At 43.1% G+C, this 57,671-nt stretch carries 46 protein-coding genes and 1 pseudogene (1 of these 47 cut by a window edge); 15 read left to right on the top strand and 32 right to left on the bottom strand.

Going from position 1 to position 57,671, the window contains the following annotated elements; translation table 11 throughout:
• Positions 1–409 carry the 3' portion of an Lrp/AsnC family transcriptional regulator gene (locus tag AAGA51_RS16860; RefSeq protein WP_042480938.1) on the top strand. Its footprint begins 62 nt before the window's first position, so only the last 409 of its 471 coding nucleotides appear in the window; its start codon lies beyond the left edge, outside the window; it ends in the stop codon at positions 407–409.
• A gap of 86 nt (positions 410–495) precedes the next feature.
• Here the strand turns inward: AAGA51_RS16860 and speB are convergent, their stop codons facing one another.
• On the bottom strand, positions 496–1,422 hold the full coding sequence (gene speB / locus AAGA51_RS16855; RefSeq protein ID WP_042480940.1) for an agmatinase: 927 nt from the start codon (positions 1,420–1,422) through the stop codon (positions 496–498).
• Positions 1,423–3,333, bottom strand: coding sequence for an arginine decarboxylase (gene speA / locus AAGA51_RS16850; RefSeq protein ID WP_042480944.1), 1,911 nt, complete (start codon positions 3,331–3,333; stop codon positions 1,423–1,425).
• A gap of 491 nt (positions 3,334–3,824) precedes the next feature.
• Between speA and proV the strand changes: the two genes are divergently transcribed.
• The 5 genes from proV (at position 3,825) to AAGA51_RS16825 (ending at position 9,336) form a co-directional block, all read left to right on the top strand.
• Entirely contained in the window at positions 3,825–5,012 is a 1,188-nt protein-coding gene (proV, locus tag AAGA51_RS16845) for a glycine betaine/L-proline ABC transporter ATP-binding protein ProV (RefSeq protein ID WP_042480952.1), read from the top strand.
• A 2-nt stretch (positions 5,013–5,014) separates the two neighbouring features.
• Positions 5,015–6,133 (top strand): glycine betaine/L-proline ABC transporter permease ProW, encoded by a 1,119-nt coding sequence (gene proW / locus AAGA51_RS16840; protein ID WP_042480954.1) that lies wholly within the window; start codon positions 5,015–5,017, stop codon positions 6,131–6,133.
• The gene (proX, locus tag AAGA51_RS16835) at positions 6,130–7,137 is read left to right on the top strand and encodes a glycine betaine/L-proline ABC transporter substrate-binding protein ProX (protein WP_042480957.1); all 1,008 of its coding nucleotides are present in this window, start codon (positions 6,130–6,132) and stop codon (positions 7,135–7,137) included. Before proW ends, proX begins: the two co-directional genes overlap by 4 nt.
• A gap of 98 nt (positions 7,138–7,235) precedes the next feature.
• A complete protein-coding gene (locus AAGA51_RS16830; RefSeq protein ID WP_042480960.1) occupies positions 7,236–7,718 on the top strand; it encodes a MarR family winged helix-turn-helix transcriptional regulator in 483 nt (160 codons plus the stop codon).
• A 268-nt stretch (positions 7,719–7,986) separates the two neighbouring features.
• The gene (locus tag AAGA51_RS16825; RefSeq protein WP_042480962.1) at positions 7,987–9,336 is read left to right on the top strand and encodes a magnesium transporter; all 1,350 of its coding nucleotides are present in this window, start codon (positions 7,987–7,989) and stop codon (positions 9,334–9,336) included.
• A gap of 101 nt (positions 9,337–9,437) precedes the next feature.
• Here the strand turns inward: AAGA51_RS16825 and AAGA51_RS16820 are convergent, their stop codons facing one another.
• From AAGA51_RS16820 to AAGA51_RS16810, 3 genes are all read right to left on the bottom strand, one after another.
• Positions 9,438–10,868 (bottom strand): PepSY-associated TM helix domain-containing protein, encoded by a 1,431-nt coding sequence (locus AAGA51_RS16820; RefSeq protein WP_042480965.1) that lies wholly within the window; start codon positions 10,866–10,868, stop codon positions 9,438–9,440.
• Between the two features lie 265 nt (positions 10,869–11,133).
• The gene (locus tag AAGA51_RS16815; RefSeq protein WP_042480968.1) at positions 11,134–11,520 is read right to left on the bottom strand and encodes a cytochrome b562; all 387 of its coding nucleotides are present in this window, start codon (positions 11,518–11,520) and stop codon (positions 11,134–11,136) included.
• Between the two features lie 56 nt (positions 11,521–11,576).
• Positions 11,577–12,326: a phosphatase gene (locus AAGA51_RS16810; protein ID WP_042480971.1), complete on the bottom strand. Its 750-nt coding sequence runs from the start codon at positions 12,324–12,326 to the stop codon at positions 11,577–11,579.
• Between the two features lie 275 nt (positions 12,327–12,601).
• Between AAGA51_RS16810 and AAGA51_RS16805 the strand changes: the two genes are divergently transcribed.
• The 4 genes from AAGA51_RS16805 (at position 12,602) to gnd (ending at position 19,510) form a co-directional block, all read left to right on the top strand.
• Positions 12,602–15,475 carry an HD domain-containing phosphohydrolase gene (locus tag AAGA51_RS16805; RefSeq protein ID WP_042480974.1) on the top strand — a complete coding sequence of 958 codons (2,874 nt, stop codon included), beginning with the start codon at positions 12,602–12,604 and terminating at the stop codon, positions 15,473–15,475.
• A 357-nt stretch (positions 15,476–15,832) separates the two neighbouring features.
• On the top strand, positions 15,833–17,335 hold the full coding sequence (gene zwf / locus AAGA51_RS16800) for a glucose-6-phosphate dehydrogenase (protein WP_042480976.1): 1,503 nt from the start codon (positions 15,833–15,835) through the stop codon (positions 17,333–17,335).
• A complete protein-coding gene (gene pgl, locus AAGA51_RS16795; RefSeq protein ID WP_042480978.1) occupies positions 17,332–18,048 on the top strand; it encodes a 6-phosphogluconolactonase in 717 nt (238 codons plus the stop codon). Before zwf ends, pgl begins: the two co-directional genes overlap by 4 nt.
• A gap of 13 nt (positions 18,049–18,061) precedes the next feature.
• A complete protein-coding gene (gene gnd / locus AAGA51_RS16790) occupies positions 18,062–19,510 on the top strand; it encodes a decarboxylating NADP(+)-dependent phosphogluconate dehydrogenase (RefSeq protein WP_042480981.1) in 1,449 nt (482 codons plus the stop codon).
• Between the two features lie 65 nt (positions 19,511–19,575).
• Here the strand turns inward: gnd and AAGA51_RS16785 are convergent, their stop codons facing one another.
• The 4 genes from AAGA51_RS16785 to AAGA51_RS16770 form a co-directional block, all read right to left on the bottom strand.
• A complete protein-coding gene (locus tag AAGA51_RS16785) occupies positions 19,576–19,881 on the bottom strand; it encodes a hypothetical protein (RefSeq protein WP_042480984.1) in 306 nt (101 codons plus the stop codon).
• A 169-nt stretch (positions 19,882–20,050) separates the two neighbouring features.
• Entirely contained in the window at positions 20,051–21,793 is a 1,743-nt protein-coding gene (locus AAGA51_RS16780; RefSeq protein WP_042480988.1) for a methyl-accepting chemotaxis protein, read from the bottom strand.
• A gap of 437 nt (positions 21,794–22,230) precedes the next feature.
• Positions 22,231–23,973 (bottom strand): methyl-accepting chemotaxis protein, encoded by a 1,743-nt coding sequence (locus AAGA51_RS16775; protein ID WP_042480991.1) that lies wholly within the window; start codon positions 23,971–23,973, stop codon positions 22,231–22,233.
• A 212-nt stretch (positions 23,974–24,185) separates the two neighbouring features.
• Positions 24,186–25,031 (bottom strand): DUF6279 family lipoprotein, encoded by an 846-nt coding sequence (locus tag AAGA51_RS16770; protein WP_042480995.1) that lies wholly within the window; start codon positions 25,029–25,031, stop codon positions 24,186–24,188.
• A gap of 350 nt (positions 25,032–25,381) precedes the next feature.
• Between AAGA51_RS16770 and AAGA51_RS16765 the strand changes: the two genes are divergently transcribed.
• Complete coding sequence (locus AAGA51_RS16765) at positions 25,382–26,461, top strand: ABC transporter substrate-binding protein (protein WP_042480998.1); 1,080 nt, start codon at positions 25,382–25,384, stop codon at positions 26,459–26,461.
• 116 nt (positions 26,462–26,577) lie between these two features.
• On the opposite strand, the gene AAGA51_RS16760 is transcribed toward AAGA51_RS16765, so the two are convergent.
• The 4 genes from AAGA51_RS16760 to AAGA51_RS16745 form a co-directional block, all read right to left on the bottom strand.
• Positions 26,578–27,405: an ABC transporter ATP-binding protein gene (locus AAGA51_RS16760; protein ID WP_042481002.1), complete on the bottom strand. Its 828-nt coding sequence runs from the start codon at positions 27,403–27,405 to the stop codon at positions 26,578–26,580.
• Between the two features lies 1 nt (position 27,406).
• Positions 27,407–28,459 (bottom strand): FecCD family ABC transporter permease, encoded by a 1,053-nt coding sequence (locus AAGA51_RS16755; protein WP_042481005.1) that lies wholly within the window; start codon positions 28,457–28,459, stop codon positions 27,407–27,409.
• 383 nt (positions 28,460–28,842) lie between these two features.
• Complete coding sequence (locus tag AAGA51_RS16750) at positions 28,843–29,760, bottom strand: EamA family transporter (protein ID WP_042481008.1); 918 nt, start codon at positions 29,758–29,760, stop codon at positions 28,843–28,845.
• A 130-nt stretch (positions 29,761–29,890) separates the two neighbouring features.
• Complete coding sequence (locus AAGA51_RS16745; protein ID WP_042481012.1) at positions 29,891–30,946, bottom strand: lactonase family protein; 1,056 nt, start codon at positions 30,944–30,946, stop codon at positions 29,891–29,893.
• A 216-nt stretch (positions 30,947–31,162) separates the two neighbouring features.
• Here AAGA51_RS16745 and AAGA51_RS16740 point away from each other — a divergent pair, with 216 nt between their 5' ends.
• Positions 31,163–32,074, top strand: a complete 912-nt coding sequence (locus AAGA51_RS16740) for a ZIP family metal transporter (RefSeq protein ID WP_042481015.1) — start codon at positions 31,163–31,165, stop codon at positions 32,072–32,074.
• Between the two features lie 62 nt (positions 32,075–32,136).
• Here AAGA51_RS16740 and ribB read toward each other — a convergent pair.
• The 10 genes and pseudogenes from ribB to rutR all read right to left on the bottom strand — a co-directional run.
• Positions 32,137–32,766, bottom strand: a pseudogene (ribB, locus tag AAGA51_RS16735) (3,4-dihydroxy-2-butanone-4-phosphate synthase); the annotation flags it as partial.
• Between the two features lie 48 nt (positions 32,767–32,814).
• Positions 32,815–33,576, bottom strand: coding sequence for an SDR family NAD(P)-dependent oxidoreductase (locus AAGA51_RS16730; protein WP_042481018.1), 762 nt, complete (start codon positions 33,574–33,576; stop codon positions 32,815–32,817).
• A 72-nt stretch (positions 33,577–33,648) separates the two neighbouring features.
• Positions 33,649–35,130 carry an NCS1 family nucleobase:cation symporter-1 gene (locus tag AAGA51_RS16725; protein WP_042481020.1) on the bottom strand — a complete coding sequence of 494 codons (1,482 nt, stop codon included), beginning with the start codon at positions 35,128–35,130 and terminating at the stop codon, positions 33,649–33,651.
• A gap of 368 nt (positions 35,131–35,498) precedes the next feature.
• Entirely contained in the window at positions 35,499–36,056 is a 558-nt protein-coding gene (locus AAGA51_RS16720; RefSeq protein ID WP_217995492.1) for a flavin reductase, read from the bottom strand.
• Positions 36,049–36,639 (bottom strand): malonic semialdehyde reductase, encoded by a 591-nt coding sequence (locus AAGA51_RS16715; RefSeq protein ID WP_042481028.1) that lies wholly within the window; start codon positions 36,637–36,639, stop codon positions 36,049–36,051. The genes AAGA51_RS16720 and AAGA51_RS16715 overlap by 8 nt, the downstream gene beginning before the upstream one ends.
• A gap of 12 nt (positions 36,640–36,651) precedes the next feature.
• The gene (gene rutD, locus AAGA51_RS16710) at positions 36,652–37,428 is read right to left on the bottom strand and encodes a pyrimidine utilization protein D (RefSeq protein WP_042481030.1); all 777 of its coding nucleotides are present in this window, start codon (positions 37,426–37,428) and stop codon (positions 36,652–36,654) included.
• A gap of 38 nt (positions 37,429–37,466) precedes the next feature.
• The gene (gene rutC / locus AAGA51_RS16705) at positions 37,467–37,856 is read right to left on the bottom strand and encodes a pyrimidine utilization protein C (protein ID WP_042481033.1); all 390 of its coding nucleotides are present in this window, start codon (positions 37,854–37,856) and stop codon (positions 37,467–37,469) included.
• A 14-nt stretch (positions 37,857–37,870) separates the two neighbouring features.
• Positions 37,871–38,599, bottom strand: a complete 729-nt coding sequence (gene rutB, locus AAGA51_RS16700; RefSeq protein WP_042481036.1) for a pyrimidine utilization protein B — start codon at positions 38,597–38,599, stop codon at positions 37,871–37,873.
• A complete protein-coding gene (gene rutA, locus AAGA51_RS16695; RefSeq protein WP_042481038.1) occupies positions 38,596–39,687 on the bottom strand; it encodes a pyrimidine utilization protein A in 1,092 nt (363 codons plus the stop codon). Before rutA ends, rutB begins: the two co-directional genes overlap by 4 nt.
• 376 nt (positions 39,688–40,063) lie before the next feature.
• Positions 40,064–40,747: an HTH-type transcriptional regulator RutR gene (gene rutR / locus AAGA51_RS16690; RefSeq protein ID WP_081878645.1), complete on the bottom strand. Its 684-nt coding sequence runs from the start codon at positions 40,745–40,747 to the stop codon at positions 40,064–40,066.
• Positions 40,748–40,986: 239 nt separating this feature from the next.
• On the opposite strand from rutR, the gene AAGA51_RS16685 reads away from it, so the two are divergent.
• A complete protein-coding gene (locus AAGA51_RS16685) occupies positions 40,987–42,108 on the top strand; it encodes a 5-methyltetrahydropteroyltriglutamate--homocysteine S-methyltransferase (RefSeq protein ID WP_042481042.1) in 1,122 nt (373 codons plus the stop codon).
• Positions 42,109–42,192: 84 nt separating this feature from the next.
• Here the strand turns inward: AAGA51_RS16685 and AAGA51_RS16680 are convergent, their stop codons facing one another.
• Complete coding sequence (locus tag AAGA51_RS16680) at positions 42,193–42,615, bottom strand: (deoxy)nucleoside triphosphate pyrophosphohydrolase (RefSeq protein ID WP_042481044.1); 423 nt, start codon at positions 42,613–42,615, stop codon at positions 42,193–42,195.
• 143 nt (positions 42,616–42,758) lie between these two features.
• On the opposite strand from AAGA51_RS16680, the gene AAGA51_RS16675 reads away from it, so the two are divergent.
• Entirely contained in the window at positions 42,759–43,697 is a 939-nt protein-coding gene (locus AAGA51_RS16675; protein WP_052404545.1) for a DUF3427 domain-containing protein, read from the top strand.
• Between the two features lie 300 nt (positions 43,698–43,997).
• On the opposite strand, the gene kdgR is transcribed toward AAGA51_RS16675, so the two are convergent.
• From kdgR to AAGA51_RS16635, 8 genes are all read right to left on the bottom strand, one after another.
• A complete protein-coding gene (gene kdgR / locus AAGA51_RS16670) occupies positions 43,998–44,759 on the bottom strand; it encodes a DNA-binding transcriptional regulator KdgR (protein WP_042481047.1) in 762 nt (253 codons plus the stop codon).
• Positions 44,760–44,902: 143 nt separating this feature from the next.
• A complete protein-coding gene (locus AAGA51_RS16665) occupies positions 44,903–46,897 on the bottom strand; it encodes a heparinase II/III domain-containing protein (protein WP_042481050.1) in 1,995 nt (664 codons plus the stop codon).
• A gap of 22 nt (positions 46,898–46,919) precedes the next feature.
• Entirely contained in the window at positions 46,920–48,932 is a 2,013-nt protein-coding gene (locus AAGA51_RS16660; protein ID WP_042481053.1) for a heparinase II/III domain-containing protein, read from the bottom strand.
• Between the two features lie 18 nt (positions 48,933–48,950).
• Positions 48,951–50,369 carry a glucuronate isomerase gene (gene uxaC, locus AAGA51_RS16655; protein WP_042481056.1) on the bottom strand — a complete coding sequence of 473 codons (1,419 nt, stop codon included), beginning with the start codon at positions 50,367–50,369 and terminating at the stop codon, positions 48,951–48,953.
• A 54-nt stretch (positions 50,370–50,423) separates the two neighbouring features.
• Entirely contained in the window at positions 50,424–52,196 is a 1,773-nt protein-coding gene (locus tag AAGA51_RS16650; protein ID WP_042481061.1) for a sodium:solute symporter family protein, read from the bottom strand.
• A gap of 243 nt (positions 52,197–52,439) precedes the next feature.
• On the bottom strand, positions 52,440–53,630 hold the full coding sequence (locus AAGA51_RS16645) for an alginate lyase family protein (RefSeq protein WP_042481065.1): 1,191 nt from the start codon (positions 53,628–53,630) through the stop codon (positions 52,440–52,442).
• A gap of 437 nt (positions 53,631–54,067) precedes the next feature.
• Positions 54,068–54,784 carry an exonuclease domain-containing protein gene (locus AAGA51_RS16640; RefSeq protein ID WP_042481069.1) on the bottom strand — a complete coding sequence of 239 codons (717 nt, stop codon included), beginning with the start codon at positions 54,782–54,784 and terminating at the stop codon, positions 54,068–54,070.
• Positions 54,785–54,788: 4 nt separating this feature from the next.
• A complete protein-coding gene (locus tag AAGA51_RS16635) occupies positions 54,789–56,654 on the bottom strand; it encodes a DUF294 nucleotidyltransferase-like domain-containing protein (protein WP_042481073.1) in 1,866 nt (621 codons plus the stop codon).
• 673 nt (positions 56,655–57,327) lie between these two features.
• On the opposite strand from AAGA51_RS16635, the gene AAGA51_RS16630 reads away from it, so the two are divergent.
• Complete coding sequence (locus tag AAGA51_RS16630; RefSeq protein WP_042481078.1) at positions 57,328–57,651, top strand: cupin domain-containing protein; 324 nt, start codon at positions 57,328–57,330, stop codon at positions 57,649–57,651.
• The last annotated feature ends 20 nt before the right edge of the window (positions 57,652–57,671 follow it).

Genomic DNA, 57,671 nt, shown 5'->3' with positions numbered 1-57,671 from the left:
CCGTATGGCGAGTGAAATCATTGCCGAACAGGTGGGTCTATCCGCTTCTGCCGTGCAGAGACGCATAAAACGTTTGAGGGATGAAGGGGCGATTCTGGCGGAAGTAGCGGTGATCAAACCCGAGCTTTCCACCCATCCAATGACCTTTATTGCCGGAATAGAAATCGACAGAGACAACTACACCGTCCTTAATAAATTCAAACGCTGGGCAGAGACTCAACCTTCGATTCAACAGGTGTTTTACGTTACTGGTAATGTCGATTTAATGGTGGTGATGACGGCTGAAAATGCCAAAAGTTACGATGGATTTATTGAACACATCATGGAACAGTTCCCGCAAATTCGCCGTGTAATGACTAATGTAGTACTAGATACGCCAAAGCAAAGCCTATATCTGCCTGTTGAATAGTTATCCCGTGAGTTACGCACATAAAAAAGCCGAGAAGATTTCTCCTCTCGGCTTTCAATTTAATGATTTAACCTGCAGTAAACGGCTTATTCACGCTCAGGGTTTGAAGCCCAAACGTAAAGCAGTTCTAGAGCAATTGTCGCACCAGAAAGTGACGTTAAATCACTTTGGTCGTACGGCGGAGAAACCTCTACCACGTCCATACCAATCAGGTTAATACCTTTCAGTGCACGAATAATTTTCAGAATCTTATCTGAAGTTAAACCGCCACATACTGGTGTACCTGTACCCGGTGCAAATGCTGGATCTAAACAGTCAATATCAAACGTTAGGTACACTGGCTTGTCGCCAACGATTTCACGAATTTGCTCAACGATTTCGTCCGCAGACATATCGTTCGCTTGCATCGCGTTGATTACGTTGAAGCCGTGACCTTCCTGTTTGTACTCAGTGCGAATACCAACTTGCACTGAATGACGAGGAGAGATCAAACCCTCTTTCGGCGCATGATAGAACATAGTGCCGTGGTCATACGCGCTGCCGTTTGCATAAGTATCAGTGTGCGCGTCAAAATGAATCAGCGCCATTTCACCGTAGTGTTTCGCGTAAGCACGAAGGATTGGCAGAGTGATGAAGTGGTCACCGCCCAATGCCAATACTGTCTTACCACTCTTTAGAATCTCACTGGTTGCCGCTTCTAGGCGGTAAGTGAAATCTTCTGCGTCACCACAGTCAAACACCAAATCACCTGCATCTACTAACTTGATGCGTTTGAACAGGTTGAAATCCCATGGGAACTTCTTGCCTTCCCACGCTAGGTTAACTGAGGCGCGACGAATCGCGTCTGGTCCCATACGAGCACCTGGTCGACCTGAAGTCGCCATATCCAAAGGCACGCCTAACACCACAACATCAGCATCCGACTCTAGCGGATCTCTCTGGTACGGCTGGCGAAGGAACGTCATTGCATTTGAATACAATGAATAATCCGTTTTAGTAAACAAATCATTCATTTAAAAATCCTCCAAGTAGGTATAACCATTTAAACCATGCTCTAATTCTGCTAACACGTCTTGCTGTTCGTTTTCAGCCACACGCTGAGAAACCAACTGACGGTAGTTAGCTCTAATTGCGTCTACGTCGATATGCACGTAACGCATCATATCTTCAACCGTGTCACCTTCATTGATGAAAGTGATTTCTGATTCGCCTTCGTCGGTGATGTTCACAACTGCGCTGTGTGTATCACCAAACAGGTTATGCATATCACCCAGGATCTCTTGGTATGCACCCACTAGGAAAAAGCCCATCAAGTAAGAGGTATCTTTTGACCAAGCAGGAACAGGTAATGTCGTTTCAATACCTTGACCTTCAACGTATTGCTCAACCGCACCATCTGAGTCACAAGTAATATCCAACATCACTGCGCGGCGATCTTCCACATTCTGCAAGTTAGACAGAGGCAGAACTGGGAACACCTGATCGATACCCCATGCATCTGGTAACGATTGGAACAATGAGAAGTTGACGAAGAACTTGTCCGCCAAACGCTCTTGTAACTGATCCAAAATCGGACGGTGGAAACGGTTTTTCGCACTCATTTTCATGCGTAGTTCATGATAAATACGTAGCGATAACTGCTCTACCCATGCACGATGTTGCAGGTTGATTACGCCAGTTGAGAACAACATGTGTGCTTCATTCAAATCACTTTGCGTATCGTTAAAAATTTCGATCAATGCACGAGCATCGGTATCATCGTTCAACGTTTGCCAACTACGCCACATGTTTTGTAACAAGGTCGGTGCATCCGCTTCTGGCTCAACAATCGCTTCAGGAGTGTAACCTTCTGTACCAATTACGTTAGTGATCAGCACTGCGTGATGCGCCGTCACCGAACGACCAGATTCCGAAATAATGGTCGGCTTCGGTTGATTGTATAAGTTACATACGTCGCCAACAGTGCTAACGATGTTACGAGCATATTCAACCAGACCATAGTTCATAGAGTTTGACGACTGGCTACGCGTGCCATCGTAGTCGACAGCCAAACCGCCACCTACGTCAAAGTACTGAATGTCTGCACCCAGTTCGCGAAGTTCACAGTAGAAACGAGCTGACTCGTTTACACCGTTACGCACGTCGCGAATGTTCGCCATTTGCGAACCTAAGTGGAAATGCACAAGTTGTAGAGCATCAAGCTGACCTTCTGCTTTCAAGCGGTCAATAACAGACAACACTTGAGCCGCAGCCAAGCCGAACTTCGATTTTTCACCACCGCTTGATTGCCATTTACCCGCACCTTGTGATGCAAGACGAATACGAATACCTAAGCGAGGTTTAACGCCTAAGCTTTTTGCTTCTTTCAGCACTAAATCAAGCTCAGAAAGCTTCTCTAGTACGATAAATACTTTGTGACCGAGCTTCTCGCCGATCAGCGCAAGACGCATGTACTCACGGTCTTTATAACCGTTACACACGATGACAGAACTTGCTTGTTGCGCCATTGCAAGTACTGCTAATAATTCTGGCTTACTGCCCGCTTCTAAACCCAGTTGCTTTGTTTCTAGCTGAGCTTGGCTCGCTAGGATTTCATCAACAACTTCACGCTGTTGGTTAACCTTGATTGGGTAAACCAGCAGGTATTTGTTCGGGTAATCGTATTCATCAATCGCCTGATTAAATGCGTCACAAATGTTGTGAACACGTTGATGCAGGATTTGAGGAAAACGAACAAGCACCGGTAAATTCAAACCGCGTGTTTCTAGCTGACTCACAATTGAACTCAATTGCGTTTGATATTGGCCATCTTTCCTTGGTGACACATAGACTTCACCATGGTTATCTATTCCGAAGAAACCTTGGCTCCAATAATGAACGTTATAATCAGCACGTACGCGATCTAATTTAGATGATTGTTCCACATTTAATCTCACACACTAAGAGAGAATGAAGTGGCTTCAAGAGCCACACCTGACACCCTAAATGTCACGCGCTTTATCGGACAAAACAGGGGGTGTGTCTAATCATAATAATTTGTCGTTAAGACAAACTTTTATTGTTTCGGCACACCTGATAAAGGGTAGTAAAAAAAACGCAAAAATGTTGTTTCAAAAAAACGTTCATTTCTATCACTCCATCCGAAAAAATTCGTTTAAACGGTTCATAAAATTTCCATTCTTTGTTGTTCTCATCTGCTGAAATTTCAAAATTTAATTTCCACACAAAACATTCCTACTCAAATTAATTTAAAATTTTTATAGGTAAAAATATTCGTTATATTTCAATATTATAGTGACCAATCCCTCCTGTAGCACACCAGTAACGCCTTGTAATCCTATAAAATATTAATTAGTGTACTAATAATTATTTTGATATTTCACGTCAAAACCGTACAGCAACAAGGATGAAAAACATGTCTACCATGCTGGAGGTCAAAAACCTCTATAAAGTATTTGGCGAAACTCCGAGTGAAGCTTTCCCCCTGATAGAGAAAGGGTTAAGTAAAGATGAGATTTTTGAACAAACGGGACTCACCGTGGGTGTCAAAGATGTCTCTCTCACGGTTAACGAAGGCGAAATCTTCGTCATAATGGGTTTGTCGGGTTCAGGAAAATCAACATTAGTTCGATTGCTTAACCGCTTGATAGAGCCAACAAAGGGCAACGTTCTGATAAAAGGCAAGGACATTGCCCATATCTCAGAGCAGGAGCTGAGATTAGTTCGTCGTCAAAACATCTCTATGGTTTTCCAAAACTTCGCATTAATGCCTCATATGACTGTGTTGGAAAACGCATCATTTGGGCTTGAGCTTGCAGGTATTGATGAAGCAACCAGACATAAGAGTGCAAGAAAAGCGTTAGAACGTGTTGGGCTAGATGCCTATTGCGAATCTTTTCCAGATGAATTATCAGGTGGTATGAAGCAGCGCGTTGGTCTTGCCCGTGCACTGACGAATGACCCTGACATACTCTTGATGGATGAAGCCTTTTCAGCACTTGACCCACTGATTCGAGCTGAAATGCAGGATGAGTTGATTCGTCTACAAAACGACGACAAGCGAACCATTGTTTTTATCTCCCATGATTTAGACGAAGCAATGCGTATCGGCGACCGTATTGCCATCATGCAAGACGGTGTGGTGGTTCAGGTAGGGACGCCCGACGAGATTCTACATAACCCTGCCAATGATTATGTCAGTTCGTTTTTCCGTGGCGTAAATGTGGCATCGGTATTCAGTGCGAAAGACATCGCACGCAAAAAACCTGCTGCTGTGTTTAAAAAACACGACAACGATGGTCCCGCAGCCGCACTGCAACTGCTCTTGGATCACGACCGTGACTTTGGCATCGTCGTTGACCGAACCAACAAATTCAGCGGCATTGTTTCCATTCACAGTTTGAATGAAGCGAAGAAAGAAAAACGTTCGCTAAGCAGTGCCCTGCTTTCTGACACCATCACTATTCATCCTGACGTTTCCGTTGGCGATCTCATCAGTCAAGTGGCAGAAGTACCCTATGCGGTACCCGTCGTCGACGACCAAGGACAGTATTTTGGTGTTATTACCAAATCTCGCTTACTTCAAACTTTAGACAGGGAATAAACATGGCTACAGAAAATGTTTCTAGCGCACCGGAAACAGCCGACCCGTGGGGAGCCGCTACGCAGTCAGCAACCGATGCAGCGAACAATGATCCTTGGTCAACGGCTACAAATGCATCCACTTCAGGCAGTGATTGGCTTAATTCCGCGCAGGTGCAACCTGAGTCATTTGACTGGATGCATCCATTTAAAGACGCCATTATCCCATTTGATCACTGGGTTGAAACTGCACTTAATTGGCTTGTTACACATGGACGCCCGTTATTTCAAGCAGTCAGAGTACCCATAGATTTTATTTTGAGTTCATTCGAAGGTGCGCTGGTTACTACTCCAGCGCCGATCATGCTGCTCATTCTATTTTTATTGGCATGGCAGTTTGCAGGTCCTCGCTTAGGTATTAGCTCATTTTTATCACTGCTCGTCATCGGCTTTATTGGTGCGTGGGATGAAGCTATGGTCACGCTGGCCTTGGTAATGACGTCCGTCTTTTTCTGTCTGCTGATTGGGTTGCCAATGGGTATTTGGCTTGCCAGAAGTAATACAGCCGCCAAAGTCGTACGGCCAATTTTAGACGCGATGCAAACCACACCCGCATTCGTCTATCTAGTACCGATTGTGATGCTATTTGGTATCGGTAACGTACCGGGCGTCGTCGTGACAATTATCTTCGCCCTGCCCCCTATTGTTCGTTTAACCATATTGGGTATCCAACAAGTGCCTGAAGAATTAATTGAAGCAGGACACGCTTTTGGTGCAAGCCCCAAGCAGATGCTTTATCGCATCCAATTACCATTAGCAATGCCAACCATTATGGCGGGTATCAACCAGACACTGATGTTGTCGCTTTCTATGGTGGTGATTGCCTCGATGATCGCTGTAGGCGGGCTGGGACAAATGGTACTACGCGGTATCGGTCGCTTAGATATGGGACTTGCTGCGGTAGGTGGCTTAGGCATTGTGATACTCGCCATTCTGCTCGATCGAATCACGCAAAAAGTGGGTAACGAGAGCCACGATACAAAAACTCGTTGGTATCAAAAAGGCCCAGCGTCTTTTGTATACCGCATTAAGCAGAAACTCACACATACCGAAGGAAACAAAAAACTAGGAGAACAGAAATGAAATTAACATGGAAGACTTTGTTAACCAGCAGTATTGCTATGAGTTCAATTATGAGCGCATCCGCATACGCGGCGTCATTACCTGGTGAAGGTATTTCAGTCCAACCAGTACAGTCGACAGTAGCGGAAGAAACGTTCCAAACCTTAATCGTTAACAAAGCCATGGAAGCGCTCGGATACGAAGTTAAGCCGACCAAAGAAGTGGACTACAACGTTGGTTACACCTCTATTGCGGAAGGTGATGCGACTTACCTAGCCGTTAACTGGGCACCGCTACATGATGACAAATTTAAAGCTTCCGGCGGTTACGACAAGTTCTATCGTAAAGGTGAATATATCTCAGGTGCTGCTCAAGGTTATCTGATTGATAAGAAAACCGCTGAAAAATACAACATCACCAATATTGAACAACTGAAAGATCCAAAAATTGCCAAGCTGTTTGATGCCAATGATGATGGAAAAGCAGACCTAACAGGCTGTAACCCAGGCTGGGGCTGTGAAAGTGTTATTGAACACCAGCTTGATGCTTTTGGTCTAAGAGACACCATCACGCATAACCAAGGTAACTACGCCGCAATCATTGCTGATACCATCTCGCGCTATAAAAAAGGCGATTCCATTTTGTATTACACATGGACTCCATACTGGGTAAGTGGCGTATTGGTTCCAGGTAAAGATGTAGTATGGCTAGAAGTACCTTACTCTTCACTTCCTGGTAATCGTGCAAACGTTGATACCGCCTTACCAAATGGTAAAAACTATGGCTTCGAAATGAACTCAATGAAGATCGTTGCAAACAAGAAATTTGCTGAAGAGAACCCAGCAGCAGCGAAATTGTTTGAAATCATGAAGCTGAACATCAACGACGTCAGTGCTGAAAACATGATGATGAGTCAAGGTCATAACTCAGCGAAAGACATCGAAGCACACGCGAATGGTTGGATCAAAGCGAACCAAAAAACGTTCGATTCATGGATTGAGACAGCTAAAAAAGCCGCGATGTGATGAAGCGCTATAAAAATAGAGTTAACTGATTCTATTCGTCTGTGGGGTTGCTGTCATTCAGTAACCCCCTTTTCTAAAACACGGCTTAGGAGGTTTACTTGAGTACCCACGATGAAGTGTTGATATCGATAAGGCAAATTGTTCGCGCAATAGATCTGCATTCAAAGCAATTGAACAAGAATTTTGGCTTAACCAGTCCTCAATTACTGTTGATGCGGACTATTCAATCATCGCCAAAAATGACGCTCCGTCAGCTCTCTAACAACAGCAACATGAGCCAAGCAACAGCAACCAGTATCCTTGATCGACTGGAAAAACGAGGCTTTATTAAGAGAGAGCGCGACACAAAAGACAAACGTAAAGTACATGCGGTTATCACAGCCGAAGGTGAACAAGTTTTAGAACAAGCGCCACAGTTACTACAAGATAATTTCATTGAGCAATTTCAAGCATTAGATCAATGGGAGCAAACGCAGATTCTATCGTCTCTCCAACGGGTTTCTCGCATGATGAACACTCCGGATATTTCACCCGAAGATTTGATACTTGCCATTGATCCTGAGGGTATCCATTTTTCTTAACACTGCGGAAATAGGAACTGCTTGCTAGCTTTTTGTAACATATTCACCTTTAAGCCCATTTTTTAAGCACTTACAGAAAAATATATACCGAACGCCCCTCGAAAATAGCCATGCATTTAAAAAGAATTATGGTAAGTTAACCACGCTAGGAGCATGGCGCTATATTCATACATATCTATAAATACAAAAGCCCACCCTAACAATACGTTGCCAACTTTACCTCGGCATCAATAATATATTTACAACCTTGGCTAATCGGAGTTACACGTTGAGCGAATATCAAGACTTAGCACAACACATTGAAATGCTGGCGAAAGCAGATGATGACCAGCAGCAAATTAGCCTTCTAAATGAACTGGTCGAAAACGTTCTGGATTCAGGCTCCATCGCACTTATTCTCGAAGCATTCCCCGTTGATCAGCGTGTTCGAATGTGGCGTAGTCTGCCACTGGAAATGCACATTGATGTATTAACAGAAATGCGTGCGGATGTACGTGTTTCCGTTATTAAAAGCCTTTCTGACACAGAGCTAAAACTCACACTAGCAAAGCTGGATAACTTATCTCTTATCGAATGGGAAGACTCACTTCCTGACGATATTGTTACCGAAGCTCTGCGTTTAATCAGCCGCGACGAACTTGAACTCTATGACCAAGCAAACGAATTTGGTGATGATGAGATTGGTCACTGGGCGGACAGAAAAGTCTACACCCTGCCATTTAGCATTACCGTTGCCCGTGCAAAAATGCTGTTGGATAAGTACCACTATGAGTCGCCACAGTATATTTTTCTGATCAACAAAAAGAAGAAGTTCATTGGTATCGTCACCTATACCGACATTCTACTTGCTGACAGCGCAGAAAGAATAAAGACTCTCGTGCTGGAAGATACCTCAGTGATCAATGCGCATTTAACGCTTGCCGAAGGTGTAGAAGCTCTGGAGCACGCAACACAGTCACTTGTTCCAGTGGTCAATGATGACGGTACTTTAGTGGGTATTATCGATTGGCAGTTTGCACTGGGCACTCAACGCGAAATTTACGAAGCCCGATTGATGGCGGGTACCGGTATGGATGAAGGCGATGACCTTTTCGCCCCTATTGTTCGAAGCTCAAAGCGACGCGGCGTTTGGTTAGGCATAAACTTAATCACAGCCATTTTTGCGTCGATTACCATTGGCTTGTTTGAAGATGTTATCTCTGAAGTGGTTGCACTGGCCGTACTGATGCCGATTGTCGCATCTATGGGTGGTATAGCTGGAAGCCAGACACTGACACTTATGGTTCGCGCTATGGCGCTCAATCAGATCACCGTTGGTAACCGTCTCGCCTTACTCAAAAATGAAGTAGGAATCGGCTCAATCAACGGCTTACTCTGGGCGCTAATAATCGGTGCAATTGCAGCGTTATGGTTCCAGTCACCTCTGATTGGCGGCACGATTGCGTTAGCGATTGTGGTGAACATAGTCACGGCGGCTTTTTTCGGTGTAATTATTCCAATTATCCTCGACAAGTTTGAATTAGATCCTGCACTGGCAGGCTCAGTGATATTAACCACAGTCACTGACGTGGTTGGCTTCTTTGCTTTCTTAGGCACCGCAAGCCTTGTGATGCTGTAATTTCATCACTGCACAAATGCAAAAAGGTCAGAACACTCTGACCTTTTTTGTTAATCCATTTCCCGCTGAGTTATTTAACCTAAATGCAAAGCTAGTTCACTTTAACGCAAAGCTAAACGCAGCTTTTCTACCCTGCTGAACAACAGCCAGTCCAATATCAATGTGATGACGATAGTGATGCCACCCAAAGGGAAAAGGACGGCCAGTAAAATCAACGTTACCAAACCTGTCTTCCAAATCCCTGAAGTAGCAAACCGAGGCGGCACACCTAAAGCTGCACTACCTGACGGCCTGCGAATCCACCACATCACAATACCTGTCAGGGCAATAGCGATAAACGCCAGACAAAAGAACACGTTTAAACCTTTGTTTAAGCGACTTAAATCGCCTTGGTGCAATGACACGCCAGCGGCCATCGCTTTGGCGTAAAGAGTGTAATCAGCCCAAGTGACATCCACCAGCAAATTGCCAGTGTATTGATCAAAGTGAGAAGTGCGATCGTTTCGCGGGTCTGTGATATCGCCGGCCATAGTATTAGCAGCAACCGTGTACACCCCTTTCTCTCCATTGGGAAAATAAACACGGTATTGAGTAAAACCGAGCTGTTCTGCTTTAGCGACAATCTTATCCACGTTGATAGAACCGTGAGCCATTTCAGGCATCTCCATGTTCATTGCAGAGTGATCATGTGCAGCCGTAGACTCTGGCATTGGTGCTTGCTCTAGGTTCCATGGCATCTCTTCTTCAGCGCCATGATTAAGACTGGCGTGAGTCAATGTCGACTGTGGTTTTTCACCCCACGTGTAGTAAGTCGGGAAGGCGTTCCACGCCTGAACTAAGGTTTTACCCCAGATACCTGTCCATGAAAGTCCCGATATGAGGAAGAACAGCAGCACAATAGAGAGCACTCCGCCAAGGTTGGCGTGTAAGTCTCGCATAAATAATCTCGTGCCTTGAGTCATTCTCAGCTTGAGAAATCCGGCTTTAGAAGCGTTGTCACGTGGCCACCACAAGTACAAGCCTGTCACTAGCAGAAGCAAGCCCAAGCTGGCTGCGACTTCAATTAAATAGTCCCCTAAGTCACCCATCAATAAGGTGGCATGAATTTCATTGGCCAACGAATACCAGCTTTCGCTTCTATCAATAGTGCCAAGAACTTGTCCAGAATATGGGTCTACCATTGCGAAAAGATTGATCCCATCCGGCGTGCGTACCGAAACCTTATTCGCCAGATCATCAGCCTGCGAGGGAATAAACTGAGTAACAACATAATCTGGGTAACGCTGCTGCACCGCCGTAACTTGTGCCGATACCGCCAATTCATGATGTTGTGGGGTTACGATTAATAAATCGTGATAGCGGGCTTGTTCAATTTCATCATCGAACAACATCACTAAGCCTGTCAGAGATAAAATCAGAATAAATGGGATAACAAAAAGACCAGCATAAAAATGCCAGCGCCAAGTCATGAAATAAAGTGATTTTGCCCGAGAAGTCGCTTGGGGCTGAGGAGGTGTTGAGTTTCTCAACATGAGCTTTCCTTTTTGTGTAACGCACCTAGATAGAGTGCCTGAAGAGTGACTTTTATTGATTATTAGAATGATTCTTTTATGGGCGCGTACTATACCAGCCACAGTCAGAAATAACATCGATAATACATATCATTTACAACACAGCTTCTTGTAAAACAGCTGCCATACGCTTCTTTCTCACGGCTTCTTGGACACAAAAAAGGTAGCCATTTGGCTACCTTCGATATTCTCATCTGATGCTGTTGAGCATACTAATCTGTGGCTATTAGCCAAACAAACGCTGCCAAATACTTGGGTTGCGTTTGTCATGGTACTCCTCACGAAGACCATCGATTTGTTTCAATGACTCTTTTGCTGCTTCGAACTGACCCGCTTGAAGATCAGTTTCAATCTTCTCTAGAGCAACCGTCAGCTTGTTGAAGCCTTCAAGATAGATGTCTTTCTTTTCAGGTGGGTAATCGCCCTGCTTCGCCTGTTCTACCAGTTGGTTTAAGTCGATGATTGGTTGCTGCATCTCTTCAATAGTCTGAGCCTGCGCAGCTTGTTTGAATGTTTGCTTCATCTGCTTCATTGTCGCTTTAAGATCAAAGTCAGCAGCAAACAGTTGAGTTGACAGCAACAACCCTAGGCCAATGGTTAATAGTTTTTTCATTTACTTTCTCTTCCGTGTTCGCCTTACTTTTTTACAGTAAGCCAGAATCGTTATTGTTATTTATACCAGTCCGCAAACTCTTCTATTGGCTCTCTTCCTCGAAGTGCCAAAAAGTTTAGGAACTGCTGTGCACTATGAGTAATTACTTGCTTGGAATCAACACCAACATTGTTAAGAAGTTGTTCCGCTTTCGTCAGTACGCCGACATCTTGGCAAAAATGAGCATCACTACCGGTTGTTATCCAAGCGCCTAGTCGTTTTGCAACTTCCGCGATTCGATAACAGCGATCGACGCTGCCTACTCGGCTGTGACCTTTTAGAGTGCTGTTATTGATTTCAATTGCCACGTTGTGCTCAACCGCACAAGCAATCACGGTTTCAAAATCAAAATCGTAGTTTGGATTACCCAAGTGACCTAAAGCGTCAACACGTCCACCTTTGATAACATTGAGCAGTGCTTGAGTATGATCTTCTTTGCTAGAAGGTCTAAAAACCGCTTCATGAAAACTGGCAATTATCCAATCCAACTTTTCATCTAACGTAGGATGAATATCCACTTCGCCTTCAACGTTCATAATGTTGGATTCAATACCGCGAATAATTGCCACCCCTTCTAGAAAACGCGGAACAACACGTTGGTTGGCAAAGAACCAATAATGAGGCGCACCGGGCATAGTTTCAGCGTGGTCAGTCATACAAAACATGGCGAGATTGTTCTGCTTCGCCAGTTTGGCATTTTCAATCAGGGTACTGTATGCGTGACCGCTAGCGTAAGTGTGGGTATGGGTATCTACTTCGAGTTTCATTTTTCTTTCCTTACATCACGATATACGCAGTGTATCAGTCCCACTATGAACTACAACCGTACAGCATAAGTAAAACTAGATGAATATCAGCCCACACCTGATTCCAAGCCAGATTGATGGTCACTTACCTTGTACTTATGGCTAGAGATTACCGACAAAAAGACTAATAAGTTAATGATTTTGTGAAATTTTCAACACCAATTTTTGCGGATATTTTTTTGCAACTTTTCTAAGTTCGACAATACTTATACAACCAATTGTTGAAGGGATTCTGCATGAAGCGCCGCTACTCACTCAGTATTCACATTAGTTCTCTTTTTTTCATATTAACGGCTATTGTAGGAGCGGTACTGATTAGCATCAGCTCTCAACATGCAAAGCCGTTACTTAGTGGCAGCGCTCAAGAGTTGAGTCAGGAAAACAGCCGCAAACTGGAGTCCATCTTTCAAAGAAGCATCGCGCCTATCTTTTCCACATTGGATTTCATGGCTTACAGCAGTTTTATCGATGAAAACAAACCACCTTCCGAACAAGCACGTTGGCTTTCCTCGATGCGCTTATTGTTCGAACGCCAACCCAGTTTAGTCGCCCTATATTTTGGTAATGAAGATGGCGATTTCACCATAGTTCGCCCCTTGTTTGACAACCAATCCAGAGAGCGCGTCAACGCACCAGACACCGCCCGCCTATTTATTAACTACACCAAGATGGATGGTACCAACAAGTTTATTTTCTTCGACCAAAACCTAGCGCAAGTGGGTCATGTTGATCACCAAGGCAACCAGTTCGATCCACGAACACGCCCTTGGTACACCTCTGCGGAAGAAGACGATGTTATTCGCTTAACAGAACCTTATGTGTTCTATCTGTTTCAAACGCCAGGTGTCACACTGTCACGTCGCTCTGCGGATGGCAACAAGGTAGTCGGTGCTGATTTTACGCTGGATTCGCTATCACAAGAGCTTTCGCATATCGGCTTCTCACAAAACGCTAAGTTAGCGCTTTTTGATCATCAGTTCCGAGTATTAGCCCAACACAATACGTCACTAAGCCTGACTGATGATGAACAAACGACTCAGCAGAAATTAAACAGCAGCATTTTCACTCCTGTTGCTAATCGAATCAGTAGCTCAACGTTATATGAAACCGTAGAACGTGATGGTAAATCGTGGTCTGTTACTCTGACGCCTGTCGCTTTAAGTCCAAGTATTCATTTGCTTCTAGCCGATGCTACTCCACAGGATGATTTGATTGCCAGCTTGCTTTCAATGCGAAACAAACAACTGCAAGCGGCTTTTGGCTTGATGGTGATATGTTTTACAGCGGTCTGGATTATCTCTGCTCGCCTTGCCAAACCTCTTGTGAATTTAATGGAGCTGACTGACAATATTACTCGTTTCGAGTTTAAGAAGACTCGTTACCCGAAAAGTATTATTAAGGAGGTAGCAAACCTCACCAAGTCGATAGAATTGATGGAACACACGTTACACGATTTACTGCGGCTTCTTCGCGATACTGCGTCGAATCAGGAATTTAGCGTGTTAGCAAAAACCATCACCCATCAGAGCTATCTTGTCACTCGCGCCGAGACGATTCAGCTTTACACCTATTCTCCTGAGGAAGCGATATTCACCAACGTCGCAGACCACGCGATTATTCCATTTAAGATCGATCTCAATTCACTGATCACTGGCACACCGTGGCTAATGGCTGAGCTTAATAAAGGTGAAACGGTTCACTTAACTCGAAACGACAATATTTTGAAAAAGCATCAGGATTATCTGTACAACTCAGATATCTATTTCTTCCCGCTGCTCAACCGTCAAAAACAGTTAGTCGGCGTATTGAATTTGGGGTACGAGCGTGCGATTACCTCAGAGCAATATGACAAGCACGCCTTCTTGCGCGAACTTTTAAGCTTTGCCGAAATTGCTAAAGACAACATCGACAAGATTCAACAACAAAAAGACATGTTGAATGCATTCGTTACTCTAATAGCATCCGCCATCGATACCAAATCTCCGTACACAGGTGGTCACTGCCAACGTGTCCCTGCGCTGACCAAGATGCTGGCAGAAATAGCAGACAAAGATACTCACTATTACCGCAATTTCTCAATGACTAAACAGCAGTGGGAAGAACTCAATCTAGCAGCTTGGCTACACGACTGCGGTAAAGTGACAACGCCTGAATACGTAGTGGACAAAGCAACAAAACTCGAAACCATTTATGACCGAATACACGAAGTTCGTATGCGTTTTGAATTATTGAAAACACAGGCCGAAGCGGATTACTGGCAAGGTATTGCTCTGGGTGGCGATGAAAGCCAACTGAAAGCGACCTTAGCGCAGACTCATCACTCACTGGATGACGACTTTGCTTTCGTTGCTAAATGCAACATCGGCGGTGAATACATGTCTGATGATGACGTCGCCCGATTAGAAACCATAGCGCAGAGACAGTGGAAACGAACCCTTGATGATCAGCTGGGTATCTCTTGGATTGAGGCACAACGAGCAGGAGAAAAACAACCATTACCCGTGATGGAAAACCTCATCGCAGACAAACAAGTTCACCAAGTAAAATGGGAAGCCAACAACAACCCGAAAAACACATGGCAGGAACCTTTTGTTCTTCAACCGGGAGAATACCAATACAACCGTGGTGAGTTATACAACCTCTCGATTCGCGGTGGCACATTAAATAACGAAGAACGCTTTATGATTAATGACCACATAGTACAAACCATTACCATGTTGCAGCGTTTACCCTACCCTGAACATCTCAAAAATGTTCCTGACATTGCAGGTGGTCACCATGAACGTATGGATGGTAAAGGGTATCCAAGAGGCTTACACGAGGAAGAACTTTCTGTTCAGGCAAGAGTCATGGCTATCGCGGACGTGTTTGAAGCCTTAACCTCCAATGACAGGCCTTACAAACAGGCCAAAACCATTGATGAGTCAATCTCGATCATGACCAGAATGGCGACCTCAGGACATATCGACCCGAAACTTTATCTGCTCTTCCTAGAACAGGATGTATACCAGAAATACGCCGACATGTTCTTGGCAAAATTCCAGCACAGTGACATCGACAAAGAAGAACACATCAAAACTGTGAAAGCGTATATGAAACAGCAATTCTAAACCGGTTAATAGAGTCACATATTCTGGCTCTATTACCGACAAAAATGAATTTATGGTTACAAATCGAACAAAAGTTAATCGATTGCGCGATCAATAGTTGATGTACGTCAAATTGTCGTAGACAATACCGACCTCGCGTTGGTTTGAAGTCACATTTTGACCCCAAATCAGCCATGTCCCGATGTCCAATGTAAAATAATGACATTGAGTACAAAGGGCGTTTCGGTTTTTCTAATTACAGAAATAGACAAAACCAATTACTTATTTGTGCATTGCGCTGCTAGGGTAAGCCATTGCTAAATATACCCAAACAACTCCATTGGTTTTTGGGCACACCTAGTTTCTAAGGGAAAGAAGATGTTAATACCTGAAAACAGCAGCATCGTGATATTTGGTGCTTCGGGCGATTTAACCTACCGCAAGTTGATTCCTGCTTTATACCACCTATATGCAAGTAACCAACTGCCAAAATCCTTTGCAATCTTAGGCGTAAGTCGTACTGAATACAGTGACGACTCTTACCGAGAAAAATTGAAACGCTCGCTTCAAGAATTAGAGAAAACCGAACCTGAGATTCTTGATGCTTTTTGTGAATACATTCACTATCAAGCCATCAATACATCGGATGTCGAAGATTATGTAAAACTGAAAGATCGTTTAGACTCACTTTCAGACCATTACGCATTTGAACAACGCAATACCCTGTTCTACCTTGCTACTCCTCCTAGCCTTTACGGCGTGATCCCTTCTTGTCTTGCTGCTCACGGCTTAAACGATGAAAAAGATGGTTGGAAACGTCTGATCATCGAAAAACCATTTGGCTACGATTTAAAATCAGCACAAGAACTGGATATTGAAATTCACCACCATTTCAAAGAGCACCAAATCTACCGTATCGACCACTACCTAGGTAAAGAAACTGTTCAAAACCTACTCGTGTTCCGCTTTGCAAACGGTATGTTTGAGCCACTTTGGAACCGTAACTTTATTGATTACGTTGAAATCACAGGTGCTGAATTCCTAGGTGTAGAAGAGCGCGGCGGTTATTACGATGGCTCTGGCGCTGTTCGTGATATGTTCCAAAACCACTTGCTACAAGTATTAGCAATGATCGGTATGGAGCCACCAGCGGCAATCAATGCTGACTCTATCCGTAACGAAGTGAACAAGGTTCTGCAAAGCCTTCAGCCACTGTCTGAAGATGACTTGCGTAACAACTTAGTGCTTGGTCAGTACACGGAATCAGAAGTGCGCGGTAAGTTCCTACCGGGTTACCGTAACGAACCGGGTGTTGCAGAAGATTCGCGTACAGAAACGTATGTCGCACTGAAAATGTTCATCAACAACTGGCGCTGGAATGGCATCCCGTTCTACGTGCGCAGTGGTAAACGTCTGCCGACACGCGTGACTGAAGTGGTGATTCACTTTAAACGCACTCCTCACCCAGTATTTGGTAAAAATGCGCCTGAGAACAAACTGATCATCCGCATTCAGCCAGACGAAGGCATCCTGATGAGCTTCGGCCTGAAAGAGCCGGGCGCAGGCTTCAAAGCGAAAGAAGTTTCAATGAACTTCCATTACGCATCTTTAGAAGAAACGAAGATGCTGACTGCCTACGAACGCTTATTGCTAGACGCACTGAACGGTGACGCAACGCTATTTGCTCGTACAGACGCAGTAGAAGCTTGTTGGAAGTTCGTTCAGCCAATTCTGGATTTCAAGCAAGACCCACAATCCCTATACGGATACGCATGTGGTACTTGGGGACCGAAAGAGTCTGATGACCTTTTAAATAATGATGGAAGAGCATGGCGTTTCCCATGCAAAAACCTTACTGACACGGATTACTGCGAACTATGATCAATTCAAAGATTTTTCAGACAGCTGAGCAGGTTGTTGAATCGTTAGCCAATGAAATGCAACGCTACAGTGAACAAGGCACACCAGTGCACATTTCACTGTCTGGCGGCAGCACACCTAAAATGCTGTTTAAGCTATTGGCAAGTGCACCTTATGCTGAAGCTATTCAATGGCAAAACCTTCACTTCTGGTGGGGTGATGAGCGTTGTGTGGCACCGGATGATGCTGAGAGCAACTACGGTGAAGCGAATGCGCTGCTATTTAGCCAAGTAAACCTGCCTGCAGAGAACATCCACCGTATTCGCGGTGAAGATGATCCACAAGCAGAAGCAGAACGTTTTGCAAAAGAGATGGCTGATGTTGTTCCATGTGAAAACGGCACTCCTGTTTTCGATTGGATTCTGCTTGGTGTTGGCGCTGACGGCCACACTGCGTCGCTATTCCCAAATGTAACCAACTACGATGATCCAAACCTTTCTTTGGTTGCGACTCATCCTGAGTCTGGTCAACTTCGCATTTCAAAAACAGCGAAGGTTCTGGAAGCAGCAAAACGTATTAGTTACCTCGTTCTTGGTGCAGGTAAAACCGAGATCGTCAATGAAATTCACACTACTCCAGCCGCTGACCTGCCTTATCCAGCAGCTAAAGTTCAGTCAAAGACTGGCGAAACCGAGTGGTATTTAGATTTAGACGCAGCAGCAAAGATTGCGTGAAGGAGAGAAACAAATGAAAGGTGATATCGGTGTAATCGGCCTGGCGGTTATGGGTCAAAACCTGATCCTAAACATGAACGACCACGGCTTCAAAGTGGTTGCTCACAACCGTACTGCGTCAAAAGTTGACGAGTTCCTAGAAGGTCCAGCGAAAGGCACTAACATCATTGGTGCTTACTCTCTAGAAGAGCTAGTAGAGAAACTAGAAACTCCTCGCAAAGTGATGCTTATGGTTCGTGCGGGTTCAGTAGTTGACGCATTCATCGATCAACTAGTACCACTTCTAGACAAAGGCGACATCATTATTGATGGCGGTAACACTAACTACCCAGATACAAACCGTCGCGTTGCTGCGCTACGTGAAAAAGGTATCCACTTCATTGGTACTGGTGTTTCTGGTGGTGAAGAAGGTGCACGTTTCGGACCTTCAATCATGCCTGGTGGTGCTCCTGAAGCTTGGGAAGCGGTTAAGCCAATCTTCCAAGGTATCTCTGCAAAAACTGACGCTGGCGAGCCATGTTGTGACTGGGTTGGTAACGACGGTGCTGGTCACTTCGTTAAAATGGTTCACAACGGTATCGAATACGGCGACATGCAGCTGATCACTGAAGCTTACCAGTTCATGAAAGACGGTCTTGGTATGTCTGCAGATGAGATGCAAGCTGTATTTGCTGAATGGGATAAGACTGAGCTAAACAGCTACCTAGTTGAAATCACAGCTGACATCCTTGGCTACAAAGATGAAGACGGTGAGCCACTAGTAGAGAAGATCCTAGACACTGCTGGTCAAAAAGGTACTGGTAAATGGACAGGTATCAACGCGCTAGACCTAGGTATCCCACTAACTCTAATCTCTGAGTCTGTATTCTCTCGTTGTCTATCTGCACTGAAAGACCAACGTGTTGAAGCTGAAAAACTGTTTGGTAAAACTATCACTCCAGTTGAAGGCGACAAACAAGAGTGGGTTGATGCACTACGTCAAGCTCTGCTTGCTTCTAAGATCATCTCTTACGCTCAAGGCTTCATGCTAATGCGCGAAGCATCAAACGAGAATGGCTGGGATCTAAACTACGGTAACGTAGCGCTAATGTGGCGTGGTGGTTGTATCATCCGCTCTGCATTCCTAGGTAACATCCGTGATGCATTCGAGAAGAACCCAGAACTAGCATTCCTAGGCTCTGACGAGTACTTCAAGAACATTCTACAAAGCAGCCTAGTGGCATGGCGTAAAGTAGCTTCTAAATCTCTAGAAGCAGGTATCCCAATGCCATGTATGACTTCAGCTCTAACGTTCCTAGACGGTTACACAACAGCTCGTCTACCTGCGAACCTGCTGCAAGCGCAACGTGACTACTTCGGTGCTCACACCTACGAGCGTACAGACCGTGCACGTGGTGAATTCTTCCACACTAACTGGACTGGTACAGGTGGCAACACTGCGTCTACTACTTACGACGTTTAATCGTTATAAGTGACCAAACAGAAAAGGGATGCTTGATGCATCCCTTTTGTTTTTCTGATGTTGATTTAGTGCTTATGTTTATGGAATGAAGACTCTTCAACATACTTTTTCTTGTGGTGGCCTTTGCCCGGATGTTTTCCGTGTACAGGGTGGCTGCGATAATGATCTTCTTCAACCACTTTGACGACCTTAACCACTTTCACGGTTTCCACTTTTCTGTTGCGACAATCTCCTGTTTTTATTGAGACGTCTTTGTTTGCAACTGAGACACAGCCTAATTCTATGTCTACCTGTGAATCCGACGCCTGAGCGTGAGTTGTCATTAATGTACCTAGCAGTACAAGCGGTGCAATTATCCCATATCGTTTCATATTGGTTCCTTTTGAGCTGATTCGTCACCAATTTAAACGTGTGTTAACAACTCACTCAATACGGAGTCGGCAACACTGACAATCATCTAACCTACCTTGAACATGGCATTGAAGAGCGGACAAAAAAAGAGCACCTATTGGTGCTCTTTATGACATTTGAAACAAATCATTAATGAACTTTAAACTGCCCCACCACTTGTGACAGATCACTCGACGTACCGCCGAGTTCACGGCTGATATTATTGGTCTGCGCTGCGCTATCATTCAGTTGACCAATAAGAGCCTGAATGGCAGCCATATTACGGCTGACTTCTTCAGTCACATGGCTTTGCTGCTCAGCAGAGGTTGCCATTAATGTGTTCAAGTCGTTAATTTCTACCACGGACGTGGTCACAGTGTTCAATGACTCCATCACCTTGTGAGTGCTTTGTGAAGTCGCTTCACAGCTCTTACGTGTGGTTTCCATCTTGCTCACGACATTTTCGGATGTGTTGTTGAGCTTAGACAGCATCTCATTAATCTGCCCTGTACTCTGCTGCGTACGAGCTGCCAGTGCGCGAACTTCGTCAGCTACCACGGCAAAACCACGACCTTGCTCACCTGCACGCGCGGCCTCTATCGCAGCGTTTAATGCCAACAGGTTAGTCTGCTCAGCAATATCACCAATCACCTGAAGTACAGTGCCAATCTGTTTGGTATCTTGATTCATCGCACTGATGGTGTTCGACATTTCTGCTACATCCGACTCCAATGCAGTTACGCTTTGTACCGCTTGATTAACCGTTTTCTTAGAATCGTTCGCATATGAGTTTGTCAGTTCTGTGAGCTTAGCTGCGTCTGATGCACTTTGAGCAATAGACCCTGCTGTTGCGCTCATTTCATCAATCGCTGTGATCACCTGTTCTGTCTCAATGGTATGCGCATTTAACATCTGCATGTTTGATTCAGACTGGCTGCTAAGGTGATTAACCGCAGAATCAATTTTCGATGATGAGCTAGAGACTTCAATAAACATTCCCTGAAGCTGTTCGATAAAACGGTTAATAGAAGTCGAAATCTGACCGATTTCATCATTCGATGTAACGCTCAAACGTTGAGTTAAATCACCGTTACCTTGTGAAAGGTCAGCTACGAGTTCTTTTAGACGCAGTAAAGGTTTGAATGCAAAGTGCAGCATTGCAACACTTAAACCGATAATGATCACTGCACAAATAAGTAGTGCCATTGTGATCTTCCAGTTCAAACTGTCAGTATTGGCTTGAATGTCATCAAGATCGATATAACCGTTCAACCTCCATGTCTGGCCAGCCAAATCAAAGTTGCGCTCAACAGGAATCAAGTTTTCACCGGTTTTATCAGTGAAAATGGTGACCTCATTTGAAGAAATCAGTTCCATGTAGCTGCCTGACAGCGAATAGGCTTCTAAAATTGGTTTTAATCCACTCAAATCAAGCGTGAAAAAGTTAGCAGAGCCGTCCATATGCTTAATTGAGATATTTAAACTTGGACGCCCTTCAATGATCGTCACTTCGCTCACCGTTGGTTCAGCGGTCAAGCCTTCTGCAAGTGTTATGTACTTTTGAGTTTCATCTTGTTCTAGTACTCTGCCCGTATCATCGAACGCATAGCTGCTTGCAAGACGCACAATATGAGAGAAACCAGCCGACTCTTTGGTGGTGCCGATATCCATCATGTTGAATTTAAGGCTTTTCGCCAGACTAAGCTTGTCGCGTAACTCACCTTCCAGTGTTCGGTTCACTAACTCAATGTTATGTTCAATTTTCTCTATATCTGACTGATAAATATAGGAACTGATAAAGTGGTTTACACTGAGAAACGAAACAAAAATGGTGATTGAAATTATGGCAACTATTAGCGATATAATTTTGTTTTTAAAGGAAAAACTCTTCATTATTCTTCGCGTCCTTCACAAAGTTTTTAGCTTACTGACCCCGATAAAATCAGTGAGCGAATGGTGAATAGAGTATTAATTATTATGCGGGTTCTCAGTTAACTGCTTGTTGGCTAGCACTTGGTATCGACTACCAAGCTGATTTTCTACTCTTTGACACAACAGTTCGAAGTGGGATTATTCCTACAACTTTACTAAGCCACGTTTATTATTCGGCACATTGTATCCAAACTTAATATGAAACAATGAGTATTAGTTCAAAAGTGAGACAACATCGTTCGGTAAATGAGACTCCGGTCATATTTTTTTAGAGTTTAGTCGCATTTTATCTAATACATCGTTTCATTTTTAATAGATATATTTTTCAACCTTACCGTTTCTACAAAAAAAGAGCACCATTTGGCGCTCTTTTTCAGTCTTCTTGGGGACGACTATTTTCAGTGAACTTTGAACTGAGTAACAACGTCAGACAGATCAGTCGATGTGCCTCTTAGTTCCTGACTGATGGTGTTTGTCTGTGAAGCACTGTTATTAAGCTGGCCGATTAACTCCTGAATCGTTGCCATATTACGACTGACTTCTTCAGTCACATGGCTTTGCTGCTCAGCAGATGTGGCCATTAATGTGTTCAAGTCATTAATTTCTACCACAGATGTCGTCACTGTATTCAATGACTCCATCACCTTATGAGTGCTTTGCGATGTCGCTTCACAGCTCCTACGAGTGGTTTCCATCTTACTCACCACATTTTCGGATGTGTTGTTGAGCTTAGACAGCATGTCGTTAATCTGCCCTGTGCTTTGCTGTGTGCGAGCCGCCAGTGCTCGAACTTCGTCAGCCACTACGGCAAAACCGCGACCTTGTTCACCTGCACGCGCCGCTTCAATCGCAGCATTCAATGCCAACAAGTTAGTTTGTTCAGCGATATCACCAATCACCTGAAGTACCGAACCAATTTGTTTGGTATCTTGATTCATGGCACTGATGGTGTTCGCCATCTCAGCCACATCGGCTTCCAATGCGGTCACGCTTTGCACCGCCTGGTTTACGGTTTGTTTAGACTCATCTGCATAAGCGTTGGTTAACTCCGTAAGCTTGGCGGCGTCTGCGGCACTCTGTGCGATTGATCCTGCTGTTGCGCTCATTTCGTCTATCGCTGTGATCACCTGCTCGGTCTCAATGGTATGCGCATTTAACATCTGCATATTTGATTGAGACTGACTGCTGAGATGACTCACCGCAGTATCAATTTTGGATGATGAGCTGGACACTTCAATAAACATACCCTGAAGCTGTTCAATGAAGCGGTTAATAGAAGTCGAAATTTCGCCGATTTCGTCGTTCGAAGTGACACTTAAACGCTGAGTTAAATCTCCATTCCCTTGAGACAGATCAGCCACCAGTTCTTTGAGGCGCATTAGAGGTTTGAATGCGAAATTCAGCATTGGCACACTCAGACAGATAATGATTGCTGCAGAGATCAACAACGCCAGAGTGATTTCCCAGTTGAGACTGTCTGTGTTTGTTTGGATATTGTCTAAATCGATATAGCCATTCAACGACCAATTCTGGCCATCAATTGTGAACTGTTTTGAAACTGGAATGACGTTGTCACTCGATTTATCAGAGAAAATGGTGATTTGGTTTGCCGATATCAGTTCCATATAGCTGCCCGGCAATGAATAAGCTTCAATAACGTCTTTCAGGTTGCTAATGTCGAGAGTAAAGAAGTTTGCCGAACCATCATATTTTTTAAGTGAAATACGAACCGTTGGCTTTCCATCCACCATTTCAACATCACTCATCGTTGGCTCTTCCGTTAACTGTTCAGCCAACTTCAAGTAAGTTTCCGTTTGCTCATCATCAAGCGAGTTAGCAGTATCATCGAAAGCATAACCATTCGTTACCAACACAATGCTCGCAAAGCCTGTCGACTCTTTGGTGTCTGCAATATCCATCATGCTGAAATTGAGACTTTTCGTCAGTGTTAACTTTTCTTGCAATGCTCGTTCTAGCTGAGCGGTGACCAAATCAATATTGTGTTTGATTCTTGCCGTGTCTGACTCATAGATATAACCACTGATAAAGTGGTTCACACTCATATATGACACAAAAATGGTCACAGTAATAATGCTAGCAATCAACGCTATAATTTTGTTCTTAAAAGAAAAGTTTTTCATGTATATCAGTATCCCTACTACAAAATGACTAGCATTGTTTTGAATAATCAATGGATTAGGATTTATATGCGCTAGACCAAATTTACTTATTGTTACATTTGCCCGATGATTGTAACACCAATTGAGAATATTAATTAATAATGTTCTCAACACATTAGCCTAATGAATATCATCATTTTTAAGCCACCCAACGACACACCCGTAATAAAAACTCAGCGTTTGGCGGCATGGAGATCGCTGGCTAAACTTCGCCATTCATAGACAGTCTCTTTAAAATGCTCGATCTGTTTGGGAGTAGAGAGGTGGACAATACTGAGTATGTGTTCGTTTGATGCCTGTTCGTTGTAGTTGAGCTTTGCTTTGAGCACAGGGCTGTAGGACTCTTCTTGGGAAAAGAGAAGTTTCTGTAATCTCTGATTGAAATCAGTTTGGTTATGGCGTTGATTCAACAGTGATTGAATTTCGTTTCGTTGCGTCTTTTGAAACGCTATCCAGTCATAGGTCGTTATTTGTAGAGCTTTCGCCCATTGTCCTGCTAATTGTTCTTGGTTAGCAGTTAGAGAACCTAACCACTGTTCCATACGATCAATAATTCGTTCTTCATACTTGGCTCTGGTTTCACTTTCATTCAAATCCGCATACTTATCGGCGTATTTTTGATGCCGCTTTGCTAACCCCTGCATAAATTCATCCACCTGTTTGTCTGACAAAGCGGTGGCTATTGGAAAAATACTCGGAAAGATTTGAGTCACTAAACTCTGGTAATGCTCATAAATCCACTCTCTATGCTGTTGAAGCTGTTCCAGTGTGAGAGTTTTAGGATTGAGCTCAAGCAGTTGATCAAACTGCATAACATAGTTGTTTAGCTCCTCAGTTTGATGCCATTGGCTGAGCGCATCAATTTGCGTTTTCACCAAACTTTCCTGCTGGTCAGTCAAAGTCACATAATCATCTAGGTACTCAAGAATAAACCAGTCCATATTATGGTAAACAAACTTGGTACTGCACCCTGCTATGAGTAGTACCGACATCAACAGCAGCGTTATCCTTTTCTTCATAACCACGTCCCTAGTCTTCCTTTTTGCCGCCAAGTCATTTTTAAAAGCATCACTACTAAAACATAGCTGTTCTAACACCAGATGCGAAGATGATCATGGCTATAGGCCTTTTCTTGTTGAGAGATTAAACATTCAGGTATGCGTATGAGAGGCACAACATTGAACGTAATAGACTGATTTTTAAACTTGCACGCACAATGAGTCAATTATCGCTACAACTCTTTTTCTAAAAATAAATGATAATAGTTTGCATATGCATTTTCTTTGGCAATATAATCATGCCCTTCGCAGTCAATGCGAATTCGTTTCATCACTATCTTTTCAACAAGGACAAAAGTAGGTTCCAATAAATGATTCAGAAACTGATTAGCCTTTCTACTTTGCTATTTGCTTCTTACAGCTTTGCACAAACGACAACCATTACGGATGTGCTTGATCGTGAAGTTACTTTCGATGCGCCGGCAAAACGCGTTATCGTCGGCTTCTATCCAGAAGATTACATGGCAATTGGTACGGAAGCTGCGTATGACAACGTTGTGGGTATGTCGAAATACATTTGGCAAGCGCGCTCAGCAAACTGGGAAATGAACGTTAAGCACCGTCCTTCTCTAGACGAGATTGCCGCTATTGGCCGTGTTGATACCAACACTTTCTCTGTAGAGAAAGTCATCAGCCTTAATCCGGATCTCATCATGCTGGCTGACTGGCAATATAAAGCCTTGGGTAGTGATATCCAACGTCTTGAAGGTGCTGGCATTCCAATTGTAGTTGTGGATTACAACGCTCAAACTTTAGAACGTCACATTAAAAGTACCGAGCTAATCGGTGTGATCACAGGTCAAGAAGAACGTGCAGCGAAAATAGCTAGCGAGTACAAGCAGAACATCGAAATGATCACTGCGCGTTTAGAAAAAGCGAACCTTCCAAAGCCAAAAGTTTACACTGAATTCGGTGCTTCAGGCGTAAACGAAATCGGCTACACCTTTGGTAAAAACATGTGGGGCGCAATCTCTACTGTAGCCGGTGGCGACAACATTTCTGCACCTTATGTTGAATGGTGGGGTAAACTAAACCCTGAGCAAATCATTGCAGCAAACCCAGATGTGCTCGTTATGACTGGCTATGAAAATGGCGGCAGCGATGCAATGTTAATGGGTCAAGGTGTAGAAGAGTCGGTAGCGAAAGAACGTTTAGAAGGATTCAAAAAGCGCACGGGCTGGTCTTCAATTTCAGCAGTTAAAAACAACCGTATGTACGCGGCTTACCACGGCGCATGCCGTACCATTCTTGATGGCGCGCTGATTCAGTTCTACGCAAAAGCGATGTATCCAGAATTGTTTGCCGATTTAGATCCAAACCAAGCGTACTTGGACTTCTACAAGAACTACCTACCAGTGGTACCTAAAGGTACGTTCGTTACTCAACTGTAAGCAATTTTAGTCACCGGCTCTGAGAGTCGGTGTTATCCATGCAAAAAGGCCAGAACATCAGTTCTGGCCTTTTTATATCTTGTTCATATCACAATGGAATGAGCAAATGTTCTGAGTTACGCCGCGCTAGGTCTACGAGTGCGGACGAAAGGTGTACCATTTTCATCGGTAAGAACATCCGCTTCCACATGATACAGCTCGTGAATCAGTTCGCTGGTTAACAGTTCCTTCGGACTACCAAAGGCTCTCAATTCACCTTGTTTTAATATCAAAAGGTTATCAGCGTATTGTGCCGCTAAATTAAGGTCGTGCAGCACCATTAAGGTGGTGTAATTTTGCTTTTTCGTCTGAGTAACCAAGTGATTTAGTAATACGTGTTGGTAGTGCAAATCTAACGCACTTACTGGCTCATCCAGCATCAGTATTTCAGGGCAACGCATCAGTGCTTGTGCAAACAGAATCATCTGACACTGACCACCACTGAGAGTTCTCACATCACGGCTGGCAAGATGTTCCAAACCAATGCTCTTGAGAATGCTCAACGCTTCTTGCAGCATTTTAGTTTCAATTCGCATGCTGAGTGCATCAAGTCTGCCTAACAACACCACTTCGATTACCGTCATATTGACATCGAGGTGGATATCTTGCGGCATGTAACCAAACTTAGTTCGCCACTCAATCAACGACTTACCAGATAACACATTGTTTCCATACTGAATTTCTCCGCTTACGATTTTAATATCACCGAACAGAGTCTTCAACAGAGTACTTTTACCCGTGCCATTTGGTCCAAGAATAACGTTCACTTGCCCCGGTTGCAGTTGGAAACTGATGTCTCTTGCCAACACCAAGTCGCCTAATCGTACGTTGAGGTTATTCACCTGCAATAGGTTACGTTGTGGCGCTGAATCTTGTGCTTGCGATAACTGACTGACTTCAAACATATTATCTTCTCTTTGCGATGATGAGCCAGAAGAAGAAAGGCACACCAATGATGGCAGTTACGATGCCGATTGGGAACAACGCCCCCGGTACGATCACTTTTGATAAAACAGAAGCAGTCGACAACAAAAATGCACCGATTAGGAATGAAAGTGGAAGGAAGAAACGCTGATCTTCGCCAACCAGAATTTTAGCGATATTAGGTGAAACAATGCCGATGAAGCCAATGATACCGACGAAACTGGTCACTGTTGCTGTCATCACCGCGACAATCAGCAAGGTTTTTAAACGCAGTTTTACTATGTTCACACCAAGGCTTTTCGCACGCTCTTCGCCGAGTTTCAATGCGGTCAATTTCCATGAATCTTGCAGTAGCAAAAACAGGCTCGCCATAACTACCGTCGCGGTAATCGCTAGGTTTGTCCAGGTCGCTTTTGAAAGACTTCCGAATAGCCAAAAAAGAATCTGTTGGCTCAGTTCAGGTGAAGAGACGAACTGTACCAATGAGAGTAAGGATTGGAACAAAAACAGTAACGCGATACCCGCAAGGATCAACTGCCCCGACCCGATATGACGTACAGAAGCCAATGCAAACAAGAAACACGCCGAAATCATACAGAAGACAAATGCACCGATAGGTACGGCTAAGTTGCTATCGATACCCAGAGAGCCAGTGTAAAGCATCAATGCCGCGCCAAAACCCGCAGCCGCAGCCATACCTAAAGTGTATGGGCTTGCCATGGAGTTGTTCAGCAAGGTTTGCATTTCTGCACCGCCCATCCCTAGAGATCCGCCAACAAAGATGGCCATCAGTGCTATAGGTAAACGTAGATTACTAACAATGACTTGCGTGGAAGCATCCACTTGGAATGGTAATCCAACCCACTCTAGCAGAGCGTAAATAACCGAGCTGGCATCAATCATTGAAGGGCCGGTCATAATATCGAGAACAAAAGAAGCGGCGAGTAATGCGCCAAAACTGGTTAATATCATTCCGCGACGCTTTTCGCTTTTTCGCTGCGCCTCTACGGCCTGCTGTACTACATCCGATAGCATCTTAACTCACCAAACTTAGAATATCGCTTAATCTCCAGACCTTGCTAAACGTGGCTTTCACCGCCACACACCTGCAAGATCCGGTCTAATTTTTAGGGTCAGATGGTAACATTATGTAAATGATAATTGCTAGTATTTATAGTTCTATTTGCAATTGAAGAAATAAGTCGCACAAGCTTCAGTACGTGGTTATAGCCAAGTACCCAAGGGAAATTTTCACGATAGAGAATATTGATTGTATTGAAATGGTTCCGCGAGCAGCATAGATGCTCGCCAACAGTGTGGAAGGTAAACATCCTGAAGGCCCGATTGGATCTGACATTTACTTTTAAATGCAAAGAGCCGTTGAACGGCTCTTGCTTTTTGGAACTGTTTGCCTGCTCTTATTTATCAAGCGCTGGCGCTTTAGCTACCCTTCTCACACCAAACCAGTTCTTGCCAAATACGTTGATTACTAGGCCCATTGCGATCACTATCACGCCGATGATTTGATAAAGGCTTAGACTTTCGCCAAGCAGTATCCATGCGCTTAGCAAACCAAATACTGGCACTAACAACGAAAGCGGAGCAACCATGGAGGTTTCATAACGACTAAGTAAGTAGCTCCAGCCGCCGTATCCCAGAATTGTCGCCAGTAGAGACAAGTAAACAATCGAAAAAACGTTATGCCATTCGATATTGACCAATGATTCAACAATAAGCTCAGGCCCTTCAATCACATACGAGGAAATGAAGAATGAAACCATTGGAACCAGCGCGCTCCATACGATGAGCGACATGGTCGGAACCGGATAACGTTGCATGATGACTTTATTCACGATATTACCCAGAGCCCAAAAGGCCGCCGCGCCGATAATTAAAACCAAGGTGAATAAGGTTAATGACGTTGAATCATGTCCCTGAGCTGCCGCGAGAAGGTATATCCCCGCCCCAGCAACAGACACCGCAATCATATTGTGAATGCGTACTTTCTCTTTCAACAGCAAAACGCCAAAGCCTAGAGTAATAAACGCTTGCGCCTGCAAAAGCAGAGAGGCTAAACCTGCCGCCATACCCACTTTTAAAGCCCAGAAAAGTAACGAGAACTGTAGAAAATTGATGGTTAAGCCATAAGCCACTAGCCATTTCAAAGGCACTTGAGGTCGCTTAATAAAGAAAATGGCAGGCAAAGCGACAAACGCAAAACGTAACCCAGCTAACAGAAGAGGCGGCATTCCTTGCAAGCCAACTTTGATAACCACAAAGTTAACACCCCACACCAAAACAATGGCAAGAGCTAAAAACCTATCACGTACCGACATCCAATATCCTTAAAACGCTACTCTACGCATCCTTGATACATTCTATCGGCACTTCACATAGGCGATTTCAGTACATATGCATAAACAAATTTTAACCAAACTGAAACAGCAGAGTGCCTCAAAGTGTGAGCTAAGACAAGCGGTAATCCGTTATCGAAACCCAGCCAGCACCTTCACCACATGGCGCAGCAGATACTTTAAATAATTGCCCTGTATTTGCATCTATTGAGTAAGCGCCCAGTTCATCTGCCAATTCGCCACTGGCTAAAATGTATTGATCATCAGGTGAGATGATAAAACTGCGCGGTTGCTTCTCAACCTGATGGTGATGTCGGTAGTAAGGAATATGCGTGTCTTTATCTACTTCAAGGCATGTAATCACACTTAGTGTCCGCTCTGACACATAAATGAACCGACCATTGCGTGTGATATGGATATCTGCAGCCCAAACTCTTGGTACATCATTGACCACTTTTTGTGCTGGCGGAAGGCCTCGTTCCAACCCTAACGCTTCTCTTGGTATCGCTGGTGATTCTGCAACGAATGCCAATTGTCCTGTTTCAGAATCAAACGTTAACGTCACCACTGTCGCGTCCATTTCCGTCACTACATAGAGGAATGCTCCACACGGCGAAAACGCAATGTGTCTTGGGCCAGCGTCCTTGGCAAACTGATAACTCGCTACAGGCTTATCAACCATTCCCTCTGAGTTTGGTCGCGGGTAAACCATTATTTTGTCTACTCCGAATTCTGTAGCCACCATCCATTTATCATCAGGACTGAAGAGACAAGTATGACAAGCGCTGCTGTGCTGAATCGTTACCGTTTTATCGGTAAAGTGCCCAGTTTCAGTCATAGGTTTGGCGACAACATTATGTTGATCGAATGATGATGCTAACAACCACTGGTTGTTTTTGTCGGTAGTTAAACTGACAAGCCCCTCATTAACTGGCGTTTCACCTTCAAGAGTGAGATCGCCCGTCTGCGGATCAATTCTCAACTGTTTTAAGTGAAACGGTTCGCTATGAATGGCCGCATAAAGGTAATTCTGACAAGGGCTTACCGCCATTGGCATTACCATGTAACCTACTTCTGTTTCTCCTAGCAATGTAAGCTCGCCCTGATGGAGTTTATAGCGAGAAATTGTCCCTGATAATGCGTTAGACAAATAAACAAACTGTGTCATTATTAGCCCTAATTAAGCGTTAAATAATAAGAAGATAAACCCAGACTACTCGATTTATGGAAGCAACGTAAACCGTATGGGTTACCACTATATCCCAGTTAAAAGAGCAGGATAAAGTCGAAATTTGCCACTCGGTAGATTTACGACATTGGGTAAAGGTACATGTGAGCAGGAAACAACCGTATATTTCTATAAATAATCTCTAGGATTGACTCTATGAACCACACTCAAGAACAGTCATGGGTTGAAGTGTTAAGAGGACACTCAAACCAACACCCAATAATGGCGGGTGGATTGATTGTCTCTTTGCTTTTAATCGCCTTTTTCCTTTTCCACGCCTTAACCGGTGAAAGACAACTAAACGCGCAATATGCGCTGGTTGGTGGTGGTATTGCTTTTCTCGCCACTGCGGCTGGCACCTTACCAGCTCTGTTCATTCGAGATATTCCGCAAAAGCTTTCTGACTGCATGCTTGGCTTTGCCGCAGGTATGATGCTCGCCGCTTCTGCTTTCTCACTTTTATTGCCCGGTATAGAAGCAGGCACAGCGTTTTTTGATGATGGATTTCTTGGTGGCATGATCGTTATCCTCGGCATGGCTATCGGTGTAGCACTGATGCTCGGACTGGATGCTTTCACCCCCCATGAACATTTGGAAACAGGGCCTTGTGGTCCGGGACACGACAGATGCAGCCGCGCTTGGCTGTTTGTATTCGCCATTGCGTTACATAACTTTCCTGAAGGGATGGCGATCGGCGTCGGGTATGCGCAGGGCGATCTTTCAGTTGGTATTCCGTTGACCACAGCCATTGCTCTGCAAGACATTCCCGAAGGTTTAGCCGTGGCCGTGACTCTTAGAGCCGCAGGATTCAATGCAAGATTATCGGTTTTAGTCGCCGCACTGACTGGCTTGCTGGAACCGATTGGTGCTTTGCTCGGTGTGAGTTTAGCTGGCGGATTAATGATTGCTTACCCTATCGGGCTCGGCTTAGCTGGCGGTGCAATGCTGTTTGTAGTGTCACATGAAGTAATTCCCGACACACACCGCAACGGTCATCAAACCTTAGCGACCATTGGTTTAATGTTAGGTTTTGCTTTGATGATGGTATTAGATACCATTCTGGGCTGAGCATCATTTTATTTAGGAATCACAACACCGTGGTTCCTAATCCTTCCAAATAGTTAACGCTAAGCAACAAGCTCCTGCTGTGTTTCTTGTTTTAGTCGGTAAGCAATTAAATCGGCAATAGTACCCAATTTGATCTTGTGCTTTTTGGCGAATACTTCTAAGTCTGGTCGGCGAGCCATGGTTCCGTCCGTATTCAATACTTCGATGATCGCACAAGAAGGGGTTAGCCCCGCGAGAGCGGCTAAATCACACCCCGCTTCGGTATGACCGGGACGAACTAATACTCCGCCTTCGCGCGCGACAACAGGAAAGACATGGCCGGGAGAAACCACTTCTTTGGGTGTGGCACTTCCAGAGACTGCGGTCTTAATCGTGACGGCTCTGTCATGCACTGAGATTCCTGTTGTCACACCTTTGGCTGCTTCAATTGAAACCGTAAAGTTGGTGCCAAACTGCTCGGTATTGTTTTTGACCATCAAAGGCAACTCTAGCTGCTGAGCCATCTGTTCAGTCATCGTCAGACATAACAGACCACGAGCTTCAGTGACCATAAAGTTAACAATTTCGGGCGTTATTTTGTCAGCCGCGACAATAATATCGCCCTCATTTTCCCTGTTTTCATCGTCCATTAAGATCACCATTTTTCCTAAACGGATGTCTTCGATAATCTCTTCAATTGCACTCAGTTCCATTTTTAATTCCTTTTAAAAATTCGCCTATTTGAGTTTGTCGATGATAGATCAGCTTTCTCGATGAATCGCGAAAGGGTTCCACGCCTGAGCCGTTGGCATCACTTCGAGGCGGTTGATGCACATATGTGCAGGAAGTGTCGCTAAGTAAAACATGGTGTCTGCAATATCTTCTGCCGTTAAAGCTTGAGTGCCTGCATAAAGCGCATCCGATGCTGCTTGATCCCCTTTGGTTCGCACTAAAGTAAATTCCGTTTCCGCAATTCCCGGAGCGAGATCTGTAACTCGCACACCTGTGCCTAAAAGGTCACAACGCAAGTTATAGCTGAACTGTTTCACAAACGCCTTGGTTGCGCCGTAAACATGACTGCCCGGATAGGGCCACTGACCTGCAATCGAACCAACGTTGATAATAGACGCGCCTTTGCCCACTTCAATCAATGTTGGAAGCAGCGCATGGGTGACATTAACTAGCCCAGTGATATTGGTATCAATCATGGTGTGCCAATCTTGAATATCGACGGTTTGAGCAGGATTCGGAGATAAAGCAAGCCCCGCATTATTCACCAAGCAGGTAACTTGTTTGAAAGATTCGGGTAGCGACTTAACCAGAGCGTCGACTTCTTCTTTACTGCGCACATCGAGTGTTTGGTAGTGTACTGGAACGATTTCAGACAACTCTGCCGCCAACTCTTTCAAACGCTCTTCACGTCTGCCAGTAATTACTAACGCCCAGCCCTCAGAGGCAAATTTCCGCGCTGCTGCTCGTCCAAATCCCGACGTTGCTCCAGTAATAAATACCACTTTACCCATATCAATTTTATCCCTTAAATCTTGAGTGAATTAAGGGTATAGGGAATGCCCCCATACCCTTCGAACAATGGTTTACGCTTTTTCCAGCTCAGTTTTTATCACCAACTGAGGCGTGAACTTACAAATAACGTAGTACAAAATGGCACCACTGAAAGCACCTGTAAACCACCCATAGTCATAGAACCAAGTCATCACATTGAAGAAAATCGCCATCATAGTGAAACTAACAGGGATGAGTAACGCAATGAACCCAGCCCAGTTGAACGCCGGATAGGCATCTTCCTTGTACAGCGCCAATACATCTAACTTCTGCTTTTTGATTAGGAAATAATCCACAATCATGATGCCAGCAATTGGGCCAAGCAGGCTTGAGTAGCCTAATAGCCAGTTAGAAATATAGGCTTCTACGCTCAGATCGGATTCGACCCAGCCAACCTTTTTCAATAGCTCCCACCCCATCAACAAAATTCCGATTGCACCCGTAAGCAGTACGCCTCTGGTATGGTCGATATGTTGCGGAGATATGTTTTGGAAGTCGTTAGTTGGAGAAACAATGTTTGCAGCGGTATTGGTTGATAGCGTTGCAATCACAATCATCACCATAGCTACTGCCACTAGAAATGGGCTGTCAATCTGACCAATCAGCGTAATTGGGTCTGAGATGGTTTGACCAAACATAGTTTCAGAAGCGGCCGTCATTACCACACCAAGCGAAGCAAACAAGAACATGGTGAGCGGAAGCCCCATGATTTGCCCTACTACCTGATCTTTCTGCGATTTTGCATAGCGGCTGAAATCTGGAATGTTCAAAGATAACGTTGCCCAGAAGCCCACCATAGCTGTTAAACCAGACATAAAATACTTCGCGAAACCTTCGCCTTCAGGACGATTGGCAGGTGTCGAAAGCAATTCTGTGTAAGATACTTTATCACTTGCCCAAAATAGCAGTCCAAGCGACACAATCAACAATAGCGGTGCTGACAATGTTTCCAGCCACTTGATGGAGTTTGCCCCCTTAAGCACAACACCAATGTTCAGCGCCCAGAAAATGAAGAAGCCAATCACTTCACCTACGCCACCTAAAGATGCCCACCCTGATGACACTTCAGATAAGAACAAATGAATAGCCAAACCACCAAACATGGTTTGAATACCAAACCAGCCGCAAGCGACAAAACCGCGAATCACACAAGGTACATTGGAGCCCATAATGCCGAACGACGAACGAAGTACGACAGGGAACGGCAAGCCATATTTCGTCCCAGCGAAGGCGTTCAACGTTAGAGGCACCAATACAATAATGTTCGCGATAAGAATGGTGAGTAGAGCCTCTACCACAGATAAACCAAAGTAGTTGGTTAATATGCCGCCCAGCGTATATGTCGGCACACAAATCGAAATACCGACCCACAAAGCCGCGATATTGAACTTGTTCCAGGTACGTTCTTTGATTTTGGTTGGTGCTAAATCACTGTTGAAATTTTTGCTAGAGATGAGGTCTTCACCGACTTCTAATTCGTAGAAATCCCCCACTTGCTTCATTTCCGTTTTCATTTGAATCCCCTCTTCCTAATTGAGATTGATTATTTCCCTTCGGCTTTATGTTGCTACCTATCCAAATAAATCAAATGAACCACTAAACCACTCGTTAAATTCTGGAAAACATGAAACGTGAAGATAAAAATCACTGTTACTGATTGTTCATATACCCAAACTACTTGGAGTTGCAGGTAGGCGGCAAGTGAGTGACCCCCCATGAGCATAGATAACTATGTGATTGGGGCGAACGAACGTAGCCAACACCGCTGCAGCTTCAAGTAGGAAGGGTATATCGTTAAAACAAAATCCGTATAGGTAATACGTATCCATAGACATCGTCATTGCTGAGCTCCTTCACTAAGTCGTTTATTTAAGTAACCCTTTTAAACAAGGCTGTGATACTTGCGATTGAAATAGACAAGATTCGACGATTGTTCCGTTTGACCAACTCCGAGCACTTCACAGAAAAAGACATCATGAGTACCTACCGATGTGCGTGATGAAATGCGGCAGTCAAACACGGTTGATGCCGCATTTAACGCTGGCGAACCTGTGACAAACAGCTGCCATTCCACCGAATCAAAACGTTCTGCTTGATTGAGTTTGCTGGCGAACACACCCGATACCGTTTCTTGACCTGCTGCCAGTGTGTTTACACACAGATACTCCGCTTTATCAAACACGGAGAACACTGATGACGAGCGGTTTAAACACACCAATAACGTTGGCGGAGCATCAGTCACACTGGTGACTGCGGTTGCAGTAAACCCCGCAGGTTTGCCGTCAACCATAGTGGTAATAACATTCACTGAAGCACCAAGCCCAGACATGCCATCGCGGTAAAGCTTTACACCTTTGTCGTCAGTGTCAGCAAACGGGGTAAAGCTGAGTTCATTTTCGTTTGCTAACGCAAATGGAATATTGATAGCCAAATTAGACATACAAACACGCCTCTTCTAACGCTAAGCGAGGCAGACGACCATACAACTTAGAAGCGTCTCCATAGCCAATATTGATGATTAAGTTGACGCTCCAGCTTGTACCTGAAAAAAACGCTTCATTGACCGCTGCTGCATCAAATCCCGAAAGTGGCCCCGTATCGAGTCCCATCGCCCTCGCCGCCATAATCATATAAGCCGCCTGCATAGAGCTGTTTCTCATCGCAGTTTCAGACGCAAGCGCCTCGCTTGAGGTAAACCAGCTTTTCGCATCACCATGAGGGAAAAGTGTTGGTAAGGCGTCGTAAAAATTGCGGTCATAAGCCACTAATACCGTCACGGGTGCGGTCATGGTCTTTTCTAAATTACCGCTCGACAGTGTCGGAGCTAAACGCTGCTTCCCTTTGTCAGAGGTAATAAAAACAAAGCGCGCAGGAGAGCAGTTTGCCGACGTCGGCCCTAAACTGGTCAGTTGATACAACTGTTCAATCTGCGCTTGGCTGACTTTCTTATCCAACCAACCGTTGTGCGTTCTCGCTTCTGTAAACAGTTGCTTTAACGCTGACGAATCCATCGTCTCGTTCATTCGGATTTCTCCTTAAATCTCGTTATAAAAATCAAGCATCGTTTTATTAAACGTCACTGGGTCGGAAACATTGCAGGCGTGTCCCCCTTTCTCTAATAAATAAAACGAAGAGTGTCTGAGTTTTTTGTGTAACGTTTCTGAGCTGGAATATGGCACCAGTAAATCATCACAGCTGGCGATAACGCCTGTAACACAACGAATCGAATCAATATTTTCAGAGATATCGAACCTTTCCACCGCCGCGATTCTTCTCAGTAAGTTGTCTTGATTGAAAGGCGAAGAAAGAACCTTATCCGCTTCTTCCTTCAACAAAGCAGCATTATTCTTCATCCATTCCGCAGGATACAAAAACAGTGGTTGCGCCTTGAAAAACATCTCTACACCAGAATTTCGCAGCAGTGATTTTCTGATTTCAAAGCACAGCTTGGTGTGTTCATCGGTTTTATCCCAAGCGTTAATGAGCAACAAACTTGAAACTCTGTTTGGAAACTCAGCCGCGAGTTGTAACCCCACCAAACCACCGAGCGCATGACCAATAAAATGAACGCGTTCGCCATCTGTTTGATCCAGCAAGGTGACGACTTCCTTAGCCATGTCCGCGATACTGTAACCTTGCGGAATATCGCCTTGGCTTTGCCCTGTCCCCAAGTGGTCATACACAAGCACTCGAAAGCGACTTTTCAACTGTGGCAACTGATGATGCCAATAGCTGTGCGAACCACCCAAACCAGAGGAGAGAATCACCGTCTCTTTGTTTCCCTGACCATCGTCATGAATTTCGTAATACATGTGCTGCTCTACCTTTCGAAGCATTGAGTCAAAGCAACTCAGGCTTTACCAACGTGTGCAATAGACGCAATTTCAATCAACGCTTCTTCTTTCACTAAGCCACATTGAATGCAGTAGCGAGCCGGTTTTTCACCCGGAAAGAAATCCGCATACACAGCGTTAATCGCAGCGTAGTCCGCCCAGTTTTTAATCATGATCATGTTGAAGGTAACGTCATCCATTGTGCCGCCAGCTTCTTCAACAACACTGCGAATGGTGCTGAGCACGTGACGAGCTTGCGCTGCTGCATCTCCCGGAAAAACCACGTTATTTTCACTGTCAAATGGCAGTGTTCCGGAAACATACAACACTCCATCTGCCATAGAACCTGGCACATAAGGGGCGAGCGGTTTTCCTGTTCCTGCAGGAAGTACGGTTTGTTTAGGCATAGTAATCTCCTTATTTAGCCAACATTTACCAAAGCGTTTGAATAATCTTCCACTGTCGTCACCCAGCCAAAAAAGGTTTGGATATTGAGTAACGCGGCATCCTGCGCCGACCTCGGGCCAGCCTGATGTGTGGCATCTGAAAGCGCGACACCAAAATATTCAAGATGAAAACCATCACGTAATGTCGATTCAACGCAAACGTTGGTAGCAATGCCGGTAAAGACGAGATTACGAATGCCGCGTGAGCGCAACATGGTGTCCAAATTGGTATTGAAGAAACCGCTGTAGCGAGTTTTGGGAATAATCCAGTCTTGTTGCTGCGGTTTGATTTCGTCGACGAGTTCGTAATCCCAGCCACCTTTTGACAGGAAGCGGCCAGAAAGCTCTGGCTGCTTACGCATGGTTTTCAAAGCATTCGACTTATGCCAGTTTGGCGAGCCTTCACCACCCGCTTCGACGTAATTGCTGTCCCAACCGTTTTGTAGAAATACTATTTGGATTCCCGCTTTGCGCGAGACATCAATGGCTTTATTAATGTTTTCAATAACAGAACCCGTACCAGAAACATCAAAGCCAGCTAAATCCAAATAGCCTTCTTTGCTTGCATATGCGTTCTGCATATCCACCACAATCAGAGCAGTTTCACTCGGTTTGATAGCAAGTTTTTCAGGCTCGGTGTTGAGTATTACCTGCGCAGATTCACCCGTGTTCAGAGAGTAGCCAGAAATAGACTGCTTGATCATGCTGCGTACTCTCCTTGAACTGAGATGTGTTGGCGCGTTTTCATCAGTGGCTGAATTCGTTCGCCAAACGCAGTTACCCCTTCAACAAACTCATCGAAAGTCAGCAATACGCCACCTGTGCCTTCCACTTCATCCACTTCGTCCAGCAAACGGGCAACGGTTTCGTAAGAGCCAACTAAAGTCCCCATGTTGATATTGACCGCTGAAGTCGGATCCGACATTTGGCGCACGTTAGTATCGCTACCTGACTTAGTATCCTGCGCAGCTTGAACGCCTAGCCACTCCAACGCTGCGTCATCTTTCCCAGCTTTGTAGTGTTCCCATTTCGCACGCGCGGCTTCATCTGTTTCGTCAGCAATGATCATAAACAGAACAAAAGAACTCACTTCACGCCCTGTTTTTTCGGTTGCTTCAAGCAGACGACTCGCTTGCGGAGCGAACGCTTTAGGCGTGTTGACACCCTTACCAAAAATGAAGTTGTGATCGGCATATTTGGCCGAGAATGCCATACCCGCATCACTGGAACCAGCACAGATGATCTTCATTTTTTCCTGCGGTTTAGGGCTTACCCGGCAGTCTTCCATAGTGAAATAGTCACCTTTGAAATCCGAAGATCCGGTATCCCATAAATCGCGAAGAACTTGTGCATATTCAGAAAGGTAATCATATCGAGAAGAGAAAAACTCATCGCCCGGCCACAAGCCCATTTGCGTGTATTCCGGCTTTTGCCAACCTGTCACCAAGTTAACGCCAAAACGACCATGAGAAATGGAGTCAATGGTGGAAGCCATACGAGCAACAATCGCTGGCGGCAAGGTTAAAGTTGCTGAAGTCGCGAACAATTGAATTTTAGACGTTACCGCAGCAAGGCCCGCCATTAAACTGAATGACTCTAGGTTGTGCTCCCAGAACTCTGTTTTTCCACCAAAACCGCGTAGTTTGATCATCGATAGAGCAAAATCTAATCCGTAATGTTCTGCTCTCAACACAATCTCTTTGTTCAGATCAAAAGTCGGCATGTATTGAGGTGCATTTTCCGAGATCAACCAGCCGTTATTTCCAATAGGAATGAAAACACCAATCTGCATATAAAACTCCTTGTAATTAACCATGCATATATTTACTTCCTCGCATTGATCTAAATCAAAGTTTGTGCCAACAATCCATTTACTTTAATTAACAATTAGTTAACGTTCTTTATACCCAGAAACCAGACCATTTGGTCTGTTTTGAAACATCTGGAATGGTGCAAAAGCACTAATCAAGTGCACAAAAAACACTCAATGTGCGTACAAAAGCAAACGAGAACATGCAGCTAAACGAGTAGATTTATAAGCACAGATGAGGGGTGAAATGACAGATAAAAGGAAAGGAACAAGGAAAGGAACAAGGAAAGAAAAAGGTCACCATTTTGGTGACCTCTCAAAGCTGAAACAGCAGGTATAAAAAGCGCTTACTTAAGCGTTAAGCAATACCATTAAAGATAATGTTTTGGATAGACTGGCAAGTATCTTCAAAAAATTTCTTATTGGTCAGGTCCTTACCTGTAATCGCCTTAACCTGAACGCTAAAGTCCGCGTAGTGTTGCGTGGTCGACCAAATAGTAAAAATCAATTGTGTTGGATCGACAGGCTTAATTTTGCCTTGGCTTATCCAACGTTCGATAACTTTAGATTTCTCTTCAATGATGTTTTTCAAATCACCATTTAAGTAGCTTTTAAGAATCGGAGCGCCTTGAATGATCTCCAAGCAGAACAGACGCGAAGCTTGCGGCTGGTCTCTAGAGAGTTCCAACTTAAGGCGGATATAGTTTTCTATTGCGGTTTTCGGATCATCCACTTCGTCAAAACCAGCAATCGGTGCAAGCCAGTCATTAAGGATGTTTTCCAAGATGGTTAAGTAAAGCTCTTCTTTACTTTTGAAGTAGTAAAACAGATTGGTTTTAGAGATATCAGCACCGTTGGCGATCTGTTCAATCGTTGTTCCGTGAAAGCCATATTGTGAAAACACAGCCAGCGCCGTTTCAAGAATGAACTGCCTTTTATCGTCAAACTTCTTTCGTCTACGAACTCCGGGTTCTACCGTTGAGCGACTTTTCTTTAACGTGCTTACCTTCGTCCCCTTTAGCGATATACCTGCTTTAGCCATACGTCTTCCTGACACCTTCTCAATACTGCTCAATGAGAGCCATACTAGCATCTTCAAATCGAAATGTGTTTTGGATATGTAACGAATTAACGTTAAAACACAGCTAAGGGTTTAAAAGGCCAAAGTGAAATTAATTCATATGCAACATGACCAAAATGCCATTGAGTACGTACACATTTATAAGTAATCATTTGGACGTCTAGACGTATTCAGGACTCCCAGCATTTCGAGGTATTCACATGTCAGGTCATATCAACCCTTTAATCACTCCGTTTTACGCTGATCAAGTTGGCAGTTTATTACGCAGTGAAAAACTCAAAGCCGCTCGCTTACAAAAGCAGAACAACGAGATTACAACAGAGCAGCTTATTCAAATCCAACGACAGGAAACGCGTCTGCATGTAGAGCAGCAGAAACTGGCTGGCCTTACCGCGATTACAGACGGTGAGTACTCACGAGCTTGGTGGCACTTTGATTTTCTTGAAGGTTTGAACGGCGTTGAAAGCTACACTCCTGAAGTTCCACTTAACTTTAAAGGCACAAAACCGAAAACTCACAGCATCAGAATCACAGATAAAATCAGCTTCAACCCTAACCACCCTTTTCTTGGCGATTTCGAATTTCTCAGCTCTTTGCTCGACCCAGCGCAGCATGTTGCCAAACAGACCATTCCAAGCCCAAACATGCTCTTCCTTCGCGGAAAAAATGTGGCTGAATGCTATCAGGATAATGAAGGAAAATTCATCAGCGACTTAGTTCAGACTTATCAAGACGCTATCAAAGCCTTTTACGATAAGGGATGCCGCTATTTACAACTTGATGACACCTCATGGGCGTCCTTCTTTTCAGAAGAAGGGGTTAATGGCCTCAAAGAGCTTGGTTACAGCACTGAAAAGCTACTCGCTATTTTTGAATACTTGCTGAATGAATCCATTAAAAACAAACCAGAAGATATGCTTATCACCATGCATATTTGTCGCGGAAACTTTCGATCAACCTACTTTGGTTCAGGTGGTTATGAAACAGCAGCAGAAACCATTTTTGGGCGACTTAAGGTTGATGGATTATTCCTAGAGTATGACGACGAGCGTTCTGGTGGTTTCGACCCTCTCAAATACGTTACCAGAAGTGACCTGTTCATTGTTCTAGGTTTAATTACCTCTAAATCCCCAGAGCTTGAACCGAAAGAATACATAAAATCACGTATTCAAGAAGCCACAAAATACATCCCCCTTGAGCAATTACGTTTGAGCCCACAATGCGGCTTCGCATCGACGGAAGAAGGCAATATCCTCACAGAACAAGAGCAATGGAACAAATTCAAACACGTTGTTGAAATTGCAAAGGAAGTTTGGGGCTAATTAGGTATATAAGGTGAGGTTTTGGAGTATATCTGTCTGACAAAGCAATATACTCCAATCAAAGTAACTCAATTAGACTAGAAGCTACTTATCAAAAATTGACGCTAAACATTCTGCAATAGGTACATCAGCAGGCGCCAAATTTTTCACCAAAAGGGCGGAAACATTCACCCATTCAAACTTATCGTGGTCGGTCATTACGAAGCTACTTCGTCGAAAATCGCAAGAGAAAGCAACTAACTCTATTTGAAACGTGCCGTAGTCGTGCAATACAGTTTTTAAATGATCCTTTACGTCAACTTCCATGTCTAACTCTTCGAGCAATTCTCGCTTCAAACATTCCTGTAACGACTCACCTTCTTCTACTTTTCCACCAGGAAATTCCCAATATCCCCCTAGTGATTTTTCTCGCTTACGTCGGCATACGAATACATATCCATCTTCATTAATTACAACTCCACAGGCCACTTTTACCGGAGAGTTACTTCCATATGACCTTGTTTTCATAACTACTACCTACTCAACTAAAGACTTTAAACATTTGTCATTATGATCCCATTTTTTGCAGGGTTCAAACGTTGTGCGAGCGAAATAAACGGTATACCGTATATCTTTACAGTATATTGTTCGCATGCATTTAGTGAGGGCCTATGGCACGAGAAGATGAAGATTTTTTTTATGACAAATTTGTTGTGGGAGAAAAGTATGATCGTATGAGCGTGATGAAGATAGGAGAAGTCACAGTTCCCCAACAAGCTCGCGACATTACAGGTATTACTCGCTTCAATAATTCTATCGTTCTATTCGTCACATTGGATAAATCAAACAAAGAGAAAGCGCACAGATACAACGATACATTTCTACTTGATGGCAAACAGTTTTTTTGGGAATCACAAAACTCAAACACACCGAAATCCCCCGCTATTCAAAATATTATCAACGGATATCCAGCTATTTTGTTTGTACGTATCCATGACAAAATAAAAGGCGTCACTCAGCCCTTTATCTTTGCGGGAAAACTAAAGTATCTGGAACACGACAAAACTAACCCTGTAGAAGTGCTATTTGAAGTAGAGAACTATCACAATAAACCAAATGCTTTACTGGGGAAAATTTACGCATGGAGTACAGATACCAAAGAGTCACTGCTTAGCGATTTGCCTAAAGCTTTAATGAAAGTCAAAAACTCTGCTCAAGGCAGAATGACTGATTCAAAAAAGAAGAAAGCTATCGAGCTGCATGCTATGAAAGTTGCGATTGAGTATTACCAACAATTGGGATATGACGTAAAGGATACATCATCTAACTGTCCCTACGATTTAGAGTGTTTTCAAAACGAGTCTTTTCGCCGAGTTGAAGTAAAAGGGACAATGTCTACAGGTCAGTTTGTTAACGTCACAAGAAATGAAGTACAAGACGCACTTTCTGAAAATTGTGAGACGGATTTATTCATTGTTAGTGGTATCGAAGTGTCGGTTATGAGTGCTGGAGAATATATAACTGACGGAGGAAAAATTAGGCTAATTACAAACTGGAAACCTAAAGCGGAAGATCTTGAGCCGACCATGTACAGATATAACGCTGGGTAAAAAAGAGCCGCAAAAAGCGGCTCTCAATAACTCGGTTTTTGTTGATACAACCATAAAGTGATATTCGTGTTTCCCTATATTTCAGTTAGTTATCAAAAATACAACCATACATTGATATCAACGAATACAACCATAAATTGATATTTTTGTGATGCAGTATATTTGAGAGTAAAACTTGTGTAGGAAACTTTCTTACCAAAATATGAACTTGTATTCCCCCTCACCTCACGAACTAATCGAGTCACTAGTTAACTTATGACAAGGTCGCTTGGTAAATAAGAGATGGCAGACAGTTTTATATCATAGGCGATTTGAAATATTTGAGGCTGTAGCTTGCAGCCAATTTATATACTTTGATTTATTTTCTTCATTAAACCGAAAAACAGGAAGCGATATAGAAAGTGCTGCAATAACAGCGCCCATTGAATTACAAACGGGAACGGCAACACAGATAAGCCCTGGCTCTAATTCTTCATTATCTTCAGCATATCGCTGTTTTTTTACCTGCCTGAGATCTTTCAATAACAGTTCAATATTTTCATGAGTATTTTGAGTATGCCTAATATACTCTACCGGCGCTAACTGAGAGATAACCTCATTTATAGACATATTGCTCAGCAGAGCCTTTCCCATTGCCGAACAATATAGTGGAATACGCTTACCTGCTCTAGAATGCATTTCCAGATGGTGAGATGAATCCACTTTGTGTAGATATAGAGCAGAATGCTCATAGAGTACTCCTAGATGTACTGCCTCCTTCGTTGCTTCAGCTAGCTCTTGCATATCATCTTTTACAACGTCGATCAAATTCGTATATTCTCGCGCTTTTGAGCCTAACTCAAATAACTTTAGGGTTAATACATATTTATCAGCTTCTCCTTTTTGTTCAACGAAGCCTATAGATTTCATAGTCTGCAAAAATCGGTAAGTTGACGCTTTTGACATTTTAAGACGTTTAGATAGTTCTGATAATCCACTCTCATTTCGCTCTCCTAATGCTTGTAGAATAGTAAAAACTTTCAGAACAGAAGAAACCGAATCTTGCTGAATTAAATTATCCATTAGACTTTCCAACTTTTTGTTTTCTCTCAAAACATCCTTCGTAGAGTGGTTTTGAAGACAAAGCCTCCCTAACTAATCAAATAGCCGAGATAAATAAAGTCTGTAATCACTCAATAAATAGAGAAGAGAAAATGAGTTAAAGATTATACAAACGCGAGTTTCGATGTGCTGTAGTTATATTGGTATCGGCTATTCACACCATTTCGGCAAAGCTCGATTTCAACCAGAACGTCACTGACCCAGCTAACACTTTTAACCTTAGCTCCCCCATCCAGATCATGAAGAACAACCGAGTTAAATTGCTCTGATTGACTACGGACCACAGTGTAAGCGACTTTGCTTGTTGCTGGATTATCGAGGCCACTACATAGATACATTTGCGACTTTGGGTTTACGAATATTTGTTGGTTAAACTCGCTTTCGCCCTCAATTTGGTAGCGTAACGCTTGTTCATCAAAGCTTTTCTGAAAACAATTTTCTAAGCGAGCCAATACTTTCGAAAAAGGATTAATAGTGGGAATAAACGACTCATCATGGCAATGACTTCCTCTCACAATATAAGTCATATCCAGCGTTCTCTTGTTGGGGTTATGCACTTTCGTCAGATCTAGTACGCAATCGCCAAACCATATAAATGTCCTACGGTACACAATCCCTTTATAAGCTTCGTTATTCCATTGGTTAATTACATGGCTATCTACTTCCGGAGGAGGAGAATTCCAATCGGCAACCACATCTAAAAGGGTATAGCTGTCATTCTTATCGTAATACAGAACTTCTGGTGTATTGGGAGACTGGTTACACTCATCAACCGTCAATGTATTGTGGGTAGCACTATTCTTGTAGTAATTGTAATGCAGCTCAGCTCCATATCCGGTAGTGCCGAGGTCCGGGATAATTTCTTTGCCATTTCTGCATAACACCAGATTCAAGCGATCGTAATGATCGTGTTCACCGCCAAAAGGAGCATGTTTTACCAACATAAAGTGATTACGTTCTTCATTGAACTCGCTGGTATATCCAGAATACGGTTTATGAGAGGACTGACATTTCAGTGAATCCACTGGCTTAAGAATATCAACACCGTATAAAAGCGCTTCAAGATTATGGCGATCTTCGAAGGAATAAATGTACTGTAATGCTTGGTGCAAAATCGTAAATGGATATTCTCTATATCCAAACTCAAACACCTCGGATTGAATCACTTGCTCTTGACCTGCGATACAATCATTCAATCGCGGGAATCGACCATTACTCATGATCAAATCCAACGGTAGCTTAATCATCTTAAGAAGATTTGGGTTCGCGCCTACCGAATAAGGCGTTTTATAGGCAATTTTCTCGTAAATCAGCAACGATTGGAGCGCATAGTAATGGTAGTGAATTGATCCTTCAAACCACATCCCTTCCCCAATAGCACCATGATTCAGTTGATAGTGAAGTCCGTAGTCTGAAATCAGGGCAAAGTTGATATAACGTTCATCGCCGAGTAAAAGACCGATGACACCGACTGCTGCGTTGATCCGAATCTCATGGTTATGGAGTTGAGGAGAACGATGAGCGATAAGGAACTCTGCACCTTCACGTAGCAGACTTTCTTCAATTTTTTCACGCTCAAATGACTGAATATCATCCCGAATAAAATCATAGCCTCGTGCGAAATTTAAGTGACAATTTGCTTCACACAATGTTTGAGCATTCGCTTTACCCGGACCGTTGTATGGAATATCTCCATGCACTTCATAATGGGGGTAGTTAATGGCATATTTTAATAAAATATCTTTAACTTTATTGAGGTACTTAGGCTCTTGAGTCAATTGCCACAATAGGCCAAGCTCATAACAGGCTTTTGAATTGAGATCATTCAACCAACGCCACCAAGCACCGTCATAGGGTTCACCCCGAAATACCTTGCCATCAACGGGACAACGATGCTCTTTGTCATTATGTCTGTCCCAAATGAGCCTGACACCATGTTTTGGGCAATAATAATATAAGTTCCAAGTAGCACGGGCATCCGGCGGCACTAAAGTGTCACTGGTCAGTATTACTTCGTTATCTTTAACGAGCTTGTTAATGATTGCCAACGTGGTCCGTTGGCGAATCTCATTTATTTCTTTCTCGTCAAATTGCAGCATAAATACCTCTAAGCCAAACCACTTAACTATGTAATACGTTTCTAATCAGCAAGCATGAAGAAAAATCATATTGAAAAAACACTTGTTCTTCATTGTTGGTAACCACAAAAGTGACACAGTTATCCTGCCATTGAGCATCATTTATCTGATAGTGACCACTCTCTAATAGATCATGTAAAACCAACGTATTTAATACCGATGATCGACTCGTGACTAGCAGATAAGCGAGGTCAGTGGTAGCTGGGTTATCCGGAGCATTGCCGACCAGAAAATCGCAACAACTATCCGTCACTACGGTTTGTTTGTAATCACTTTGCCCATCAATGCGGTATACCAGAGATTGTTCATAAACGCTCTTTCTCTCGTGGCAGTTTTTCATGATAGATAAAGGACCATCCAAGGTGTTTTCAACAACCGTCCAGCTAGGATTCAACAGATGTTGCCCGCGGGCATGATAAGTTAAATCAAGCCGTTGAGAGTCAGGATTGTGAACCGTATTTAACTCAATGAGTGCATCACCAAGCCATAAAATACAACGTCTAAACCTTACGTTCGCGTAAGCTTCAGTATCCCACTCATCAATGGTATGACTATCCACCTCTGCCAGTTTAGTTCCCCAGTAAACCTCAGTATCTACGAACTGGTAGCCATCCTGTTCCAGATACATATGCACAATTGGGTTAATCGGAGGTTGGTTCGCCTGATTCACTACCAATGTATTATGTGTCGAGCTGGTTTTGTAATACTGTTTATGCAGGCAGGCACCGTATCCGGTGGTCCCAAGATCTGGAAGTATCTCTTGCCCGTTTCTAACAATGATTAATCCCAACCGATCATAATGGTCATGCTCTCCACCGTATGGGGAGTGTTTTAATAAGTAACTGTTCTTAGACTCTGACTCATATCCCAATGTATAGCCAGCATCTCGCGCATGTATCGAGCTGCATGAAAGCATCTCTGTTGCAGCATAAGCGTCGTCACCATAAAGCAGAGCTTCAAGGTTATTACGGCTCATTGTCTGATAAATTGTACTTAACGCCTTATTAAACACCTCATTTGGAAAAAGCTTATTGGCAAACTCGAAGATATGAACATGGGATAATTCTTCCTGACCGGCGATACAATCATTCAGGCGAGGAAAATGTTTTTCTGTCATCAGGAGTTTTAACGGAAATTTAAGCATTCCTTTTAAGTTCGGATTGTTAGAAACCGAATACTCCGTATTCCATGCGACTTTCTCATAAGCCAATAACGCTTGTAAGGCATAGTAATGATAATGAATGGAGCCTTCAAACCACATTCCCTCTCCTAAACAACCTTTGTTTAGCTGGTAGTGCAACCCGTACTTAGAGTTCAACGCAAATTCCAAATACGCTTTCTCTTGGAGTAACAACCCAATAATTCCTATGGTCGCATTGATTTTCATTTCATGGTTATGAAGCTGGTCTGTGCGGTGCTCTATCAAGAACACAGCCCCCTCACGAAGAAGACGCTCTTCTATGAAGTGTTTGTCAGCATCACTTAACTCGTCAGAGATAAAGTCATACCCGCGAGCGAAATCCAGATGACAGTTTGCTTCACAAAGCGTCTGAGCATTCGCTTTTCCTGGTCCATTGTAAGGAATTCCGCCATGAACTTCATAGTCAGGATAATACTGAGCATATTGGAGTAAAATATCTTTAACCTTACTTAAATACTTAGGGTCCTGTGTTAGCTGCCACAGTAACCCAAGTTCATAACAGGCTTTTGAGTTCAGCGTATTTAACCATCGCCACCAAGCTCCGTCATACGGTTCACCACAAAACTGTTGATTATCAATTGGGCAAGCGTGTGTTGTTGGGCTATTTCTATCCCAGTTCAGCCGCACGCCATGTTCCGGGCAAAAGTAATACAGATTCCAAGTTGCACGGGCATCAGGCGGAACGAGGGTTTCACTATTTAAAACATCGAAATTATCTGCAATCAGCTTTTCAATCAGCTCATTGGTAACTTTCTCACGAATTCGTGTTATTTCTTGGGAAGTAAACTGCAACATAATTAATAACTTACTAATCTAAAATTCAAAAAACTGCTGAGCATTACGATAACAAACGTTTTGCACGGTAAACTTAAGAAGCTCCCAATCATCGGGGATATCACCTTGCAAAACCCAAGTGCTTAGCTGATTACAAAAAATGCGTCGAAAATATTCGTGGCGGCTTAAAGACAATATGTTTCTTGAATCCGTTGTCATGCCAATAAAACGTCCTAGTAGCCCCAGATTCTTTAAAGTTGTAAGCTGCTGTTCGATCCCTTGTTTGTGATCGTTAAACCACCAAGCAGGTCCAAACTGGACTTTTCCACCAGCCGAATCACTGTCCTGAAAGGCACCGCACAACGCGATTAGCGCAGAGTTTTCACTAGGGTTGAGATTAAACAGCACCATTTTGGGTAGTTGATGACTAACGTCTAACTCATTAAGCAGCAGACCTAAGTTTTTTATTTTTGGAAGGTCTGACATGGCGCTGAACCCCGTACCCGCCCCAACTTCCATCTTTCTGCGAGCATTAATGTTTGGTGCGACACCAATGTGGAGTTGAAGAGTCCAACCCAGTTGATGGCATAACTTGCCAAACTCAACAAAAAAGTAGCATTTGAATTTTCGTATTTGCTGACTATTCAATTCATGACCGGTGAGGACTTGCAAAAAAATATTTTCAGCTTCGTGTTTTGACGGCAACTCGAAGTCAACCTCTGTTAGTCCTAAGTCAGCTAAACGACAACCGTGAGAATCGAAGTACACCATTCGTTCTTTCACAAAAGCGATATACTCAGTCAATGTTGTGATTAAGTTGTTTTGTAATTTGCTGAGATTCAACAACATCAGACAAAACGATTGAATGTCATTAAAATCAAATAGTTCATCAGCTCGAAACGTAGGTAAAACCTTCGCGTTGATTTTTTCTGAATCGTATTCCGTTGCCAAAAGTGCGTGATACTTTAGGTCTTCCAATGGAGAATTTGTTGTGCACAGTACTTTAACGTCGAGTTGCTCTATGATTTTCCTATACGACAAGTCATTTTCTTGAATGTATTGAATGCTTTTAAACCAAATGTCTTGTGCTGTCTTTTCACTTACGATTTCATCAATATTAAAAAATCGACTTAATTCTAAGTGAGACCAATGATGTAATGGATTGCCGACTAAGTAGGGCATGGTTTCGCACCACTTAATAAACTTCTCATAGTCACTTGCACTACCAGTAATAAAGCTTTCTTCTATTCCATTTGACCTCATCGCACGCCAGTAATAATGGTCGTGTTTCAACCAACACTCATAAAGATTGTTAACTTTGCAGTCTTCATACAATAACTGCGCATCTAGATGATTATGAAAATCAACGATTGGAATAGATTTGGCAACGTGATGATAGAGCTTTTCTGCTAACGGGTTAGTTAATAGAAAATCATCATGAATATATGATTTGTTCATAATTCACCTGTTCTTAAGCAGAGCCTAATTTAATAGGCTCTGCATTTATTACGATTAACTATTAACTTGACGAGATTGTGCTATCTCTTCAGTAGTCCTTGCACTCTTAAGCAATAAGCCACCAACAGTTACGATGACCAAACCACAGAAGACAAATGCCATACGTCCCCAGAACGGATTCGGAATTAAGACCATTGCAGATACCGCAGCACCGAAGATTAAAATCAATTTGCCTAGCATATGACGTTGTTGACGATCCATCTCATCCTGACCAGCTTCTTCAATGACAGGAGTCTCAACGTCATTCCAGAATGCTTTGATTTCTTCTGCTCTTTCCTTCGCAGGCTCTTTGTAGAACTTGGTTGTTAAGCAGAAGAAACCACCTGTAATAAATAGATGTCCGATGATACCTGCCATCACTCGCATGTCGGAAGCTTCACGTCCAGTAAAACCATTTTCTAAGCCAAGCCAATTTGCAATTACATCAGGAGTAATAACAAAACTAACCACATAAGAAACGACCATACCCACAACGAGTGTTGCCCATGCAGCCCAGTCCGGAGTCTTGCGGATAAAAATACCAAAGAACAACGGTACTAGAATTGGCATTTGAAGCAACGTACTTACATACATCATGGCATCAAATAGACTTAGACCACGTAGCGAGTTAATAAACAGTGCAACCAGAATAATTAATACACCGAATACTAACGTTACCACCTGGCTGACTTTCAGTAGTATCTGATCAGAAGCTTTTTTATCGACAAAGATTGAGTAGAAGTTGCGTACAAACACACCAGCATTGCGGTTCAAACCAGAATCCATAGAAGACATGGTTGCAGCGAAAACAGCAGACATTAACAGACCGACCATACCTGCTGGCATTACTCTTTCAACAAACACTAAATAAACTGCATCTGCTGCTTTTTTACCTAATTCAGCAGAGTGAGCCATTGCAGCGTCAGGATATAGAATAGCTGTAGCCCATGGAGGCATGAACCAAATAGCAGGTCCTATTAGCATAAGAACAAAAGCTAACAACGCTGCTTTACGCGCATTCTCTGAGTCTTTAGCCGTTAGGAAACGGTAAGAATCATTCATATTGTTAATGTTCTGTAATTGCTTAACAAACATGAAGATAAACCAGCTAATAAATAGCAATGGGTAATTCATGTTTGACCCCATAATCGAGTCTACAGGGAACTGTTCAACTAAATTACTTGGCCCACCAACTTTCACAATCGCCGCCACAGCACAAACAACCGTTACCGACATAATAACAACCATTTGTACAAAGTCTGACGCTACAACTCCCCACGAACCGCCAATCAGTGAAATAAACAGAACAATGGCACCCGTGATTACAATTGTTGTACTAATATCGACTTTAAAAACGGCACTTACAAACAATGCCAGACCGTTTAACCAGATACCCGTATAGACAATACTTGTTGGCATTGTTGCCCAAGTAAATACTTGTTCATTGGTGGCACCAAAGCGGCGGCGAACCCCCTCAATTGGAGTAATCGTACGCATCTGGCGAAAACGGTAAGAGAAAAACAACCATGACAGTAAAAAGCCAAACGCGTTAGCCATAAAAACAACCATGATTGGGAAGCCATCAGTAAATGCCTTACCAGCGGCCCCTGTAAAAGTCCACGCACTGAACTGTGTCATAAACGCTGTAGAGCCAACCATCCACCACAACATTTTACCGCCGCCCCGAAAATAGTCGCTCGTTGAACGCCCAGCAAATCGCTTAAATATAACGCCTATTGCTACCATAAAAACGAAGTATACGCATACTACAAGTATGTCTATATTCATTTTGTACTCCCATTAAAATTTGTTTTATTCTTATAAATAAAATGTGCTTATAAAATTTTCTGTAATTAAATAAAATAGAACTCTTTCACGCGTTAATTTTCTAATTTTATTTAAATATATAATTGGCAAGTTTTCATTCAATGTGACCATTATCACAAAGGTCGTTTATTTATGTGACATCGGCAACACTTTGTACGATATGAAACCAAATGATAAACACTGGATAGCTAAATTAATGTCCAATTAAAATAGCAAATTAATTATTTTTTCTTCATTCTCTTTAGATTGTTTTAATTCAGATAGTGCTTTATCGAAGATCTCGTCGTCATAAGCTCTTTCTGCATATAACATATTTTCGTATGCAATATCTTTTTTCATTCCTTTCAATTCTTTATACGGCCATTCATTAGGGGTAATAACATATTTGGCGATGTATTTATATCCATTATTTAAACTATGTTTGTCTACTTCGTAATTCCAAACATCAACACCAACTAGTTCACCATAATGTCCCAGCAAATTATATGCTTCTAGATTGAAGTTGGAGTAATGCCAAGGCTGTGTACGTTCAAGCTCAGCATGTTGTTGCCCTTCGGTATTGAAATGTCCACCGATCCGGCGCATCTGCGTCACTCTCAATCTCTTTTTCGCGAGATCTGGTTGCTTAGTGAAAATAGAAAAAGCAACCACTTGAGCATCAAACCATGTGCCGTGGTTGTTATGCCAGTTATCTTCCTCAAACCCGTTGTTACTACTAATTAACCAATCATTAAATTGTTTAAACCAAGAGACGATTTGAGCGTAATCTTGCTCCGATAAGCTCGGTTTAATGAGTTCAACACTGTCAACAACACCAATGAGTAATCGGCTATCAATGATTCCGATGCCACGACCATCAACAATGCCAGGGATTGCCTGAGCATAATTCATGTTCGGATTCATGCGAGTATCGGGATCAACAAGCCAAGCCTTCAGTTGTTCGACCGCTTTATTGGCATATTCTTCATTTTCCGTAAAGTAATACGCAAGACCTAATATTTTCACGTCGTTCGCAAATGAAATAAGTCTCTGCTTATCAGTTGCTGACGTTTTAGTATCCATATTATATTGACCGTCTTTTCTTATATAAGGCAATCCATCTTTTGTGTCTGGATTCGGCCACCAATAAGGACCAAAACTGTAATAATCATGTTTATCACCACTAGCGGGTAATAATGTTTTATTTACAACCGGATCAATAGCATTAGATAGAGCTTTATCTGCTTTCGATATCAAATTTTCATATGAAGAATTAACACCCACAAGATGATTTTTATTTTTCTCTAATACTGTCAAATCATAACTTATAGGAGATACTTTTAAATTTGACTCTGCGGCATTCACTCCAAGAGCCATAAATATAGAGACAGATAAAATCACATTCTTAAGTTTCATAATTATCCTTTTATAAAATAGACCATTTAAATAGTTTCTAATATTTAATTTAAATATAATTTCACAACACTTTTAAACTTATCGGTTTATTTGTTCGCTTCAAAAAACAGTAAAGCGTGATGCAGATAACACAAGCCAACCTAAAATGTGACATTACACACAAAAAATATAATGGTCATCTCTGCTTAAAGTGTCCTCGGAGGTTATGAATTTAGGGAAGTGTAAGTACTCGTACGCAGATCATCGATGCTGATTGGTTTCGACTTTTCTCACCAGCAACCGCATATTTAACAACATAAACATAGTTAAAAGATACTGATAGTCGTCCCGTTACTATTCAGCTAAGTTCAACTATCCCTAAGAGAAAGACAGTTAGGTAATATCACTCGTTCATTTCTGATTCGAAACTGTTGCCCAAGCCCTCTAGCACTTTGTCTCTAGAACTGAATTTTCTTAAGGTTCATTCCCTTTATATGTTCCAACTTGAGCTTCTTGATCTGTACTAAGAATAGTTCAGCGCAGGCTAAAGCATCGCTCGCCGCAGAATGCTCTAAATAATTTGGGAGTTTGTAGTGATTGCGCATGTCATTAAGCTGATAACTTTTATGAGAACCCGTTTTACCAGCGTAGCTGAAACGCTTTTCGACATGAATGGTATCTATGAAATGCGCTGGGAACGCATTGAGCTGATAGTTATGATCCAAAAATGTTTCAATAAAGCTTCTTTCAATATTGCAACTGTGGGCCAATATGACTTTACCTTTGGCTCGCTCTAATAATCGCTCAATACCCTGCTCGATAGAAACACCATCAGCCAAAGCTTGTGGTGTTAGTCCATTAATTTCAGCAGATTCAGCGTTGACGTACTCACCATTATCAATCAGCAACTCCTCAGAGCTGAAAAGGTCAATTTGCTCTAAGTTGAACTCAACCATACCAATCGATAGAACCTTGTCCTTGTGAGCATTTAATCCTGAGGTTTCGAAGTCGACCGCCAAATACTCTAGCTTGTCTAATGGTGTATTTAAATCCATCAAAGGCTGTGAGAGATACTCTTTGACAGCTGTCGGCCATTTATCATTAAACTCTATTGTTTTTCTTAACTGTTCTGCCGCCGAATGACACTCAGTCCCTTTAAACATACGACGAATCATGCTGCTACCCCACTAGGAACTTCAGTTTTGCCACATCCTGTAATTCACTGATAATTTTGAACGCATCTTTTAAATGCTTTCTTTCAAAACTGCTGAACTCATCAGGTGAAATATTGTTGTTGGGTACACGATTAGACAAAATTGCATTTAGCTGATGACGAAAACGCACCTGTATTAAGAATCGATATGCACCAATAATGTTCTGGCAACTGTCTTCAGACAAAGTTCCATGTTCAGCAGCATAGCGAAAACGCTCTTCTGTTCCTGTCAATGAACCACCAGCAGATAAGCTGAAAATTCGAGCTAAATCGATAATCAGGTTGAGCGCATATTTTTTAATATTCAGGGTGTTTGTGTTTTCACCACCTTTTTCCAAAACTAAACTATTAAAAATACTCAAAGGTGGTTGAGTTTCAATTGCATCACGCACTAAAGCTGGAATGAACCTACCGCTCTTTTGAATGCAGTCGTGCAAATGCTGTTGAATTTGTTCTACATAATCTCGGTTACCATATATAGAACGAACTTCTAGAAACACACTGATACTCAGTAGCTTGCTGTATTCTGGACTTGAAACCCACTTGCTGTAGTAGTCTTTCCAAACCGAGATTGGTTGACACCACTTAGGCGTTGCTGCCATGTATTTACCATCGCAAAGTGGATATCCACACGCAGCCAGACCATTACAAACCTTCATCGCTAAATGCATAAAATACGCTTTTTGTTCATCGCTCACATCGTCAGAGAGAACCAAAGCGCTGTCTTGATCTGAAAGCATATGCACTTCATTACGAGCATGTGAACCCGCTACAATCCAAGCATAATCACATGGTGGAGGGCCAAGCAGGTCTTCACTTAATTGTATAATTCTACGAGTAAATGCATCCATAATCGTCGACATCACACGACCTTGAATCTCAGCACTCACACCACTCTCAACTAAAGCTTGAAAAATGGTTTCACGTTCTTCTTTCAAAGCCGCTAGGGCGCTAATAGAGCTCGTGTATTTAATCTTCTGAATCAGAAATAGTGATTGCGTCCGGTGGTTATGGACAAGGTGCGTTGTCGTAAGTAATCCCACTACTTTCCTATCATTTACGACTGGTAGACAACGTATATTGTATTGCAGCATCAATGAGATGGCTTCAATCACTTTTGAGCTGCTTTCAACCAGCACAGGATTAGGGGTCATCACCATTGATATCGGCATGCCAGTATTAATACCGGCCGCGACGACCGAACGAGTCATATCCCGGTCAGTCACCAAACCAGCAATTTCGTTGTTTTTCATCACAACAGCACATGAACTACGTTGCCTACCACACATCTCGCGGGCAACATCTTTTATTGAATCATCGACATCAACGATAGAGATGTTTTCACTGGCAATTTCGCCAACTGTTCTGAAAAATAGTCCCTTATCCTCTTTACGAGCTACCTGATTGATCGCGGAACTCAGGCGAATATTCGCTTTGGCTGCAAAATAATCTTCAAATTCAGGGTGGCTTTCACACACATCTTTCAGAACTTTGTGCGGAATAAGATAGAGCAATGAATCCTCAATAGCTTCTGCTTGATAGCCGTCTTCAGAGTGCGCTAATGGCTGAAGGAATGTGAAACCAAACTGGTCTTCTTCACCCAAACGCGCTCGTAGCTCGCCTAGTGGTGTTCTTTGTTCGATTGCACCTGTTCTAATAATGTAGAGATAACGTTGTTCACACAAAGCACTGAAACCAATTACCTCGCCTTCAACCAAGTACTTAATTTTGATGGAGTTTGCGATTGTCTCAACAACAGAGGATGGTAACCGGTCAAAAGGATCTATCTTGACCAAAAAGCTCTGAATGTTCGGAGTAATTGAAGTACCCATATTCACCTATCTTCACCATTAACTATGAACTAAACAAATCTGTTGTCGCATCCGCACAATTATCACAGGAAGCATTTCAGCTTGCTCAACCATAAATCACAATATTAAAACGACGTTTTATTTATTGTGGTGATTGTATAGTAACCCACTTCGACTTTGCTACTAAAATGTATCAATGTTCATTCAACCTTTGTGTCCTTTGGCTAGTGGTTTAACAATCACCTACAACAATATGTTTTCAAAGGAAACTGTTGCGTTAAATTCTATCTACTTAATTTTATTAGTGTTCTTGTAAAACAACAATGTCCATATCACATTAATGAAATATCGTTTTGAATTTATTGATATTACAGTGTGTTTTTTGTATTATACAACCAATAGGACATTCTGATGCTAGTGTAAGGTCTAGCATTAATTTCCAATTTGGCATTATTGGTATAAGTGATGTGAACCAAATAACTCGCCTAGATAGAGACCAACTTTCGGCTCGAGCGGGCGTGTGTCTATATGTTGCTGCCATATTTATAGTCCTAAGCCTTGTCATTACTAGACATTGGCAGAACTAGGCCGGAAGCAACGTTGATTTGCGTTAACTTGCTTACCATCTATCGCTTTGCTAGCGATAAAAAGAACACTGTAATTCCATCAGAAGCAATTTAAGTAAGGGCAAGCTATGTTCGTATACAACAAAGACGTGAAACTCGAAGATTTAGGTAATGGCATTTCTCGCAAAATTCTCGCATACAGCGAAAACATCATGAGCGTAGAAGTTTACTTCGAAAAAGGTGCTGTTGGTACTCTTCACAACCACCCACACGAGCAGCTAACTTACGTTCTTTCTGGCGAATTCGAATTCACTATCGGTGATGAGAAGAAAATCGTAAAAGCTGGTGACGCACTGTACAAAGAGCCAAACGTTATGCATGGCTGTGTATGTTTAGAAAAAGGCGTTCTACTCGATAACTTCACGCCAATGCGTAAAGATTTCATCGCTTAATTAATCAATTTCTTATAAAA

The sequence above is a fragment of the Vibrio diazotrophicus genome (assembly GCF_038452265.1).
Taxonomy (GTDB): Bacteria; Pseudomonadota; Gammaproteobacteria; order Enterobacterales; family Vibrionaceae; genus Vibrio; species Vibrio diazotrophicus.
This window is presented reverse-complemented; position numbering and strand designations above follow the sequence as displayed.

Excerpts from the sequence above, each read along its gene's own strand:
- speB (WP_042480940.1), bottom strand. The coding sequence starts at position 1,422 with ATGAATGATTTGTTTACTAAAACGGATTATTCATTGTATTCAAATGCA.
- proV (WP_042480952.1), top strand. The coding sequence starts at position 3,825 with ATGTCTACCATGCTGGAGGTCAAAAACCTCTATAAAGTATTTGGCGAA.
- proW (WP_042480954.1), top strand. The coding sequence starts at position 5,015 with ATGGCTACAGAAAATGTTTCTAGCGCACCGGAAACAGCCGACCCGTGG.
- proX (WP_042480957.1), top strand. The coding sequence starts at position 6,130 with ATGAAATTAACATGGAAGACTTTGTTAACCAGCAGTATTGCTATGAGT.
- AAGA51_RS16820 (WP_042480965.1), bottom strand. The coding sequence starts at position 10,868 with ATGTTGAGAAACTCAACACCTCCTCAGCCCCAAGCGACTTCTCGGGCA.
- AAGA51_RS16815 (WP_042480968.1), bottom strand. The coding sequence starts at position 11,520 with ATGAAAAAACTATTAACCATTGGCCTAGGGTTGTTGCTGTCAACTCAA.
- AAGA51_RS16810 (WP_042480971.1), bottom strand. The coding sequence starts at position 12,326 with ATGAAACTCGAAGTAGATACCCATACCCACACTTACGCTAGCGGTCAC.
- AAGA51_RS16805 (WP_042480974.1), top strand. The coding sequence starts at position 12,602 with ATGAAGCGCCGCTACTCACTCAGTATTCACATTAGTTCTCTTTTTTTC.
- zwf (WP_042480976.1), top strand. The coding sequence starts at position 15,833 with ATGTTAATACCTGAAAACAGCAGCATCGTGATATTTGGTGCTTCGGGC.
- pgl (WP_042480978.1), top strand. The coding sequence starts at position 17,332 with ATGATCAATTCAAAGATTTTTCAGACAGCTGAGCAGGTTGTTGAATCG.
- gnd (WP_042480981.1), top strand. The coding sequence starts at position 18,062 with ATGAAAGGTGATATCGGTGTAATCGGCCTGGCGGTTATGGGTCAAAAC.
- AAGA51_RS16785 (WP_042480984.1), bottom strand. The coding sequence starts at position 19,881 with ATGAAACGATATGGGATAATTGCACCGCTTGTACTGCTAGGTACATTA.
- AAGA51_RS16780 (WP_042480988.1), bottom strand. The coding sequence starts at position 21,793 with ATGAAGAGTTTTTCCTTTAAAAACAAAATTATATCGCTAATAGTTGCC.
- AAGA51_RS16775 (WP_042480991.1), bottom strand. The coding sequence starts at position 23,973 with ATGAAAAACTTTTCTTTTAAGAACAAAATTATAGCGTTGATTGCTAGC.
- AAGA51_RS16770 (WP_042480995.1), bottom strand. The coding sequence starts at position 25,031 with ATGAAGAAAAGGATAACGCTGCTGTTGATGTCGGTACTACTCATAGCA.
- AAGA51_RS16765 (WP_042480998.1), top strand. The coding sequence starts at position 25,382 with ATGATTCAGAAACTGATTAGCCTTTCTACTTTGCTATTTGCTTCTTAC.
- AAGA51_RS16760 (WP_042481002.1), bottom strand. The coding sequence starts at position 27,405 with ATGTTTGAAGTCAGTCAGTTATCGCAAGCACAAGATTCAGCGCCACAA.
- AAGA51_RS16755 (WP_042481005.1), bottom strand. The coding sequence starts at position 28,459 with ATGCTATCGGATGTAGTACAGCAGGCCGTAGAGGCGCAGCGAAAAAGC.
- AAGA51_RS16750 (WP_042481008.1), bottom strand. The coding sequence starts at position 29,760 with ATGTCGGTACGTGATAGGTTTTTAGCTCTTGCCATTGTTTTGGTGTGG.
- AAGA51_RS16745 (WP_042481012.1), bottom strand. The coding sequence starts at position 30,946 with ATGACACAGTTTGTTTATTTGTCTAACGCATTATCAGGGACAATTTCT.
- AAGA51_RS16740 (WP_042481015.1), top strand. The coding sequence starts at position 31,163 with ATGAACCACACTCAAGAACAGTCATGGGTTGAAGTGTTAAGAGGACAC.
- AAGA51_RS16730 (WP_042481018.1), bottom strand. The coding sequence starts at position 33,576 with ATGGGTAAAGTGGTATTTATTACTGGAGCAACGTCGGGATTTGGACGA.
- AAGA51_RS16725 (WP_042481020.1), bottom strand. The coding sequence starts at position 35,130 with ATGAAAACGGAAATGAAGCAAGTGGGGGATTTCTACGAATTAGAAGTC.
- AAGA51_RS16720 (WP_217995492.1), bottom strand. The coding sequence starts at position 36,056 with ATGTCTAATTTGGCTATCAATATTCCATTTGCGTTAGCAAACGAAAAT.
- AAGA51_RS16715 (WP_042481028.1), bottom strand. The coding sequence starts at position 36,639 with ATGAACGAGACGATGGATTCGTCAGCGTTAAAGCAACTGTTTACAGAA.
- rutD (WP_042481030.1), bottom strand. The coding sequence starts at position 37,428 with ATGTATTACGAAATTCATGACGATGGTCAGGGAAACAAAGAGACGGTG.
- rutC (WP_042481033.1), bottom strand. The coding sequence starts at position 37,856 with ATGCCTAAACAAACCGTACTTCCTGCAGGAACAGGAAAACCGCTCGCC.
- rutB (WP_042481036.1), bottom strand. The coding sequence starts at position 38,599 with ATGATCAAGCAGTCTATTTCTGGCTACTCTCTGAACACGGGTGAATCT.
- rutA (WP_042481038.1), bottom strand. The coding sequence starts at position 39,687 with ATGCAGATTGGTGTTTTCATTCCTATTGGAAATAACGGCTGGTTGATC.
- rutR (WP_081878645.1), bottom strand. The coding sequence starts at position 40,747 with ATGGCTAAAGCAGGTATATCGCTAAAGGGGACGAAGGTAAGCACGTTA.
- AAGA51_RS16685 (WP_042481042.1), top strand. The coding sequence starts at position 40,987 with ATGTCAGGTCATATCAACCCTTTAATCACTCCGTTTTACGCTGATCAA.
- AAGA51_RS16680 (WP_042481044.1), bottom strand. The coding sequence starts at position 42,615 with ATGAAAACAAGGTCATATGGAAGTAACTCTCCGGTAAAAGTGGCCTGT.
- AAGA51_RS16675 (WP_052404545.1), top strand. The coding sequence starts at position 42,759 with ATGGCACGAGAAGATGAAGATTTTTTTTATGACAAATTTGTTGTGGGA.
- kdgR (WP_042481047.1), bottom strand. The coding sequence starts at position 44,759 with ATGGATAATTTAATTCAGCAAGATTCGGTTTCTTCTGTTCTGAAAGTT.
- AAGA51_RS16665 (WP_042481050.1), bottom strand. The coding sequence starts at position 46,897 with ATGCTGCAATTTGACGAGAAAGAAATAAATGAGATTCGCCAACGGACC.
- AAGA51_RS16660 (WP_042481053.1), bottom strand. The coding sequence starts at position 48,932 with ATGTTGCAGTTTACTTCCCAAGAAATAACACGAATTCGTGAGAAAGTT.
- uxaC (WP_042481056.1), bottom strand. The coding sequence starts at position 50,369 with ATGAACAAATCATATATTCATGATGATTTTCTATTAACTAACCCGTTA.
- AAGA51_RS16650 (WP_042481061.1), bottom strand. The coding sequence starts at position 52,196 with ATGAATATAGACATACTTGTAGTATGCGTATACTTCGTTTTTATGGTA.
- AAGA51_RS16645 (WP_042481065.1), bottom strand. The coding sequence starts at position 53,630 with ATGAAACTTAAGAATGTGATTTTATCTGTCTCTATATTTATGGCTCTT.
- AAGA51_RS16640 (WP_042481069.1), bottom strand. The coding sequence starts at position 54,784 with ATGATTCGTCGTATGTTTAAAGGGACTGAGTGTCATTCGGCGGCAGAA.
- AAGA51_RS16635 (WP_042481073.1), bottom strand. The coding sequence starts at position 56,654 with ATGGGTACTTCAATTACTCCGAACATTCAGAGCTTTTTGGTCAAGATA.
- AAGA51_RS16630 (WP_042481078.1), top strand. The coding sequence starts at position 57,328 with ATGTTCGTATACAACAAAGACGTGAAACTCGAAGATTTAGGTAATGGC.